54 protein-coding genes (1 of these 54 running past the window's edge) are annotated in these 57,671 nt (G+C 49.8%); 42 read left to right on the forward strand and 12 right to left on the reverse strand.

The annotated features are described in order from the left end of the window. The first annotated feature begins 195 nt into the window (after positions 1-195). Together KQJ23_RS10520 and KQJ23_RS10525 are read left to right on the forward strand one after the other, a co-directional pair. On the forward strand, positions 196-1,482 hold the full coding sequence (locus KQJ23_RS10520; protein WP_216478830.1) for a glycoside hydrolase family 18 protein: 1,287 nt from the start codon (positions 196-198) through the stop codon (positions 1,480-1,482). A 251-nt stretch (positions 1,483-1,733) separates the two neighbouring features. Further along, positions 1,734-2,798: a Gfo/Idh/MocA family protein gene (locus tag KQJ23_RS10525; RefSeq protein WP_216478832.1), complete on the forward strand. Its 1,065-nt coding sequence runs from the start codon at positions 1,734-1,736 to the stop codon at positions 2,796-2,798. 353 nt (positions 2,799-3,151) lie between these two features. Here KQJ23_RS10525 and KQJ23_RS10530 read toward each other — a convergent pair whose 3' ends face one another. The 6 genes from KQJ23_RS10530 to KQJ23_RS10555 form a co-directional block, all read right to left on the reverse strand. Continuing rightward, the gene (locus KQJ23_RS10530; RefSeq protein WP_249529676.1) at positions 3,152-4,099 is read right to left on the reverse strand and encodes a sugar phosphate isomerase/epimerase family protein; all 948 of its coding nucleotides are present in this window, start codon (positions 4,097-4,099) and stop codon (positions 3,152-3,154) included. After that, positions 4,017-4,730: a rhamnogalacturonan acetylesterase gene (locus KQJ23_RS10535; RefSeq protein ID WP_216478833.1), complete on the reverse strand. Its 714-nt coding sequence runs from the start codon at positions 4,728-4,730 to the stop codon at positions 4,017-4,019. Before KQJ23_RS10535 ends, KQJ23_RS10530 begins: the two co-directional genes overlap by 83 nt. Before the next feature lie 23 nt (positions 4,731-4,753). Further along, complete coding sequence (gene uxaC, locus KQJ23_RS10540; RefSeq protein ID WP_216478834.1) at positions 4,754-6,142, reverse strand: glucuronate isomerase; 1,389 nt, start codon at positions 6,140-6,142, stop codon at positions 4,754-4,756. A 113-nt stretch (positions 6,143-6,255) separates the two neighbouring features. Next, positions 6,256-7,743, reverse strand: coding sequence for a UxaA family hydrolase (locus KQJ23_RS10545; protein WP_216478836.1), 1,488 nt, complete (start codon positions 7,741-7,743; stop codon positions 6,256-6,258). Beyond that, complete coding sequence (locus KQJ23_RS10550; RefSeq protein ID WP_216478839.1) at positions 7,743-9,164, reverse strand: tagaturonate reductase; 1,422 nt, start codon at positions 9,162-9,164, stop codon at positions 7,743-7,745. Before KQJ23_RS10550 ends, KQJ23_RS10545 begins: the two co-directional genes overlap by 1 nt. Before the next feature lie 118 nt (positions 9,165-9,282). Then, entirely contained in the window at positions 9,283-10,284 is a 1,002-nt protein-coding gene (locus KQJ23_RS10555; protein WP_216478840.1) for a LacI family DNA-binding transcriptional regulator, read from the reverse strand. A gap of 169 nt (positions 10,285-10,453) precedes the next feature. Between KQJ23_RS10555 and KQJ23_RS10560 the strand changes: the two genes are divergently transcribed. Beyond that, positions 10,454-12,706, forward strand: a complete 2,253-nt coding sequence (locus KQJ23_RS10560; protein ID WP_216478842.1) for an AraC family transcriptional regulator — start codon at positions 10,454-10,456, stop codon at positions 12,704-12,706. A gap of 71 nt (positions 12,707-12,777) precedes the next feature. Here the strand turns inward: KQJ23_RS10560 and KQJ23_RS10565 are convergent, their stop codons facing one another. Next, positions 12,778-13,662, reverse strand: coding sequence for a carbohydrate ABC transporter permease (locus KQJ23_RS10565; RefSeq protein ID WP_346779380.1), 885 nt, complete (start codon positions 13,660-13,662; stop codon positions 12,778-12,780). 302 nt (positions 13,663-13,964) lie between these two features. Between KQJ23_RS10565 and KQJ23_RS10570 the strand changes: the two genes are divergently transcribed. The 5 genes from KQJ23_RS10570 (at position 13,965) to KQJ23_RS10590 (ending at position 20,863) form a co-directional block, all read left to right on the forward strand. Further along, the gene (locus KQJ23_RS10570; RefSeq protein WP_216478996.1) at positions 13,965-14,900 is read left to right on the forward strand and encodes an ABC transporter permease; all 936 of its coding nucleotides are present in this window, start codon (positions 13,965-13,967) and stop codon (positions 14,898-14,900) included. Between the two features lie 38 nt (positions 14,901-14,938). Beyond that, positions 14,939-16,480 (forward strand): extracellular solute-binding protein, encoded by a 1,542-nt coding sequence (locus KQJ23_RS10575; RefSeq protein ID WP_216478843.1) that lies wholly within the window; start codon positions 14,939-14,941, stop codon positions 16,478-16,480. Positions 16,481-16,754: 274 nt separating this feature from the next. Beyond that, on the forward strand, positions 16,755-17,861 hold the full coding sequence (locus KQJ23_RS10580) for a glycoside hydrolase family 88/105 protein (protein WP_216478845.1): 1,107 nt from the start codon (positions 16,755-16,757) through the stop codon (positions 17,859-17,861). 39 nt (positions 17,862-17,900) lie between these two features. Continuing rightward, complete coding sequence (locus KQJ23_RS10585; RefSeq protein ID WP_216478847.1) at positions 17,901-19,286, forward strand: glycoside hydrolase family 28 protein; 1,386 nt, start codon at positions 17,901-17,903, stop codon at positions 19,284-19,286. Continuing rightward, a complete protein-coding gene (locus KQJ23_RS10590; protein ID WP_249529677.1) occupies positions 19,283-20,863 on the forward strand; it encodes a glycoside hydrolase family 43 protein in 1,581 nt (526 codons plus the stop codon). Before KQJ23_RS10585 ends, KQJ23_RS10590 begins: the two co-directional genes overlap by 4 nt. A 103-nt stretch (positions 20,864-20,966) precedes the next feature. Here the strand turns inward: KQJ23_RS10590 and KQJ23_RS10595 are convergent, their stop codons facing one another. The 3 genes from KQJ23_RS10595 to KQJ23_RS10605 all read right to left on the reverse strand — a co-directional run bounded on the left by KQJ23_RS10595 (position 20,967) and on the right by KQJ23_RS10605 (position 22,456). Next, positions 20,967-21,359, reverse strand: a complete 393-nt coding sequence (locus tag KQJ23_RS10595; RefSeq protein ID WP_216478848.1) for a hypothetical protein — start codon at positions 21,357-21,359, stop codon at positions 20,967-20,969. Between the two features lies 1 nt (position 21,360). Beyond that, positions 21,361-21,966: an ImmA/IrrE family metallo-endopeptidase gene (locus KQJ23_RS10600; RefSeq protein ID WP_216478849.1), complete on the reverse strand. Its 606-nt coding sequence runs from the start codon at positions 21,964-21,966 to the stop codon at positions 21,361-21,363. Positions 21,967-22,096: 130 nt separating this feature from the next. Next, positions 22,097-22,456: a helix-turn-helix domain-containing protein gene (locus KQJ23_RS10605; RefSeq protein ID WP_216478850.1), complete on the reverse strand. Its 360-nt coding sequence runs from the start codon at positions 22,454-22,456 to the stop codon at positions 22,097-22,099. Positions 22,457-22,652: 196 nt separating this feature from the next. Between KQJ23_RS10605 and KQJ23_RS10610 the strand changes: the two genes are divergently transcribed. The 17 genes from KQJ23_RS10610 (at position 22,653) to KQJ23_RS10690 (ending at position 36,246) form a co-directional block, all read left to right on the forward strand. Continuing rightward, positions 22,653-23,126, forward strand: a complete 474-nt coding sequence (locus KQJ23_RS10610; protein WP_216478852.1) for an ArpU family phage packaging/lysis transcriptional regulator — start codon at positions 22,653-22,655, stop codon at positions 23,124-23,126. Positions 23,127-23,638: 512 nt separating this feature from the next. Then, a complete protein-coding gene (locus KQJ23_RS10615; protein ID WP_216478853.1) occupies positions 23,639-24,493 on the forward strand; it encodes a hypothetical protein in 855 nt (284 codons plus the stop codon). 18 nt (positions 24,494-24,511) lie between these two features. After that, on the forward strand, positions 24,512-25,975 hold the full coding sequence (locus KQJ23_RS10620; RefSeq protein WP_216478855.1) for a phage tail sheath family protein: 1,464 nt from the start codon (positions 24,512-24,514) through the stop codon (positions 25,973-25,975). Positions 25,976-26,012: 37 nt separating this feature from the next. After that, a complete protein-coding gene (locus KQJ23_RS10625) occupies positions 26,013-26,429 on the forward strand; it encodes a phage tail tube protein (protein ID WP_216478857.1) in 417 nt (138 codons plus the stop codon). A 60-nt stretch (positions 26,430-26,489) separates the two neighbouring features. Next, complete coding sequence (locus tag KQJ23_RS10630) at positions 26,490-26,945, forward strand: phage tail assembly chaperone (RefSeq protein ID WP_216478858.1); 456 nt, start codon at positions 26,490-26,492, stop codon at positions 26,943-26,945. 198 nt (positions 26,946-27,143) lie between these two features. Next, positions 27,144-28,637 carry a hypothetical protein gene (locus KQJ23_RS10635; protein WP_216478859.1) on the forward strand — a complete coding sequence of 498 codons (1,494 nt, stop codon included), beginning with the start codon at positions 27,144-27,146 and terminating at the stop codon, positions 28,635-28,637. A 15-nt stretch (positions 28,638-28,652) separates the two neighbouring features. After that, positions 28,653-29,294 (forward strand): LysM peptidoglycan-binding domain-containing protein, encoded by a 642-nt coding sequence (locus tag KQJ23_RS10640; protein ID WP_216478860.1) that lies wholly within the window; start codon positions 28,653-28,655, stop codon positions 29,292-29,294. Continuing rightward, positions 29,291-30,262 carry an XkdQ/YqbQ family protein gene (locus KQJ23_RS10645; RefSeq protein WP_216478862.1) on the forward strand — a complete coding sequence of 324 codons (972 nt, stop codon included), beginning with the start codon at positions 29,291-29,293 and terminating at the stop codon, positions 30,260-30,262. The genes KQJ23_RS10640 and KQJ23_RS10645 overlap by 4 nt, the downstream gene beginning before the upstream one ends. Continuing rightward, positions 30,259-30,660, forward strand: coding sequence for a hypothetical protein (locus KQJ23_RS10650; protein WP_216478864.1), 402 nt, complete (start codon positions 30,259-30,261; stop codon positions 30,658-30,660). Before KQJ23_RS10645 ends, KQJ23_RS10650 begins: the two co-directional genes overlap by 4 nt. Positions 30,661-30,679: 19 nt before the next feature. Next, positions 30,680-31,111, forward strand: a complete 432-nt coding sequence (locus KQJ23_RS10655; RefSeq protein WP_216478998.1) for a DUF2634 domain-containing protein — start codon at positions 30,680-30,682, stop codon at positions 31,109-31,111. Next, positions 31,111-32,229, forward strand: a complete 1,119-nt coding sequence (locus KQJ23_RS10660; protein WP_216478865.1) for a baseplate J/gp47 family protein — start codon at positions 31,111-31,113, stop codon at positions 32,227-32,229. Before KQJ23_RS10655 ends, KQJ23_RS10660 begins: the two co-directional genes overlap by 1 nt. Beyond that, on the forward strand, positions 32,222-32,797 hold the full coding sequence (locus KQJ23_RS10665; RefSeq protein WP_216478867.1) for a YmfQ family protein: 576 nt from the start codon (positions 32,222-32,224) through the stop codon (positions 32,795-32,797). The genes KQJ23_RS10660 and KQJ23_RS10665 overlap by 8 nt, the downstream gene beginning before the upstream one ends. After that, complete coding sequence (locus KQJ23_RS10670) at positions 32,790-33,884, forward strand: hypothetical protein (RefSeq protein ID WP_216478868.1); 1,095 nt, start codon at positions 32,790-32,792, stop codon at positions 33,882-33,884. Before KQJ23_RS10665 ends, KQJ23_RS10670 begins: the two co-directional genes overlap by 8 nt. Before the next feature lie 256 nt (positions 33,885-34,140). After that, the gene (locus KQJ23_RS10675) at positions 34,141-34,503 is read left to right on the forward strand and encodes a hemolysin XhlA family protein (protein WP_216478870.1); all 363 of its coding nucleotides are present in this window, start codon (positions 34,141-34,143) and stop codon (positions 34,501-34,503) included. Between the two features lie 50 nt (positions 34,504-34,553). Further along, positions 34,554-35,432, forward strand: a complete 879-nt coding sequence (locus tag KQJ23_RS10680) for a glycoside hydrolase family 25 protein (RefSeq protein ID WP_216478872.1) — start codon at positions 34,554-34,556, stop codon at positions 35,430-35,432. Positions 35,433-35,456: 24 nt separating this feature from the next. Continuing rightward, positions 35,457-35,657, forward strand: a complete 201-nt coding sequence (locus tag KQJ23_RS10685; protein WP_044479464.1) for a hypothetical protein — start codon at positions 35,457-35,459, stop codon at positions 35,655-35,657. 403 nt (positions 35,658-36,060) lie between these two features. Next, a complete protein-coding gene (locus tag KQJ23_RS10690; RefSeq protein ID WP_216478873.1) occupies positions 36,061-36,246 on the forward strand; it encodes a hypothetical protein in 186 nt (61 codons plus the stop codon). A 37-nt stretch (positions 36,247-36,283) separates the two neighbouring features. On the opposite strand, the gene KQJ23_RS23945 is transcribed toward KQJ23_RS10690, so the two are convergent. Next, positions 36,284-36,409 (reverse strand): hypothetical protein, encoded by a 126-nt coding sequence (locus KQJ23_RS23945; protein WP_283571177.1) that lies wholly within the window; start codon positions 36,407-36,409, stop codon positions 36,284-36,286. A 402-nt stretch (positions 36,410-36,811) separates the two neighbouring features. Here KQJ23_RS23945 and KQJ23_RS10695 point away from each other — a divergent pair, with 402 nt between their 5' ends. The 14 genes from KQJ23_RS10695 (at position 36,812) to KQJ23_RS10760 (ending at position 53,812) form a co-directional block, all read left to right on the forward strand. Next, positions 36,812-37,936: an amidohydrolase/deacetylase family metallohydrolase gene (locus KQJ23_RS10695; protein WP_216478874.1), complete on the forward strand. Its 1,125-nt coding sequence runs from the start codon at positions 36,812-36,814 to the stop codon at positions 37,934-37,936. Next, positions 37,902-39,005 (forward strand): DgaE family pyridoxal phosphate-dependent ammonia lyase, encoded by a 1,104-nt coding sequence (locus tag KQJ23_RS10700; RefSeq protein WP_216478875.1) that lies wholly within the window; start codon positions 37,902-37,904, stop codon positions 39,003-39,005. The genes KQJ23_RS10695 and KQJ23_RS10700 overlap by 35 nt, the downstream gene beginning before the upstream one ends. A 1-nt stretch (position 39,006) precedes the next feature. After that, positions 39,007-39,762, forward strand: a complete 756-nt coding sequence (gene dagF / locus KQJ23_RS10705) for a 2-dehydro-3-deoxy-phosphogluconate aldolase (RefSeq protein ID WP_216478876.1) — start codon at positions 39,007-39,009, stop codon at positions 39,760-39,762. After that, positions 39,755-40,771 (forward strand): sugar kinase, encoded by a 1,017-nt coding sequence (locus KQJ23_RS10710; RefSeq protein WP_216478877.1) that lies wholly within the window; start codon positions 39,755-39,757, stop codon positions 40,769-40,771. The genes dagF and KQJ23_RS10710 overlap by 8 nt, the downstream gene beginning before the upstream one ends. 51 nt (positions 40,772-40,822) lie before the next feature. Beyond that, the gene (locus tag KQJ23_RS10715; protein ID WP_216478878.1) at positions 40,823-41,581 is read left to right on the forward strand and encodes a GntR family transcriptional regulator; all 759 of its coding nucleotides are present in this window, start codon (positions 40,823-40,825) and stop codon (positions 41,579-41,581) included. An 89-nt stretch (positions 41,582-41,670) separates the two neighbouring features. Then, positions 41,671-42,402, forward strand: coding sequence for an SDR family oxidoreductase (locus KQJ23_RS10720; RefSeq protein ID WP_216478879.1), 732 nt, complete (start codon positions 41,671-41,673; stop codon positions 42,400-42,402). Positions 42,403-42,430: 28 nt separating this feature from the next. Further along, on the forward strand, positions 42,431-43,069 hold the full coding sequence (locus KQJ23_RS10725) for a ThuA domain-containing protein (protein ID WP_216478880.1): 639 nt from the start codon (positions 42,431-42,433) through the stop codon (positions 43,067-43,069). A gap of 277 nt (positions 43,070-43,346) precedes the next feature. After that, a complete protein-coding gene (locus tag KQJ23_RS10730; protein WP_216478881.1) occupies positions 43,347-44,366 on the forward strand; it encodes a glycoside hydrolase family 130 protein in 1,020 nt (339 codons plus the stop codon). 354 nt (positions 44,367-44,720) lie between these two features. Further along, entirely contained in the window at positions 44,721-46,037 is a 1,317-nt protein-coding gene (locus tag KQJ23_RS10735) for an extracellular solute-binding protein (RefSeq protein ID WP_216478882.1), read from the forward strand. A gap of 158 nt (positions 46,038-46,195) precedes the next feature. Further along, entirely contained in the window at positions 46,196-47,071 is an 876-nt protein-coding gene (locus KQJ23_RS10740; RefSeq protein ID WP_216478883.1) for a carbohydrate ABC transporter permease, read from the forward strand. 17 nt (positions 47,072-47,088) lie between these two features. Continuing rightward, complete coding sequence (locus tag KQJ23_RS10745) at positions 47,089-47,919, forward strand: carbohydrate ABC transporter permease (RefSeq protein WP_216478884.1); 831 nt, start codon at positions 47,089-47,091, stop codon at positions 47,917-47,919. Between the two features lie 95 nt (positions 47,920-48,014). Then, entirely contained in the window at positions 48,015-49,820 is a 1,806-nt protein-coding gene (locus KQJ23_RS10750; protein ID WP_249529680.1) for a sensor histidine kinase, read from the forward strand. Then, complete coding sequence (locus KQJ23_RS10755; protein ID WP_249529681.1) at positions 49,810-51,468, forward strand: response regulator; 1,659 nt, start codon at positions 49,810-49,812, stop codon at positions 51,466-51,468. Before KQJ23_RS10750 ends, KQJ23_RS10755 begins: the two co-directional genes overlap by 11 nt. A gap of 40 nt (positions 51,469-51,508) precedes the next feature. Next, positions 51,509-53,812 carry a glycoside hydrolase family 3 N-terminal domain-containing protein gene (locus KQJ23_RS10760; protein WP_216478885.1) on the forward strand — a complete coding sequence of 768 codons (2,304 nt, stop codon included), beginning with the start codon at positions 51,509-51,511 and terminating at the stop codon, positions 53,810-53,812. A 107-nt stretch (positions 53,813-53,919) separates the two neighbouring features. On the opposite strand, the gene KQJ23_RS10765 is transcribed toward KQJ23_RS10760, so the two are convergent. After that, on the reverse strand, positions 53,920-54,837 hold the full coding sequence (locus tag KQJ23_RS10765; RefSeq protein ID WP_216478886.1) for an ArsR/SmtB family transcription factor: 918 nt from the start codon (positions 54,835-54,837) through the stop codon (positions 53,920-53,922). 553 nt (positions 54,838-55,390) lie between these two features. Here KQJ23_RS10765 and KQJ23_RS10770 point away from each other — a divergent pair. From KQJ23_RS10770 to KQJ23_RS10780, 3 genes are all read left to right on the forward strand, one after another. After that, positions 55,391-56,614, forward strand: coding sequence for an extracellular solute-binding protein (locus tag KQJ23_RS10770; protein ID WP_430522295.1), 1,224 nt, complete (start codon positions 55,391-55,393; stop codon positions 56,612-56,614). An 82-nt stretch (positions 56,615-56,696) separates the two neighbouring features. Continuing rightward, on the forward strand, positions 56,697-57,575 hold the full coding sequence (locus KQJ23_RS10775) for a carbohydrate ABC transporter permease (protein WP_216478888.1): 879 nt from the start codon (positions 56,697-56,699) through the stop codon (positions 57,573-57,575). Positions 57,576-57,628: 53 nt separating this feature from the next. Then, a protein-coding gene (locus KQJ23_RS10780) for a carbohydrate ABC transporter permease (protein WP_216478889.1) crosses the window boundary here: on the forward strand, positions 57,629-57,671 show its beginning. 800 nt of this gene lie beyond the right edge of the window; the window shows 43 of its 843 coding nt (coding positions 1-43); it begins with the start codon at positions 57,629-57,631; its stop codon lies beyond the right edge, outside the window.

The raw sequence follows: 57,671 nt of genomic DNA on the forward strand, positions 1-57,671 counted from the left end.
CCAAAAGCAAACGGCACAGGGGTTATCCCCGTGCCATTTTAAATTTCATTGACTTCTTGGTTTTGAAATTACCCTAACTTAATGACATTGCCCCTGCGTCTGCTTCTTTTTCCAATTGCCTGAGCAAGAATATGCACAAATCCGAACTCATAGGATGGTAATAGTGCAATATTTGCGAATTGGAGGAGAGGCAGAATGCAGATACACGTCGTACAGCCGGGTCAGACCGTCGATGGGATTGCCCGTTTTTATAGAACAGAGCCGGGTGAAATTGTGGAAGCCAACGAGCTGCCGAGCGCGAATCAATTGGTGGTCGGGCAGGCGCTGGTAATTCCGATTGCCGGGAGCTACTACTGGGTTCAATCGGGGGATAGCCTTTGGTCGATCTCCCAGCGCTTCAATATAAGCTATCAGGAGTTGGCCCAGGTGAACGGAATTTCTGCGGACCAGCCTTTATCGGTCGGGTCCAGGCTCTACATTCCGCCCCGTCCAAGATCAAGTGCGGAATTCAATGCTTATGTGGAGCCAAGGGGCACGAGCGTAGCGCCTGCATTAGAGGAGAGCGCCTGGAGAGCTGCACCGCATCTGACTTATCTGGCTCTATTTAGCTTCCAGGCTCTTAGGGACGGATCACTGAGGGAGCCCTTACTGGACCATTTCGGAGAGATAGCAAGAGATCACCGCTTAGTATTAATGATGGTTATTACTAATCAGGAGAATGACCAGTTCAGCGCGGAGCTTGGGCAGACTCTACTCAATGATCCTCAAATTCGCAGTACATTTCTCGACAACATTGTAGCCGCAGCGAACAAGCATGGCTTCCGGGATATCCATTTTGACTTTGAATACCTGCGGCCGCAGGATCACGAGGCTTATAACGCCTTCCTGCGTGAGGCGAAAGCCCGGTTCAGCACCTATGGTTGGCTGCTCTCCACCGCCCTTGCTCCCAAGACGAGCCGAAATCAGCAAGGCGTATGGTATGAAGCTCATGATTACAGGGCTCACGGGGAAATCGTCGACTTCGTCGTGATTATGACGTATGAATGGGGCTATAGTGGCGGGCCGGCTCAGGCAGTATCCCCGATTGGGCCAGTCCGGCGTGTGCTTGAATACGCCCTGTCAGAGATGCCGGGTTCTAAAATCATGATGGGACAAAATTTGTACGGCTATGACTGGACGCTCCCATTCGTTCAGGGAAGCATAGCCCGGGCAATCAGTCCTCAGCAAGCAATTCAGCTTGCGGCAAATCATCAGGTACCGATCGAGTATGATTGGAGAGCGCAAGCGCCGTTTTTTCATTATCATGATGAAGAAGGAAAGCGGCATGAGGTTTGGTTTGAGGATGCTCGCTCTATTCAAGCTAAATTCGATCTGCTCAAGGAGCTAGGGCTGCGCGGAATGAGCTACTGGAAGCTGGGATTGTCTTTTCCGCAAAATTGGCTGCTGCTTGAGGAGAACTTCCAAGTGGTCAAAAGAGTATAGCACCGCTGATTCATAAAGTCGCCAAGCCGGTATCTTTACGGGCCGATGGCGGCTTTTTTGATATGGAATCATGGCGGATAAGCCGTTCGTACAGCATTCTGCACGACATGATTTATGGAATATTGTCGCATTCACATAGAGAATCTTGTCGGTACTTGTGCTAGAATCAAATTGATGTACAATGAAGCTGTATCATCGATGGACGAATTGTCAGAATTGGATTTTGGACATTTGGAAGGGGTATTGGACAGATGCATCAAAACAGTCATTCTGTGGTTATTATCGGCTACGGCGGCATGGGGAGCTACCATGCGAAATTGATTAAGAATAACGGGCGCGTTGAGGTTGTAGGAACCTATGATATAGACTCTGTTCGCGCTGAGGCATCTACGCAGGACGGGTACCGGGCATACCCAAGTCTGGAAGCGGTATTGGAGGACAAAACGGTGGAATCCATTGTGATTGCCACACCGAACGACTCCCATAAGGAAATTGCGGTGCGTGCCTTCGCATCCGGTAAGAATGTCATCTGTGAGAAGCCGGTGACGATGAATGTGAGCGAGTTTGAGGAAATGACAGCGGCAGCCGAGCAAGCGGGCAAGGTGCTCATGGTGCATCAAAACCGCCGTTGGGATGAAGATTTTCTGATTATCAAGCAAATGTACGATCAGAAGTCCATCGGGGACTTGTTCCGGATCGAGTCGAGAGTGCATGGAGCGAACGGCATTCCGGGTGACTGGCGCCACATGGAGGTGCATGGCGGCGGCATGCTGCTCGACTGGGGCGTGCATTTGCTGGATCAGGCGCTGTTCATGATCGACAGCAAAATGACGAGCGTAAGCAGCAGATTAAGCTTTATTCTGGGTGATGAAGTAGATGACGGCTTCGAGGCGACGATCCAATTCGAGAATGGGATTTCCTATCTGATTGAAGTCGGCACAACGAACTTTATTACACTTCCTCGCTGGTATGTGAAGGGAACGGAAGGCACCGGAATTATTGAGGATTGGTCGATGACCGGCCGGACGGTTACCCGCAACCGCGAAGCGGAGCATGTGGAACCGAAGCCTATTCAGGCAGGTGTGGGCCTGACCAAGACGATGGCTCCGCCATCGGAGGAAGCGACGATTACGGGCGTATTGCCGGAGCCTTTCCGTCAGCCTTCCAGCTTCTATGACAACTTTGCGGATGTCCTCGACGGCAAAGCTGAGCCGATCGTCAAGAACGATCAAGTGCTTCGCGTGCTGAACCTGATCGAGGCGATCTTTGAAGGCGGCCGTACCGGCGAGACCATCAGAGACTTCGACCAGTATTAATCTATAAAAAAGTGGAGGGTGTCCCAAAATCATCGTAGATGATCGGGGCGCCCTCTTTTACTGCTTGAGCGCAATAGCAGGGAAGTGTGCAATAGCAGAAAACAGTTGAACATTAGCTGGCGAGTTAGATGGGCAACGTGTGAAATGTGCCTACGATCACTGTTGTTCACGGATTTCTATGATTGGACTAAGTTCTGGCAAGGGAGAAATCCGCTCACAAAGGCGAACGCTTACGCTTCTTCAGCACATTTCACACGTTGCCCTCCGGCACGCGGTAAAATCATTGGTTGGTTTTATATTGGCTGTAGCTGCGCTCTCGCAGGAAATTGTGCCGAATGGTATCCACCGATAGTCTATACTTCTTCATAGAGCTGCTTAAGATAAGCGATGCTATCCGCCATATGGCTCTCCGGCGTACTTTCAAGAATTCCATGGATATGGGGCCGCTCATACTTCATATACCGCAGGATCGGCTTAAAATCCAGCTCGCCTTGACCCGGAGGAACAATAACGATTTTGCCATTGTCGAGCTTATAATCCTTGAGATGGACGACTGCGATCCGGTTGCCAAGCAGCTTAAGGGCCTCGGCAACCACCTCGGCCTGACGAGCGCTGTTATCCGGAGATATCAGATTCGCGCAATCAAGAATGATCTGAAGATTGTTGGAGGAGATATCCTCCAGCAGCTTGCGCGCTAGTGGAGCGGAATGAAGGGGATGATTCTGCCCGGCTTCAATTCCTACCGTAACCCCGCAGCTTTCCGCTTCCGCTACCATTGCCCGTACAGCGCGGACAACCGCCTGATAAGCTTCCACGGTAAAATTATCCTTCGTATATCCCGCCCCGACGCTGCCGGTTTCAGTACCGACCAGACTTGCCCCAAAATCACGAGCCAGCCTTAGATGGGTAGCGAAGCTATCCAGCGCCTCCGCTCTCTCGACCGGATCGGGGGCAATGATGTTAACGTAACAGCCTAGCACAGTAATATGGATGCCAGCCTGCCGGAAGGCATTTCCAAAATAAACGGCAGTGCCCGGGCTTAATACCGCTGTCTTGGGGACGCTGTCCGGAAAGGATTTGCGAACGGCAAGCTGTACATGGGTAAAGCCATAATACTTCACCCGGGCCAGCAGTTCCTCTAAGGGAAGAATCCCGAAATCATGGGCACGAACGCCCAAATGAAGCGGAGGATAAGAGGCTGATGGACGCTGATTCATCTTAGTCATCCCTCCCTCTATCATCGACTTGTCGAAGCTCAGCAGCCAGATCAGAGAGCGCATCGGCATAGCGAATCTCCGCAACGACCAGCTCAGCGATTTGGCAAGCTCCTTCCTCGGAAAAATGCGTATCATCCTGAATGCCATCCGGATAATTAGGATGGGAGCCCGGAGGCAAATGCATGAGGAGCCTGCGGGATGCCTTTTCGCCAACCCGGCTGTACAAATGCTGGGAGGCGGCATAAATATCCAATAGTATCGTCCCTGTGGTCCGGGCCACCTGGCGCATGACCTCCGGATATTCCGCGACTGCCAGCGGATCGAGCGTCCCGTCCGGCAGAAACTTCCGGCGGCTGACAGAGGTCAGCAGGACAGGAATGGCCCCGCGGCTTCGTGCTGACTCAATAAAACGCGACAAATTGTCCGGATATTCGCGGATCGGGTCTGCATATCGCGCGGGATCCTCCCGCTTGCCGTCATTGTGCCCGAACTGGATAAACAGATAGTCCCCAGCCCGTATTTCGCGTTCAACGGCCTCAAGCCGCCCTTCGCTCAGGAAGGATTTAGTGCTGCGGCCGTTAATTGCGCAGTTCTTAACTTTTATAGAAGAGCTGAAATGCCCCTGCAAATATTCGCCCCAGCCGGTCATTGGCTTCTCGGAGGCGCCTTTGATAGCCGCTGTGGAATCGCCGGCAATGAACAAAGTTCGCTTCATCATCATGCTTCCTTTTCGCTTTGTTAGAACCCGAAATAGCCAGCGGCATTCCGGTAGGAAATGTCTTCGACCATTTGCCCAAGCAGGCCTTCGTCCTCCGGAGCTTCGCCGCGTTCCACCCATTCGCCGATCAGCTCGCAAAGCACGCGCCGGAAATACTCATGGCGGGTATAAGAGAGGAAGCTGCGGGAATCCGTCAGCATTCCGACGAAGCCAGCGAGCAGGCTGTGCTCCGCGAACAGCTCCAGCTGTTTGCGCATACCGCTGCGAGTATCGTTATACCACCAGCCTGAGCCCAACTGCAGCTTGCCGGGCGTTTCCTTCTGATAGCAGCCCATTAGTGTAAGCAGGGCAGGGTAGTCCTTCGGATTCAGCGAGTATAGAATGGTCTTAGGCAGGCCGCTTCCGCTCTCCGCGCGGTCAAGCAGCTTCGAGAGCGCTTCAGTAACCGGCAGATCGTTGAGCGCATCATAACCGGTGTCCGGACCAAGCTGACGGAGCATCAAAGTATTGTTGTTGCGATAAGCATGAATGTGAAGCTGCATCGTCCAGCCGAACTCCCGATAGAAGCTGATGAGTGTGGAGAGCAGTTCAGTGCGGTAGATGGTCACCTCGGTAGTGGTCAGCGTTTCGCCATTCTTTCTTTTCCGGAAAATAGTCTCTACGGTATTCGCATCCCCTGCTTCATAACGCAGCACATCGAGCGCATGATCAGAGAGCCGGCAGCCATGATCATGGAAATAGCCGACCCGGTTCTTCAGTGCCGCCGTCAAATCGGTAAAGGATTGAATTGATTGTCCGGCCGCCGACTCCAACCGCTCTAGCCAATCGCCATAGCCGGGAGCATCAATATTCAGCGCCTTGTCCGGGCGGAACGTAGGGAGGACGCGGAAATCCTTCTCTTCTGCAGCCAGCCGCTGATGATACTGGAGTGAATCTACAGGGTCATCTGTGGTGCAAACCAGCTTGACGTTCGAGTTTTTGATAATATTGCGGCGTTTGAACGGTTCGGAAGCCAGTTGCTGATTAACTTCATTCCAAATATCTGGCGCCGTCTCCCGATTCAGCGGCTTATCAATGCCGAAGAAGCGGCGGAGCTCCAGGTGGGTCCAGGTATACAGCGGATTGCCGACCGTTCTGGGTACAGTATCAGCCCAGGCAAGGAACTTATCGTAGTCTGAAGCGTCTCCGGTAATATGGGACTCCGGAATTCCGTTAGCCCGCATCAGCCGCCATTTGTAATGGTCTCCAGCAAGCCAGGCCTCGGTCAAATTGCGAAACGGTTTGTTTTCATAAATCTCTTGCGGGTCCAAGTGGCAGTGATAGTCGATGATCGGCATTAGCGAAGCATGCTTGTGGAACAAGGTTTGGGCTATGTCAGTAGATAGTAGGAAGTTATCGTTCAGGAACATGGCGTGTCAGACTCCTTTAATCGGGATATGGTTTTGGATGACTATAAAGTTGAATTGATACTTGTGTAGGTTAGTGGCAACGTGTGAAGTGCTTATATTTATAAGTTCAACTTTTATAAAGTAACTCCTGTTTTGAAAATAGCCAATTCCCGCACATCGTTCTGTTCATTTCGGGTTGGCTGCCCGCTCGCAACGGCTACAATGTATTCGATAAATTGCTCAAGCACTTCTTCCATAGGTGTCTCCAGCAGCGGGCCGGCGTTGAAATCCATCCAGTGCTTCTTGTTCGCGTACAGCTCATTATTCGTGGCAACCTTGACGGTTGGAACGAAGCTGCCAAACGGTGTTCCTCTGCCCGTGGTGAACAGCACCAATTGGCAATCGGCTGCACCAAGCGCCGAGGAAGCAACCAGGTCATTGCCCGGAGCCTGCAGCAGACTCAAGCCCTTTTTACGAAGCTTCTCACCGTATTGCAGTACGTCAACCACCGGAGCTGTTCCTGCCTTTTGCGTACAGCCCAGCGATTTATCCTCGAGGGAGCTAATGCCTCCCGCTTTATTCCCCGGAGAAGGATTTTCATAGACAGGCTCGCCATAGGACAAAAAGTACTGCTTGAAGTTATTGATGAGAGAGACGATGTCCTCGAATACTTCTTTATTCTCTGCACGCGCCATCAGCATCTTCTCGGCGCCAAACATTTCAGGCACCTCTGTAAGCACCGTAGTACCGCCCTGCGAGATCAGGAAATCGGAGAAGGCGCCCAGCAGCGGGTTGGCTGTAATACCGGAGAAGCCGTCCGATCCGCCGCATTTCAGCCCCACGTTCAACTCGCTTAAGGGCACAGGCTCGCGGACGTCATTCCGGGCTGCCTCATAGATTTCGTCCAGCAAGGCGAGTCCGGCCTCCAGCTCGTTGCCTACTTCTTGTGCGACCAAGAATTTAATCCGGGCCTCATCATATTCGCCAAGCATGCTTTTAAATTCGGAGACGATATTATTCTCACAGCCAAGCCCGAACACAAGCACGCCGCCGGCATTCGGATGATTAACCGCATCCAGCAGAATGCTGCGGGTCATGCGGTGATCATCCCCAAGCTGGGAGCAGCCATAAGGATGCTTGAGCACGGTAATATTATCAAATGAAGTCTGGTCCGGGTGCGCATTCTTGAACTCGCTGATCATCATTTCGGCAATCCCGTTTACACAGCCTACAGTAGGAACGATGAACAAGTCATTGCGAATGCCGACTTTGCCGTTCTTGCGGCGGTATCCATCAAAGGTTAAATCCCGCTTCGGGTAAATGACCGGGTGGAGGTCAGGAGCATATTCATACGATTCCTCGCCGGATAAATTTGTCTTCAAATTATGGGTATGAATATGCTCGCCTTTCTGGATGCAGGCTGTGGCATAGCCAATCGGATATCCGTACTTGACGATGATATCTCCCTCGTTGAAGGAAGATAATGCAATTTTATGGCCGCGGGGAATATCCATGCTGGCTTCGACGTTGTTTCCGTCGAGAGCAAGCTGCTCTCCCGCCGTAATTGCACGCAGGGCCACTGCTACATTGTCCCGGGCGTTCATTTTCATCAGGCTACGCATTAGATTTCTCCTCCTATTACTTGCTGCAGCGCACTCCGGCTTCCTGCCGTCTCCAGTTGCTTGAGATCAGCTTTTAGCTGTTCCAGCAGTCCTGGAATTCCTGTCAGATCCTCTCCCCAAAGACTGACATCGCTTAAGATGTCGTTCAAGAAGCTCTCCGGCTTGGCGGCAGCCTGATCGAATGCAGCGAGCACCTCCGGGCCGTCTTGACGCGGAAGGCGTCCGCCTTGGTAGCCGAACAGCAATGCGGCAAAAGCCAGCACCGTCAGCTTGGGCAGCTGGCTCCGCTCCTGTTGATAACGGATCAACACAGGCAGAAGACGGGTCTTGAATTTGGAAATGCTGTTCAGATAAATGGAAGTCAACTCATGACGGATGAACGGATTCTTGAAGCGTTCCTGTACCGCTTCCGCATACTGAAGCAGCTCCTGCTCCGGCAGATCGAGCATCGGCAGCAATTCCTGCTTCATCTGAACATCTACAAATGTAGAGAAGGCTGGATCATTCATAACATCTTCGACGGTGACGAGTCCCGCAAGCAAGCCGAGAGATACCATAGCGGTATGCGGGCCGTTCAGCAGATGCACCTTTCGTTCGCGGTAAGGGGTCATATCCGGAGTGACAACCACATTAAGCCCTGCTTGCGCCAGCGGCAGGCGCTCTTTCACTTCAGCCGGGCCTTCAATCACCCAGAACAGAAACGGCTCCGCAGTAACCATCAGCTTGTCGAGATATCCCAGCTCTTGCTCCAACTCCTTGGCCTTGTCTCTTGGATAGCCCGGAACAATGCGGTCTACCAGACTGCAGCAGAACGTATTTTCTTCCTTGACCCATGTAATAAAGGCTTCCCCGGTCTGCCATTCCTCGGCATAGCGGAGGACGATCTCACGAAGCTTCTCGCCATTGCGGTCAATCAGCTCGCATGGGATGATGATGAAGCCCTTCTTGCCCAGTTCAAAACGGCGAAGGAGCAGGGCGGTCAGCTTGGCCGGGAAGCTTTTGTGCGGAGCGCTGTCCCGTTTGTCATCGGGGTGATACGCAATGCCGGCCTCAGTCGTATTGGAGGTAATAAACTCCAGGTCGTCGGATTCCGCGAGTGCCAGGAAGGTCTCATAGCTATGATACGGATTAATAATTCGGCTAACGCTTGTAATGATTTCCCGGCTATTGACGGTTTCTTGATCCAAAATGCCGTTTAACAGGACCGTATACAGACAATCCTGCTCTGTCAGCATGTCTCCAAGTCCTTGATCGAGAGGCTGTACCAGGACAGCACTGCCTTGGAATAATCCCTTATTGTTCATTTGCTGAAGCTGCCAGTCGACAAAAGCACGCATAAAATTTCCTTCTCCGAACTGAATCATGCGTTCAGGATAGGCGGGCAAATCAGGATACGCGGTTCTTGAAAGCTGTTGAGTCATACTTGGTTTCGCTCCTTCGCTTAATTAAATGGATTAATGCACACGTGAACATTTTTATATAAAAAAAGAGGGATGCTCTTTTTTTAACGGGATTGCATGTGCTGATCCAGACAGGGAATCAAACCTCTAATTTTGATACCGTACTGCGGATCATTAATTCTGTCTTGACTAGCGATTGCTCAGGCTGTGCTTGCGGATTCTGCATAAGCTGGATCAGCTTATGGGTACCGAGTTCACTGATGTCCACGATAGGCCTGCGGACAGTGGTCAGTGCCGGATTGGTGTATTGGGCGAATACGATGTCGTCAAATCCGATCAGTGAAAGTTGATCCGGAATCAGGATCTCGGCGGCATAGCAAGCATTCATTGCGCCAATGGCCATATCATCGTTAGCACAAAATACGAATGTCGGCGGAACCGGCAGGGCGAGCAGGGCGTTCATCATTTGATAGCCGCTCTCGATGCTGTAGTCTCCGCTAACGAAATAATCGGATGTGGAAGCCAGGCTGTGGGCAAGCAGGGCGTCAAGAAAACCTTGCTTTCGTTCCGTCGTGGATTTGAATCCGGTTCGTCCTTCAATCATGGCCAATCTCCGGTGTCCTTGGGCAATAGCATATTCCACAGCCTCACGGACGCCCCCCTTGTCATCGGATACCACGTTCATGATACCCGGGTCCTCCAGATGGCGGTTCAGCACAACGAGCGGAATACCGACTCTTTTGACATGATAAATGAAGTCGTTATCCTCATCGCTCTGGCTCATGACGATAATACCGTCGAACCGTTGGGAAGAAATGCCGTCAAGATGCTTGATGCTGTCAATTCCATGGACGGTTAAGCTGTAGTTTTCATCCAGTACATGATTAATGCCTTTAATGGCATCCACGAGGAAGCTGGCAGAGGTTCCTTGGTCAATGCTTGAGAAAAACAGCCCGATCGTATACGATTTTTTCATCACCAGGCTTTTGGCGTTGAAATTGGGCACATAGTTCAAATCAGCCGCAATCTTCTCAATCCGGTCCCGTGTCTCCTTCTTGATCAGCGGATTACCGTTCAATGCCCGGGATACGGTTGTATGAGAGACACCGGCGACCTTTGCGATATCTTTAATTGTTACCATAGGACCTCTTCTTTTACGGAGAAATGAATGACTTTAACGATTTCATTGTAGTGCTAAATTCCCTTTTTAGTCAAGGAAAAACTAAAATGCACACGTGAAAATTATCATTGTTCGTTCAGTTGTGAAAGCGCTATAATGGAAGTGAACTAAAATTAAAGGAGCGGCATGGATGCGTAAAGGAAGGTTGTTCTATAAGATTTTCATCCCGATTCTTGTGCTTGGTACCGGATTAGTGGCCAGTTTTGCCAGTTATATTTATATCAGTACTGTAAGCTCGGTGAATGAGCGGATCGCCGGAAGTAAACAAAATTTTATCTCCCAGACCCGAAACAATCTGGAGCAGCAAATCCGGACGATTGAGTACGCATTTGACACATACAGCACAACGACTTCCTTCAGCGAGGCCGTCAACAATCCAATTACCGGCCAGGACTTTATAGCCTACCGGAATGTAAACTCGCAGCTTAACTACATTGCAACGATCGGCATGGAGCGGGCCAATTATGCCTTGATAAGCTTGAAGCATGACTGGCAAATTTCAGATGGCAGACTGTCGGCATTAAGCAGGCAGGAGAAGAATGAGCTTCTTAAAGCCTACGTTGAAAATAAAGACCAGAGCTTGTTCTGGATCAAGACAGAAACGGGCATCCGATTTGTGAATACCTTGCCGGTCTATTCCAAGAATAAGCAGGCGATTGCCTTTTCGGATATATCACTCGAAACCTTGAATCAAGCGATTCAGACGGGGGAAGACAGCAGTGTGTTTATTTTAAATCGGCAAGGCGAATTAATCTATTCTAATTATCCGGAGGAATCCTTGCTTACTCCAGGTCAAATTACAAGTATTCTAGCTTCTATTACGGAGGGAAGAGAGCGGACCGGTATATTATCGCTGAAGGAGCTTGATTCGCATGCGGCGCCGGCCAAGCTGATCTATGCTGTATCAGATTATAATAACTGGATTTATATGACTCTGCTTGACCAGCAGGAGATCTCGGGGGCTTTGAAGCTGACCAAGTTCGGGATCATTACGATGAGTGCCGTGTTGATGCTCCTGATCTCTGTCGTGGCTTATATACTAGCCATTTTCTTCACTAGACCGATCAGACAGATTAAGAAAAGTCTCTCTATAGATGAGCAAGCCGCATCGAAGAATGAAATTGAGACGATCATCCAATTCATCGATACCATCGTCACGGAGAAGGAGAGCATGGAAAGCTTTTTGAAGGCGGAAATGCCTCAGCTGGAGACCCAGCTTATCACGAATCTGTTCCGCAATCGCGTCTCGGCCGAAGAATTGACAGCCAGGTTGCCCCAGCTCGGGTACCGGCAAATGAACGACAGTGTCTTCGTCACGATGCTGATTCAACTGGATCATCTTGGCGAGCGCGAGGCTTCAAAGAAGGATATCCTGCTCTTGGCCGTCAACAAGCTGGTGGAAGAGCAGATTCCCGCGTCCCAGCGGATGCTGCCGATCATTCTGAACGATAAGACGCAAGCCACGATCTTACGATTCATAGGCAGAAGCGAGCAGGAAATTCGCCATCAGCTGCTGGAGCAAGCGACGATTCTTATGAAGAATGCGAGAGACTATCTGAAGGTATCGATCAGTATCGGACTCAGTAAAACCTATAGCAGCCTGCTGAAGAGTAAAGAAGCCTGTGAAATGAGCAAGCTGGCGCTGCATCACCGTCTCAATCTGGGAAAGGAATCGATTATTTTTTATGAGGATATTTCGATGGTTGTCTCTGGGCCTGTCATGCTGCATTATCCGATGGAGCTGGAATCCCAGTTGTTTGATGCGATTCGTCTGGGGGACGAGGAACAAGTCAGCCGAACCTTATATTTGCTGCTGGCAGAAATGATGAAGAAGAATAAAAATTCCTTGAATTTCGAGGTCGCTCTGGTTCGGTTTGTTAGCAATCTGATCGAATTGGAGCAGCTTCTTGGGATTGAGGTGCTGTTAAAACAAGATAATTACACGCTGTACCATGTGCTGCTGGAGACGAGAAATCCGGAAGAGGTTGAACGCATGCTTGTGGAGGAGATTATTTTTCCCATGGTCCGGAGTATGAAGGATAAGACGAACAAGCAATTCCGCAGCCTGTCCGAACAGATTGCGGTCATTGTGAGATCGGAGTATGATCAGGAGCTGACCCTGGAGCAAATCGGAGAACGGCTTCACTATAATCCCAACTATCTAAGCAATATCTTCAAGAAAGAATTCGGTACGACCTTCAGCGATTACTTAATGAACTACCGTTTGGAAATGGCGAAAAAGTGGCTGGTCGAGACGGATATGACGATTCGCGAGATCGCGGAGAGACTGCAGTATCATAAGCCGCAAAACTTTATCCGCTCCTTCCGCAAGAAAGAGCATGTGACTCCCGGCGAGTATCGCAAGTCGAGGCAAGCCGTTTAACCAAAGAGCAAAGAAGCCTCCAGCATTGGAGGCTTCTTTTACACCACTCTAATGGAGCAGGCACTGCAGACCTAGCCCTTCACCGATCCGAGCATAGCCCCTTTAACGAAGTGGCGCTGTACAAACGGATAAGCAATCAGCATCGGAAGTGTAGCCACGACAATCACGGCCATTTTAATTCCCTGAGCGGGCGGGATGATGTCTACGACACTGCTATCTCCTTGCATCCCGCTGGATACGATAACGATCTGCCGGAGGAGTACCTGAATCGGCCATTTGAAAGAATCGTTGAGATAGAGAATCGCACTCATATACGTATTCCAGTAAGCTACCCCATAGAAGAGCGAGATGGTTGCAATCGAAGGGAGCGACAGCGGCAGCATGATTTTGAAGAAAACGCCGAGGTCGTTGCTTCCATCAATTTTGGCGGACTCCTCCAGACTGTCGGGCAGAGCCTGAAAGAAGTTGCGCATGATGATCAGGTTAAAGGCGTTAATTGCGCTTGGAATAATCATGGACCAATAGGAGTCGATCAGGTGAACTCCTTTTACCACCAGGAAGGTTGGAATCATCCCCCCGCTGAACAGCATGGAGAAGACGATAATAAAATTGATCGGGTTCCTTCCATATAAATATCTACGGGACAGTCCATAGGCCATAGCAGCGGTGAGCGCCATGCTGAGCAGGGTTCCCACTACGGTCACCCCAATGGAGACTCCGAGGCCCCGAAAGATGGTCGGCGTGGACAGAATATACTTGTAAGCATCCAGGGAAAAGGTGGTTGGAAACAATACGAACCGCTTCTCGATAATCTCCCGGGTTGAAGCAAATGAACTGGCGATGACATTAACGAAGGGCAATAGACAGGCTATAGCTAACAGAGCTAGCAGCGTGTTATTGACAACAGAAAAAATACGGTCACCGATGGAATGTTTCTTGTGCAGACTTTGTGCCACTTGATTATCCTCCTTGTTAGTCGATTAACAATTTCACCTTAACAATGAAAGAAGGATTCCGTATATAATCCTTGAAGCAGGTCTTTGGAAACGTTGAAAATGGCCTCCCAAATGAGCATGCTCCTCAGCTTAGTTCATAATCACCGCATAAGGTGAAAATCCCGAAAATCCTTATCCTATGCGGTTTTGAAATCGCTATCATCTGAGGATTATATACGGAATGCCCTCCTTCAATTACGCTAGGGGACGTAAACAAGAATGCTCAAGGAGGTTATCAAGTGAAAGCATCAAGTACCGCATCAATGAGGTTGGATCCCGGACTCAAACCGCGGTCTTCTCCGGTTATTAAAGGCTTGATACGGAACAAGCTTTTGTATCTCATGATTTTTCCCGGGCTCGTGTATTTCATTGTATTTAAATATCTGCCGATGGGAGGACTGATCATTGCTTTTCAGGATTATCAGCCGTTTCTCGGGATCACGGGAAGCCCATGGGTAGGACTCAAGCATTTCATCAGGTTATTTACGGAACCCACCTTTCTAATGCTGTTAAAGAATACATTAATTCTTTTCGCCATGAACATTGTCTTCTTCTTTCCATTACCGATTATTCTGGCATTGATGCTGAATGAAGTTCAGAGCAAGTGGTTTAAAAATGCGGTGCAAACCATGATGTATCTTCCGCACTTTATGTCCTGGGTCATTATCGTATCGATCACATATGTATTTCTGAATATGGATGGCGGGGTTGTAAATGAAATGCTGGCTTCGCTTGGCTTCAATAAGATCAGCTTCCTAACCGCACCCGAATGGCTGAGGACGATGTATATCGGACAAATCATCTGGAAGGAGCTGGGCTGGTCAACGATCATTTTTCTGGCGGCAATTACGGTCGTCGATCCCCAGTTGTATGAAGCCGTTGAAATCGACGGAGGCGGCCGCTGGAGAAAAACCTGGCATATTACGTTGCCGGCCATTCGCCCCGTTATCATTACTCTGCTGATTCTGAAAATCGGCAGCACTCTGGATTTGGGCTTTGAGCATATGTATTTGCTGCTTAACTCCATGAACCGTGAGGTAGCGGAAATCTTCGATACTTACATTTATACAGCCGGTCTGAAAAATGGACAATTGAGCTTCAGTACGACGGTCGGACTGTTTAAAGGGCTGGTCGGCTTGATTCTGGTCATGCTCTCCAATAAGCTGGCCAAAAAGCTCGGAGAAGAAGGCGTCTACTAGTTCAACTTGAATTCAAATTAAAAAGGGGTAGAAAAGTGATGAAATTGAATGGGAAGCAGCTTAGCATCGTTATGTTGGTTTTTCTTCTATTACTTTCCGCTTGTGGTTCCAATTCCAGCGGGAACAGTGCTACTAAAGACAATACCACCCAAACGCAGGGAACCAATGGAGAACCTGCCGCGGAAGAGCCGGCTAATATTACCTGGATGAACCTGCTGCATACGGCATCTACGCCAACGGGCGACCTTCAGAAGCTTATTGAGGAAAAGACGAATACCAAGCTCAAGTTTTCCTGGATTCCTGATGCCAGCAAGGAAGAGCGGATCAATACAGCGCTTGCTTCCAATTCCCTGGCTGACATTGTAACACTGACTATCCTTGATAACGCGTCTGTACGTAATGCCTTGAAAGCGGGCATGTTCTGGGAAGTAGGACCTTATCTGAGCGAGTTCCCTAACTTGGCGGCGATATCCGAGGAGAAGCTTCAGGCAGCATCCATTGGCGGCAAGCTGTACGGCGTTCCTTTTCTTAAGGACGTAGCGCGTAACGGCGTCATCATCCGGCAAGATTGGCTGGACAATTTGGGCCTTGAGGTTCCTAAAACAACCGATGAACTGATGGCTGTAGCCAAAGCGTTCAAGGAGCAGGATCCGGACGGAAATGGGAAGAACGATACCTATGGCTTTATTGACCGGAACGATTTGATCTATGGTGTATTCAAAACGGTGGGCTCCTATTTCGGAACGCCAAACGTATGGCAACTGAATGAAGACGGCACCTTTACGCCGGAGTTCGAGACGGAAGGCTATGTCAAGACGATGGATTACATGAAGGAGCTGTATGACAACGGCTATATCAATCAGGATTTCGCGGTCACTGCAAAGAAGGATCAGCAAGAAGGGTTCAATCAAGGCAAAGCAGGGATTTATGTCGGCGCTTTGTTCGATAGCAAGAATCTGCTGAACGGGGCCAAGGGAATTCAAGACATGATGGAGTTAACGATGATTAACGATATCACTTCGACCGGCAATGAGAGCGACCGGGCAATCTGGGCTGGTGCCGGCGGAATCGGAGGGTTAATGGCCTTCCCGAAATCCGAGGTGAAGGATGAAGCGGAATTAAAGCGGCTGCTGAAATTTGTTAATGATCTGATGGAAGAGGATATTTTCACCCTCATGACTTATGGCGTTGAAGGCGTGCATTATTCGCTGGATCAGGACGGGGCGGTGACGATCATTGATCAGGAAAAATGGGAGCAAGAGGTTCAACCCTATGCTGCTTCTCGTCCGAAAGAGCCTGGGTACAGCATTCATGAGGCGGATCCGCTGAGAGTGGAATCCTCCAGACTGATTCTGGAAAACGAGAAATATGCGGTCTACAATCCGGCCTATTCCCTGGAATCGGAAACATTTACGATGATGGGCTCGGAGCTTCAAAAGATTATTACGGATGCTACCTACAAGTACATTCTTGGCTCCATCGATCTGGAGGGCTTCAAGGCTGAGGTCGAGAAATGGAAGAAATCAGGCGGCAGCAAGATCATCAGCGAGTATGAAGCTGCTTACAAGGAAGCTATATAGCTTGAACTAAAAATATACGTAGAAAGGGCATAAGTGTGGAGTGTGCTGAAGAAGCGTAAGCGTTCGCCCTTGCGAGTGGATTTCTACCTTATAATGTTTAAGTTCAATCAGAGAAATCCGCGAACAACAGCGATCGTAAGAACACTCCACACGTTGCCCTCTGAACGTAAAGCTTATTAGTTCAACCTATATAATTCGATTCTATAAATCGAATGGGGTCCTTCCATGATCTATGGTAAGGACCGTCATTCTTTGACAGGAGGCTGCAGTATCAATGAATTGGGCGAATAAAACCGTCAGATCGATCATGGAACGAACACCGAAATTGTATGAGAACGGTTATGACAGCAAGTGGTCCTATGATTATGGCGTCATATTGAAGGGCTTCGCACTGATGTGGAAGAAGACGGGGGAAAGCACGTATTTTCAGTACATTCGAGAGCAGATGGATCATTTTATCGAGGAAGAGGGAAGCATCAGGGGTTATCGGCAGGATGAATACAATATCGATCATATCAATAACGGCAAGCTGTTGTTCTTGCTCTACAAGGAGACAGGCTTGGAGAAATACCGAAAAGCAGCAGCTCTGCTGAGAGAACAGCTTGCTTCCCATCCTCGAACCTCTGAAGGGGCATTCTGGCATAAGCAAGTTTATCCTTATCAAATATGGCTGGATGGCTTGTATATGGGAGCTCCGTTCTATCTGGAGTATTTATTGACGTTTGAGGACGGGAACGGGCTGGAGGATGTAACGAAGCAATTTATACTGTGCGAGAAGCATACGCGGGATGCCAAGACAGGTCTTCTCTATCATGCCTGGGACGAGAAGAAGATTCAGCCTTGGTGTGATCCTGCTACCGGATTATCTCCGAATTTCTGGGGCCGTTCCCTGGGTTGGTTTGTCATGGCCTTGGCGGATGTGCTGGAATTGCTGCCGAAGGATCATCGCGATTACAACGAGTTGTTGCGGATATTCCGGGATGTATTGAACGCCCTGAGGAATTATCAGGATCAGGCAAGCGGCGTATGGTATCAGGTCGTCAATTTGGGCGGACGTAAAGGCAACTATTTGGAGGCGTCGGCTTCCAGCATGATCGTATATGCGCTTGCTAAAGGCATTAGGCTTGGAGTGCTTGACCGGGAGACATGGAGGAGCACTGTAGACAAGGCCTTTGAAGGCTTGATCGCGGAATTTGTGCTTGAGACGAAGGAAGGCTGGGTGAATCTCAATAAGAACTGTCAGGTGGCGGGCCTTGGCGGCTCGGATCGGCGTGACGGCACCTATGCTTACTATATCAGCGAGCCGATAATTACAAATGATTTTAAAGGAGTAGGCGCATTTATTCAGGCTTGCGCTGAATATGAAGGGCTTCAATTATAGACGGACAGAGAGTTCTAGCGGGATAGGAGGCAGAGAGCATTGAGCGTGTTTACGATCACGGATTATGGAGCAATCGCGGATGGGGCTACTTTATCGACCCGTGCGATTCAAGCAGCTATTGATGCGGCGTCCGATGCTGGTGGAGGAAGGGTGTATGTGCCGGCGGGGACGTATTTAACCGGCGCAATTCTCATGCGAAGTCATATTGAGCTTCATTTAAGCCCGGGGGCAATCTTAACCTTCAGTACAAATCCGGAGCATTATCCGGTTGTGAGCTCCCGGTGGGAGGGCGTGCTGCGGCAAGTGCATGCGTCTTGCATCTTCGGGTTGAATCTGGAAAATATCGCGGTTACGGGAAGAGGAATCCTGAACGGAAATGGTCAACCCTGGTGGGACAAACATAGAGACCCGTCCTCAGAGTTGGAATATCCTCGTCCGAAGCTGATCAGCTTTGATGGTTGCAAGCGGGTCGCCCTGCGGGATTTGAAGCTGGTGGATTCGCCTAGCTGGACCGTAAATCCCATTCGCTGCTCGGATGTAACTATCGATCATTTGACGATCCATAACCCTGCTGATTCACCGAATACCGATGGGATTAACCCGGAATCTTGCCGGGAGGTTCGGATCAGTAATTGCCATATCGATGTCGGAGACGATTGCATTGCGATCAAGGCCGGAACCGAGGATACGGAGGAACGGGTTCCCTGCGAGAATATTACGATCACGAATTGCACGATGGTACATGGTCATGGAGGTATCGTGCTGGGCAGCGAGATGAGCGGAAGCATCAGGAATGTCACGATCAGCAATTGCGTATTTCAGCATACAGACCGTGGCATCCGGTTGAAATCCAGGCGCGGTCGCGGAGGAATCGTGGAGGATATCCGCATCAGCAATATCGTGATGGAGGACGTCATTTGTCCCTTTATTCTGAAGCTCTATTATTTCTGCGGGCCGCGCGGTAAAGACAAGTATGTATGGGATAAAAATCCTTATCCTGTGACAGAAGAAACCCCTTGCTTCCGTCGTATCCACTTTTCGAATATTACGGCTCGAAATGTTCATGCCGCTGCCGGGTTCCTGTATGGTTTGGCTGAGCAGTATATTTCCGAGATCACCTTTGACCACATCGACATTTCAATGGCTGAGCATGCGGTGCCAGGAATCCCGGCAATGATGGCGGGAATTGGCGAGATGAATAACCGCGGCTTCTATCTCGGCAATGTAAGGCATATTCGCTTCCATCATGTAACCATTGAAAATCACGAAGGCCCGGCTTTTTATGTGGAGAATGGAGAACAGGTAGTTGTGGAGCATTGCGAGTCCAGGAATACGAAGCAAGCCGAGCGGCTATTGGAACAGGTTGATATTCCGCCATCCGTGCAAAATTCGGCAGGAACTGCGGGAGGAGAGGGGAAAGTATGAACAGGCAAACAGGTATGATTCAGAATCCGATCCTGCCGGGATTTAACCCGGATCCTTGTATCGTGAGAGTTGAGGATGTGTATTATATCGCAGTTTCCTCCTTTGAATGGCTGCCAGGGGTGAGAGTATACAGCTCAATCAATCTGGCCGATTGGGAGTATTGTACCGATATTTTAACGCATCAGGTGGATTTGAGAGGCAACCCGAAGAATTGCAGTATTTGGGCTCCGCAGTTAAGTTATCATGACGGCTTGTTCTATCTGATGTATACGGATGTAAAAAGCACTAAGGTTCCTTTTAAAGACAGCCATAATTATCTGATCACCTCGCGGTCGATCCATGGTCCCTGGTCAGAGCCGGTTTATCTGAACAGCAGCGGGTTCGATCCTTCACTGTATCACGATGATGATGGACGAAAGTGGCTCCTGAACTGCCTGTGGGATTACCGGATGACCGAGAACAATAAATCATGCGGCATTGTGATTCAGGAATACAGTCCTGAGGAGGGCAAATTGATCGGCAGGCCGCATAAGCTGTTCGATTGCACTCCATTAAAGAAGACAGAGGCCCCTCATATATATAAATGGAATGGCTATTACTATTTGATTACTGCGGAAGGCGGAACCGGGACCGGTCATGCCGTGACGGCAGCGCGTTCCCGGGCATTGCTTGGTCCTTATGAGGTAGATCCGCTGAATCCGATGCTTTCTTCCAAAGAGAATCCCGAATGGCCTCTGCAATGTGCCGGCCATGGCAGCCTGGTCCAGACTTCCGAGGGGGAATGGTATATGGCGCATTTGTGTACGCGTCCTGTTGAAGGACACTATGCCATTTTAGGACGAGAAACTGCCCTGCAGCAGGTCTATTGGGATGAACAGGGCTGGTTGCGTCTGACCTCTGGCGGGAACGCTCCTCAGCTGCAGGTACCCATACCCAATGGTGCCGCTTCAAGCCCCGCAACGGTGTCGGGGAATGATTTTGAGGACGACTTTTCAGGCCAAGCTCTCAAGAAAAACTGGAACACGCTGCGGATCATGGCCGACGAGAGCTGGTGCTCACTGTCCAAGCGGAAGGGCTATCTGCGCCTTCATGCGGGGGAATCGATCCAGAGCTTGTTCCGTCATCATCTGTTGGCGATCCGTCAGACGGATCATTCCTTCCGAGCGGAGACAGAGCTGGAATATACGCCGGATTTCTATATGCAGATGGCAGGACTGGTGCTCTATTTGAACGAGGAAAGCTATTGGTATGCTTATCTGACGCATGAAGAAGGCCGCGGAAGAGTCATTCGGCTCATGCGCTGCGAACGGAATGAATTTGAACTGGAGCCTGTAGTGATTGATGCAGAGCAAAGCTCGTCAGTTCAATTGGCAGTCGATGTAAGTGGCGTGAACGGGCAATTTTATTATCGAATGAATTCGGATGCCGGGTGGAGCCCATTGGGCGCTCCTCGACATATTGGTTTTCTGTCCGGCGGGTTTACCGGTAATTTCATCGGTATTGCGGCCCATGATATGGATCAGTTTGGCGGCAGTTTCGCGGACTATCGTTATTTTAGGTACATCCCTACGGTGTAACCTCCATGCTTTGGCTGGAGGAGCAGGGTGAGCAGAGCTTGTGGTAAACAGGTGGACGCAGCTTCCCGTATGTAACCAGGAACTGCGTCCTTTTGTCATGGAATCAAAGGTGCAGCCAGGTCCTCCAGCCGTAACCCAACACTTCCTCCGCATCCGGAATTTGAATAACGAGCAGCGTAATCTCTGCACCAGGATGGCGGCTATTCATTCGAGGGAGGTCGATTCCCAGCTTGTTCGGGAGCAGGGCAATTCCGTCTGTTCCCTTGTCTTCAGAGGCAGTCCGGTGCTCTTTAGGCACTAGGAGATCTTCAAGAAGCACGGATACACCAAGCTGATCCTCGAATTCCTCAGGCTCGAATCGTTCAAATGGACCGGAAAGCGGTAAATACAATATGTTGGACCAATCAAAGCCTCCGGAATCGTAATCTGCTCGCAGAATGAGCTGAAGAGGCCGAGTCTCGTCCGTCACAAAATCGCAGTAGAGCGCCATACGCATCCTAGCTGTTCCTCCTGAGTCCGGCAACCTGCCGTTCTAGCTGCTCCATTACTTTGCGGGTCTCATAAGACCAGCCCTGAGGAGCTACCAACTGGCGTCTTCGGTCTGCTTCTCTTGCGGCTGCCATCAGGCTTCCATGCAATACGCGGCGCTGAACCTGGTCCAGGCGTTGTTCGGCCAGATGATAAGGGATGCGGAAATGCTCAGCCAGAAAAGGAATGGCCTCCGGCCGCTGGTCAGGCAGATTCAGCTTGGCAAACATATAGAACGGCACTGCTGCATACAGGACGAATTGATCGGCTTCGGTCTCTTGAGCACTTCGGAATAAGGCCGGCATAGACCGCTGATCGCCTGTATGCCGAAGCACATGGCAGAGCTCATGAAAGAAGACGACTCTTGCCGTCAGGTCATCCGCATGCTTATTCAGAAAAATAACCCGGTCTTCATTATCGGAAAAAGAGGGACAATCCTCATAAACCAGTTCTATGTCAAATGCTCGGGCAATGTGCTCAATATCATGCTCTGCCAAGCTGACAATTCCGTGCTCCAGATATTTTGCGGAAATCCACTGTTCAAGCTCTGTCTCCTGATAATAGGAGTACAACATGATATCACCACCAAAAGAGAATGTATGTTCGGAGAAAAGCGTAAAAGAATAGCCCTGATCGAAAGGGCCTTTCAGGCATCACTTCTTATTGCCTTAAAAATAAGTATTCGACATATAGACGTGAATTCCTCTAATTTTGTTCCTGGTCTTGGGCCAGGATTTTTTTCTTTTGCTCGCGATAGGCTTTGAGCGCTGCCTCCATCATCGCAATTTCATCAGCCGTGTAGCCGTCCGGACCTCCGTAAAAAGACAGATTCATTTCGGCCTTGTTTGCCGCGTTTAAGGGTTCTTCAGTTCGCCCCAGTAAATAATCCGCACTTGTATCCAGCGCGTCGGCAATGGCTCTTAACGCTTCGGGATCGGGCTTGCGGTCCCCCGTCTCGTATCGGGAAAGCTGAACTATGGTCAGGGCGGCCTTGGCTGCCAGTTCCTTCTGTGTCGTATTCAGTTGTTCTCTTCTCAGCTTAATGCGTTCCCCCAGATTGGTCATACAATCTCCTCATTTCTAATTTAGATGATTATATCACTGGATTACCAAATTGGTAAATGTATTTTCCTTATTTTAGGTTAATCAGGAGTTGACATTACCAAAATGGTAACATAGAATGAAGAAAAATACCAATACGGTAATTTTTTATTACCAAAATGGTAACTAGATCGATGAACGATAATCAGGAGGGTTAGCGATGAGCAGAAAACGCAGCTACCATATGACCATGGTTTTCCATGGATTGCCGATTGATATCCCTGCTACCCGGGCCGCGGTAGAGGAACGTCTCGAAGAAATCCGTCAGTTCCGTCAATTCGGACTGATTCGAAGAGAAGCCGCTTTAACATTCAGCTATGAGCCAAGATTCCATGGAGCCACCTATGCTGTGGGTCGGCCTGCCGAGCAGGCTGCTGTGGGGAATGCGGATCGGGAAATGGAGTTGCGGAAGAAGTCCGAGCTTCTGGATAAAGCCTTGGAGTCGCTCAACAAGATGCAGCGGGAGGTGATTGAACGGAGCTACTTTGATCCCGAAGGAGAGTATGACTTCATCAGCTGCGGAGAAATGGGGATCAGTGACCGGACGTATCGCAGAATTAAGGCCGAGGCGATTAAGCTGCTTGCGGTGGCTATGAATCTGGAGGTCTATCTGAAGGATGAAGAGAAGGAATAAAGGCAAATCAAGAATAGAGACAGACCAAGAATAGAGGCAGATTCTACCCAGAGATTGATTGTCCTGACCGGCTCATATGCCGGTTTTTTTATTTTAGCCAGATGTACGTTTTTCGTTCTAAGCGGGAACGTATGTTCCTATTTTTGACCTTCGATTGTCCCAGACTTGTCCATGCAGGGCATTTTCTTCGTGTTAAATTGATATTGTGGAAGTCGGATGGACACCCAGCTTCATATACCGATTACCCGGATCAAAGGAAGGGCCGCTGAACTATCAGCGGTCTTTCTTTATGGAGGGAGCGCGAGGAGCAGTGAGAAGAAATAACAAGAATCCGCCAGAGGAAAGGCGCTTTTGGCAGAGTGAACCCGATTGGAGCCAGCCTGCATCCTGCAAAGGCTGCGTCTGGGGGCGCTTCGAGGGGAGCAGTCAATTTTGCAGCCTGCCAAGATGTATTGCTGTAAGGGAATCACCGCAAGTAGAGGAGGTGAACGGTTATAACTGATTCATCTTTATTGCATATTCGGGACAGGTTGCTGGGAAGCGTTCCTGAAATTGAGCAGATATTTATTGGGGCGTTTCCGCTGGATTCGCTTGTGGAAGGACCCATAGCGGTCATTATCCGAAAGCCTCCCTCATCAAGCAATTGGAAGGGCTGGCGGGAAGAGAGTACGCTTGAGCTTTGGGTTAAGCGCTCTGCGGCAGAGGAGCAGGAACTGGATCAAATCACGGACAAGGCAGCTTTGGTTCTGGATCAGGCGCTGCTTCAGTCCGGGCAGGGGGTCTGGATGACCCTGATTCAGGAGGCCTCAATGGAAGACAAAATCGACAGCGAACTTTCTGTACGAATCAGAACCTTATCGTTGGCAGCCATTTCCCCCAGACCATTAGGTGAAGCAGGGAAAGGGACCCGCGACCCTTGGCTGGAGCCGCTGATGAAGTGGAGCGCTGATCTTCTTGGTGAACATTGGAAGGTGTATGGAAGCGACTGGCCGATCAAGCCTGAGAGCCCATGTATACTGTGGCGCGCCTCAGAGATGAGCTTGACTCCGATTGGACGAGCCGGTTACCGATGCGCGAAGCGGTTTGACGCCTTTATTTTGGCAGAGGACAAGGAAGAAGAGGGCTATTGTTTGTTGAAGCTGAGCGAGCATCTGGCCTCTACGGCCAAGTTGGCTCTGGATCCAGCGATCAGAAAATATGCGGCGGTGAGCGATGTCCGGGTGAATCCGGCATCCGCTAATGACGGGTACGCTTTATCAGATCCGGGCGTACTGAGTGTAACCCTGACAAGAAATGAGCCTGCGGCTTCTCCGGAAGCAGCTGCTCCGCTTATGAGAGAGGTTCACCATGTAACGAAAAACGAATAGATAAGGAAGGTGCAACTAATGGCAGGAGGAACTTGGAGTTTAACGAATCAACCGGTACTTCCCGGTTTGTATATGAATTTTGTAGGTGCAGCGGGAGCAGCAATTCAGCCGGGAGCTCGGGGAGTTGTTGTCGCACCGGTCAAAGCGCACTGGGGCCCCGTCGGGGAGTTTGTAGAGGTTACCAGTGAAACGGCAATTCGGGAGCTGTTTACGGAGGACGAGACTGGAGGAGCAACAGCATTTACCACGCTGTATCTGGCATTGCTTGGAGGGCCGAACAAGCTGCTTGCTTATCGGATGGCTGACAGCACAGCTGCTCCAGCTCAGCTTGCTTTGAAGAATAAAGAGACTTTGCCTGTAGACAGTGTACGGCTCTCCGCCAAATATCCGGGAGAACGCGGCAATCGTTTTACCGTATCGATTCAACCGAATTCCCTGATGACAGGCATCAAGGAGTTGAAGCTGTATGAAGGAGGCACGCTGCTTCGGACGATTTCATTGGGAGATGGAGAAGCCGAGCAAGCGGTGAAGGCGATCAATCAGGATGCCGGCAATAAGTGGATTGTTGCTGAAAAGCTGGCGGATGGAGTCGTTGATGACGTCACAGGCGAGATTTTCTCCGGCGGTTTGAGCGGAATTTCCGGCATTACCCATGCTGATTATATGGCTGCGACGCTTCAATTTGAGACAAGGGATTTTCATGTGCTAACGCTCGATGGTGTGAGTGATCCTGCCCTGCATACAAGCCTAGTAGCATGGCTCAAGCGGGTCCGCGAGGAAGGGAAGGGGATTCTGCTTGCACTTGGAGGAAGCACAGCTTCGGATACAGCCGACAATGCGGTTGAACAGGCTGTTCAACGGAGTGCTTCCATTGATTACGAAGGAGTCATCCATGTGGGCAGCGGAGCTAAGCTGAACGGCCGAAGCTATTCCTCTGCACAGGTTGCGGCGTGGGTAGCAGGCTTGATTGCCGGGCAATCTTTGAAGGAATCAGCTACTTACGCAGTATCGCCATTTGAAGATGTGACCCGTCGCTGGACGCGTTCCGAGCAGGAAGCTGGGGTGCAGGGCGGTGTTCTTTTGCTGGTTCATGATGGTAGACGCGTTAAGGTGCTTCGCGGGGTGAACAGCTTGGTCACTTTGCGTGAGGACCAGAACAAAGGCTGGAAGAAAATTCGCAAGATCCGGGTGATTGACCAGATTAACGCTGATCTTCAGCGGACAGCCGAGGATAACTATATTGGTAAGGTGAACAACACCGAGGAAGGAAGATTGGCGCTGATTAGTGCAGGCAAGCAATATTTGCAGGCATTGGCGCTGGAAAATATCATTGAATCTACCGGCTACGACGTAGCGCTGGATCCAAGATTTTACGGCACAGCTTCGCAATTTGAACCTGAAGATGACCAGGTGTATTTGGTATGGACAGCGGACGACACTGATGTCATGGAACAAATTTTCGGGACCTTCTATGTGCAGTAAATTTCACTAACAATAAACTTTCAAGGAGGAATTAAGCATGTCACAATATATTGATCCGAGCCGCATTATGATGGGGACATTCGGCCAGATTTTTATCGACGGGGTATGGCAATCTAATCTGAATCATCTTGAGGCCAGTGTGGAAATGGACAAGCGGGAGATGAATCTGGTTGGTACAGAGTATACCGTATTTAAGCTGGGACGCAAAAAGGGAACCGGTACGATGAGCGGGTACAAAGTAACTTCGGATATGATCTCTCGGGGCTTTCAAAAATTCTCGATTATTCATAAGCTGGATGATCCGGAGGCCTATGGCTTTGAACGCATCCAACTGAACGGCTGTCTGGCGGATAAAATCCAGCTGGCCAATTGGACCGCAGGCGAGGAGGTTACGGAGGAGACGCCGTTCACCTTCGAATCGTATGAGCTGCTTGACCCTGTCACTGGGCCTTAATTGGAGTTAAGGAACGAAAGCAATGAATGTATCTTAGATTTGTCAGGGAGGATGAATAGAATGAGCAAGGAAACATGGAGTGAACAGGATATATTGGACGGTCTCTTCGAGACGGCGACGAATCTGCCGGAAGAGGCCGTTTTTATTGGGCGTCTTGGTCTGCGGGTCACACTGCAAGGGCTGACCTCCAGTAAAGTAGACTTGATCCGTGAACGCTGCACGATTCGCAAGACCACGAAGGGACAGACGTCGGAAAAGGTGGACAGCGAGCTATTCAATGCCGCATTGATTAAGGAAGCAACCTCGAAGCTGGAGGTTGTTAAGAAGCTGAGCGAAGGCGAGAAGGTGGCCCTGCTGAGCGGTTGGGATGATACCCGTCTCGTAAGCCGACTGAAGCTTTCCGGGGGAGAAGAGGCTGTACGCCGGCTGCTGCTTGCCGGAGAACTGGACGCGGTTGGCGATAAGGTCCTGGAAATATCCGGCTTTGGCGTCGATATCGATGATGTAAAAAACTGATCAACTCCGGCGGCGTAACGGCATTGCTGTATCATTTGTGGACACGGCACAGCTTGCGTCCCGGAGTATTTTGGTCGCTGCCCAAAGGGGAACGCCTGCTGCTTCGAGCCTTTGCGGAGAGAGAGCTTGAGTTGAAAGCTTAAAAGCTGCTCTCTCCCTGCTTATGCAGGCTGATCTTGTGCAATAGGGAGGTGGAACATGGCAAGCAATGAAGAGAAGCAACTTAAAATTGAAGTGGACATTTCGGCCATTGAGCTGGCTGAGGAGGCCATGGGAAGACTGGACAAGCTGCTCGAACAAACCCAACGCCGCGCCGCCGCACTCGGCAGGATAAGTGTAGTGCCATTCATTCTGCTGGAGCGTCGGGCAACCATGGCCCTGGATCGGATCGAGCGCAGTCTGATGCGGTTGAACCGAACGAGGGTCTACCCAACCGTCACTTTAATCGATCAGGTAACCGCGGGTGTCGAACAGATTCGCGCGTCGATGCTGAGCTTGACCGCTAATCCATGGCGATTATCGGTTGAGGGGGTGAAGTGGGATGAGGTGGTTGGGGATACGTTTTTTCGCTGGATAGATGGTGAAGGACAGCAAAGACTCGTGCAAATGTCAACAAAGCTGGGTGAAAGCCTGGGCAATGGAATTCGCGAGAGTATGATGAACTCATTGGGAATCAACGGAGATCCGAACCAATCTATTCTGCTGCCAATTTCTCCATTCGAAAGCCTGCTTGTGCCTAAGAATGAAACGGTGTTTGAGGAAGCAGGCAGGATTGCCGGAGAACAATTTCGCAATGCTTTTTTGCAAGCAGTGGGGGAAATGCTTTCAATTCATTTGTTTGATGGTAGAGGAATAGGTAGTGAACCTATGAGAACATTCTCTGGAAGTGGTGGCTCGTTCAAGGATTATTCTGGGACCGCAGAGTGGATTCGACAGTTTGCAGTGGACAATGTTCTTGAAGGCGGCGAAAAGATATCAACAGATATTCTAGACAACAAACTCGCAGGATATGTTAGTGGCTTAAACATACCTCCATCAGCAAAGAAGGCTTTAGGTTTATTGAAAACCGGGTTCATTATCGACTTAGTTACAATTCTAGCTGCTGAACCAGGTAAGCCCTATTATGAAGCTTGGGGGAATGTGATTGGATCTAATTTATTGGGTGCTCTCGGCACCATGATAGGTGGTCCACTTGTCGGAGTCCCAGCTGCGGTATTAGGTGGATATGGAGGAGAAGAGATTGCGGGTTGGTTTTATGATACTTCTATGATGTCCGACGAAGAAAGGAAAAAATCAAAATATGCTGGTGAGCGATTAGGCGGCTGGTATCCAGATTATCATGCAGAGGAGATGCTGAAAGAAAAGCCGCTTGGGCTATACTCTACTCCCAAAATTGATATTAAACCCGATATCGGCATTCCAAGACCACTTGATCTTGTTAATCCCTTTGATCTTGAGTGGTGGAAACCATATTACTCTTCAAATCAGAATGAAGCAACGAAGAATGGCGGTTTCTCATTTAATAACAATGCTGTTCCGCAAAAATCTGAGACTTCTGTTCAGGTTAATCTCTCCCCGGGAACTGTAAACTTGACGGTTCAAAGGGAAGAGATCAATTATGATCTGGTCGCTAACGTCTCAGCCCGAATGATTGCTAATGAGGTCCGGCTTGCGATGCAAAATGTTCAATAAAAGGAGGGAGGAACCATGGAAATCCATTTTGTAGATGGGAATGGTGTTGATTTCCATCTTCCGGTTAATCCCGAGGAGATTAGGATTAGTCGCGATAAGGCGCTAGAGACCATGTCGATATTGTCCCTGGGAGAATTTGATCTTCCAGCTGGAGAGAGGGTGAAGGAAATCACCTTCTCTTCTTTTTTTCCGGTGGCTTATGATTCCGGATATTGTAACTACAGCAATCTGCCCGATCCGCAGGAAGCGATGAACCGGCTTACCCGCATGATGAACGATAAAAAACCGGTTCGTTTAATTATTACAGATACAGCTGTGAATGTATTGGTCATGCTGTCTGCGCATCATTCCACATTTCGCGGCGGCGAGCCTGGAGATGTTTATTATGATGTGACTGCACGTACGTGGCGAGACATGAAGGTGCATACCCTTAACTCTGCTGGCTCTGGTGCTTCATCTGCAGATAGCTCACGTACCGATACCAAGCCGAAGGCCAAGACCTATACCGTAAAATCAGGAGACTCCTTGTCCAAGGTCGCCAAGCTAGAGCTGGGGAGCAGCGCGGAATGGCAGCAAATTTATAGTCTGAATAAAGGGACAATCGGCAGCGATCCCAACAAGATAAAGCCAGGCCAGAAGCTGGTGTTGCCTTCATGAGCTACAGCGTTATTTTACAGAACAAATATGACTTAAGCTCACTGGTAGAAAATATAAGCCTGGTCGATTCACTCGATCAAATCGCATATATGGCTACGATCAATCTGGTAGTTACTCCAGACTTCCCGGTGATCGCGCCAGGTGACGAAATTCGAATCAGCGGTATTCCATATGGAAGCGTTGGATCAAAGGCTCCGTTACTGAATCCGGGTGTAGTGTGGGAAACGAGCAGTATGGCCAGCACAGCCAAGCATATATCCATCACCGTGTATGACCGAACTATTTATTTGGCCAAATCGGAGGATGAATGTTTATTTGCAGCTAACACCACGGCTGCACAACGTCTGCGTAAGCATGCTTCAAATTGGGGGATCAAGCTGGCAGAAGTTCCGGATACGAAAATCAGCTTGAAAAGGGCGATGTACCGCCCGCAAACGATTTACAGCATGATTCAAGCTGATCTGAAGGAGACAACCAAGGGGGGCGGAGAATTATATGTTCCTCGGATGACTGCTGCAGGATTGAGCTTGGTGAAAATTGCAGGGAATGAGCCCGTCTGGAAATTAGAGGCGATCGAAGAGATTACCCAGAATCGAACCCTGGAGGAAGCGGCAACTCGCGTAAAGGTGCTTGGAACAGAGAGCAGTAGCGGGGAAGCTCCTGCCAAGGTTCTTGCTATCGCTGATGGACAAACTGCGGAATACGGTGTTCTTCAGATCATTGTGCAGGAAGATGATGTGAAGACAGCAAGTGCTGCAAAAAGGTTGGCACAGTCGAAGCTTAGAGGAGTCGGCACAACCTATAGTGTAACTTGCCCTGATCTGAATACCTTGCGGGCTGGGGATAAAGTAATTCTGAATGGAATGGCGCTGATCGCGGTATCTGTAACCCACCAGCTTGGTGATCCGGGAAGGATGAGCCTGGAGCTGGCCACCTTTGAGGATGTAAAAAGGAGGTATTATCTATGAGTATCGATCCCTATACAGCCCTCGTTGTTGCTCTTAGGAACAACTCCCGGGATCAACTACAGGAGGGACTCAGCGGGGTCGCTTTAGAACTGGGGACAATCACTTCGTCAGGCCTGAAGCTGGACCGTTTTAAGCATGAGATCAATGATTATATGACTGCCGAATTTCCGGGGCGGCTTTGCATGCCGCAGCTTGAGTTCGCAGGCCGTACCGATCTGCTGGAGGAGGACGCTGGCAGCAGGCTACGGGGACAGGGACAGTTTGTCTTTGAGCCATCGGAGACGGAAGAAGTCTCCTTTCTCGTGCAATATAAACCGGGAGATCGTGTGCTGGTCACTCCGCTAGAAGGCGGCCATGAAGCACTGGTGATCTGTAAGGTGGTGGGCAGAAGTGGCTGATTCGTTATTTCCCGAGAGCATGAATGATTCCAGGAATGAAGGAATTGAAGCGGAGAATGGGAGTTCAGAGATTTTGTTCGGCAGAAGCTGGAGGTTTGATTTTGAACAAGGGGAGTTTATCTTGACCCCTACACGTAAAATAGCTTCTTCCAGCGGTACGGATGCCTGGGTTGTATGGTGTCAGAAAGCCATTCGTACTCCGCGTTACCGCCATCTAATCTATTCCCGGATCTATGGACAGGAACTGGATGAGTTGATTGGAAAAGGCTACAGCCGAGCCGTCCTGGAGAGCGAAATTCAGCGAATGGTGAGCGAAGCTTTGCTGTTAGATCCGCGTACGGCGGATGTGGACGGTTTTTATTTTTCCTGGCAGGGAGCGGAGTGCAGCTTCAATTGTCAGGTTACGAATGTTCACGATGAAGTGTTAAGGCTGGAAGGGAGTGTGGGTTGATGGCTGAAATGCCGGCTTTTTTGCAGGAACAGACGGAAGAGAATATTATGCAGCGAATGCTGGAACGAGTGCCTTCGGATATCGATAAATCGGAGGGCTCTTTTATTTGGGACGCGCAAGCTCCGGTTGCATTTGTGTTGGCGGAGGCGGCGGGATGGGCACAGCAGGTGCTGCAGCGAGGCTTTGCCGGGAGTACCTTCGGTACTTATCTGGATTTGCGTGTATCCGAGCATGGCTTGACAAGACGGGACGCCGTGCAGGCTACAGGGAGCGTAAAGTTCTCTGGGGTGCCGGGGACACTTGTTCCGGCCGGAACGGTTGTTGCGACACCTGCCGATGAAGTGACCTCAGAAACCTCCATTGAGTATATAACGAAGCAAGCTGTTACTTTGGGAGCGGATGGCAGCGGTGAAGTCTCCATTCAGGCGGTACTGGCTGGACGACAAGGAAACGTACCGGAGAAAGTTGTTTCGGTATTGGGTGAGCGGGTGCAAGGTGTTAGCACAGTGACAAACCTGGATCCTATTCGGGGCGGAGCAGATATTGAAACTGATGAACTATTACTGGAGCGCTACTATGCTCATGTCCGTAATCAGGGCACAAGTGCGAATAAAGCTCATTATATGAAATGGGCCGGAGAGGTGCCGGGGGTAGGGGCTGCACAGGTACAGCCATTATGGCAAGGTCCGGGAACAGTAGGCATTTATTTGTTGGATACGGAAAAGCGAGCCGCAAACGAGGAGCTTGTGACCGCGGTTCAGCAAGTTCTGGATCCGACACAGGATGGACAGGGCGAAGGGGCTGCGCCCGCTGGAGCCGTGGTGACGGTTATGGCTGCAGAGGAATTGCCGATAAATCTTTCGGTGAAGCTGGCACTGGCAGGCGGAGCTTCTTTAATAGAAGTAAAGGAGCAGATTACGGAGGGGCTGACGGCCTATTTGCAGGGGCTTGCTTTTACGGATTCACCTGTTCGAATGACGAGAGTGGCTGCTGTGTTGCTGGACTTACCAGGCATCGTTGATTATACAGATTTGAGACTGAATGACTCTGATGAGCTTGTGATATCGGTAGAAATGGGACAAGTGGCAGTACCGGGGATGGTGAACGCGTATGAATAAGCTGGCAACCGTTAGTCAGCAGGGGCTTGAAATGTTGTCCTATCTCCCGGGTTATTATGAGCACTCCAGAGTGATTCAGGCGGACATGCATGCGAAGGGCGTAGAACTGGATGCTCTCTATCAGGCGTTGAATGAGACGCTGGATCAATTTTTTGTGCGAACAGCAACTTGGGGATTGCGGCATTGGGAAGAAGAGCTTGGGATTTCCGTGGAAGAAAGTAAGCCTCTTGAGCAACGTCGATCTATGGTGGAATCGAAGCTGCGAGGCGCAGGGAAATTTACGGGGCGTCTTGTGAAACAGGTTGCCGAGTCCTATCACGGCGGCGCGGTGGATGTTTCTTTTCAGCCGGAATGGTGGAGCTTTACGGTCAAATTTGTGGATACCGTCGGTGTTCCACCGAATCTGGATGATTTGAAAGCCGTATTGGAAGACATCAAGCCGGCGCATATGGCGATGGAGTATGAATTTAATTATTTGCTGATTCGGGATATCGATGGAGTCATGACGCTGAACGAGTTGGAACAGGTGGAATTGAATATTTTTGCAGGAGGTGGTTCGCTTGGCTAATCATACGCCTAATCTGGATTTATTAAAGAAAAATCCGGCTACAGATGGAAATGATACGTTCAATATCGAAACGATGTTGAATGAGAACTGGGACAAGATTGACGCGGCGGTCGGGCAGGTTAAAGAGGAAATCGCGGACATTGAAATTCCGCTTTCCGATGCGACGAACGGGACACGAAGCAATGTGGCGGCGTCGGAGAAGGCAGTGGGAACGGTCAGTGCGCAGTTGGCAGATGTTACGATGCAAGGGGTGAGATATGCCGTGGATACCGGGACAGCCACTGCAAAGGTTGTAGTGTTGCCTGCTCCAGTCCCTACAGCATATTCAGAGGGCTTGGCGATTTCCTTTAAAAACAGCGTCCAGAATACAGGGGCAGTGACGATTAACGTAAATGGGATGGGGGCAAAGGCTGTACTTAAATCCAACGGATTTGCGATGACGAGTGGCAATTTAAAGGCTAATAGTATCTATACAATACGCTATAACGGCACGGCTTTTATCTTACAGGGTGAAGGGGGTGAGTATGGAACTGCAACCGTCGAACATGTATTAGCACCTAATACAATTGGCACAGAGAATGGTATAGTCGCTGGAACAATGCCAAATCAGGGGGCTATTACAAACACAATCATGGTACAAAATGGATCATATACAATCCCTGCGGGGTATCACAATGGAAACGGCAAAGTAACTGCAATATACGACGCTGAACAAGTAATGGGTCCGGGAGAGAACTTGCTTTTTTATCAGCGATTGGATACGATCCAATCTGCCACTAGCGGCCCACTTACGAAAGTTAGATCAATAACAGTAGGTAAAACCGGAACATATAGAATCAGATTTACCATGAGGCCGTTTTATAGCGGCGGTTATGCTTCAGGCAGAATATATAAAAATGGCACTCCTTACGGGGTGCTACGTTCGTTTTCAAGTGATAGACAAGACGGGCCATACCAAGAATACACAGAAGATCTATCCTTTAACGCTGGGGATACGATTGAACTCTGGATAGCTGGTAACAGTATTAATTACACAGTGCCAAGAGTCTACGGAGACAAACCTTCATACATTGTCCCTATTATGTAATTAAAACGGAAATGAAAGGATGTATTGGATTAGGCTTTCAAGAACCCGGATGGAACCTCCCCAAAATCTAGAACCTTTGGAAGGTCAAATTCTTGGAAACACAGATTACCTAATCGATCTTGACTATCGGTTATCATTGATCGAAAAGCATGATTTGAGGAGATGTCGTTTTTTTATTGCCCCCGACCCATCGGGGGCTTTCTCTTTCTCTTTCCCACCGCAATTTCACTCCCCATCTGATTGGAGGTGAATAGGCATGAGTGAGGCAACGGATCAGGAGCCGAAGCTTCTGGTAGAAATACAAATCCAACTTGCCCGCATTGAAAAGACGCTCGAGACGGTGCCGATGATGACGGCGACGCTGGAGGCGGTCAAGGAGACGGCGCGGGATGCGCATCAGGCGGCGGCCTCTGCGCATCAGCGGTTGGATGTGCTTGGGCAGGTGAAGGATGTAGCCGATGATGCGAGACGCAAGGCGGAGGCTGCGCTTCATCGGCTGGATCAGGCCGAGGATGAGCAGAACTGGTTCAAGCGAACCTTTTACGGTGCGGTAATCGTAGCTGTGGGCGGGGCACTGGTCACGGCTATTTTTGCAGCCATTAATCTGGCAGGGACATAAGTACAAGCAATGTCTATCAAATCGAATATTTTATATTAGGAGTGAGAGAAATGCAGAATCGCAGCGGTAATCATGCACAAGGTATTGATGTCTCCCACTGGCAAGGCACCATTGATTGGGATAAGGTTTGCTCTTCGGGCAAAAGCTTTGTGTTTATGAAGGCGAGTCAGGGGACATCCCGGGTCGACCCTAATTTCAAAATAAATGCTGCTGGCGCCAAGGCAGCGGGGCTGCTGATAGGGCCCTATCATTTTCTTGACGCAACCACACCGAGTGCAGCAAGACAGGAAGCTCAGCATTTCTATGCAGCTCTGTTAACTGCAGGTGTGGAGTTTGATTTGCCGCCGGTGATGGATTATGAGAGTAATCCGGGGCGGTTGAGCAAGCAGGCCATCAATGAGATTGCCAAGAGTTTTTTGGTTGAAATTGAACGGCTTACCGGCAGAATGCCGATCATCTATACCGGCAACAGCTTTGCCGGGCAATTCGATGCCGGGCTTGGCAGATATCCGCTGTGGGTAGCAAGGTACAGTAATCAGGCCCCTTATGACGTCCCCGGATGGAACACTTGGAGCTTCTGGCAATACAGCGATACAGGATCGATCCCCGGCATTACGGGAAATGTGGACCTGAATGAATTCAGCGGTACGGTAAAAGAATTGCAGCGTTTCTGCCAGATCCATACAGAGCCTTCAGCAAGCAAGGAAACGGATAACAACAGGTTGCTGGAATCCCGAATTGCCGACTTGGAGCGAAGACTGAACATGTATGGCACAGAACCGCTCCCTAAGTGGGCGGAGCCTGCTGTCATTGCGGGCAAGCAGTCGGGTGCAATCACAACCTCCGCAGATAAGGGAGTGCCTGAATTGGTCGCTCTACAGATGCTATATAATCTAGGCCTGCTTGAGCCCAAGACACAGAAGTCCTAGTTACAGAAGAGAGGAGGGATCATGATGAAGATCGATTGGAAACGGAAGCTGTCTTCACGAAAATTCTGGGCCATGGTGGTTGCGGTGGGGACCTCGGTGCTTGCTGCTGCTGGAGCTTCAGACGATACAACAGTGAAGGTGACGGGTATCATTAGCGCTGTGGGTGCATGCGTCGTCTATATGCTGGCGGAGGCATACACGGATGGCAGCAACAAATCCGAGTAGGAGAAGGCTTATTGCTAAGCGAAGTCCAGTACATTCAAATAGGCTTTATTCAAACGGAGGAAGAGCGTTTTGAATAGATTTTATATAGCTTTATCAGTTGAAATATTGCAGCTGCGCACAAAAGGCATAAGTGTGAAGTGTTCTGTTCTGTAGTGAAGGCTCTCTGGAGGAAAGCTGCTTCGGGAGCATAAGTTTGTTAGCGTCCGCCTTTGAGAGTGGATTTCTACCTTATAATGCTTCGTTTATTCAGAGAGATCCGTGAACAACGGCGATCGTAAGAACACTTCACACGTTGCCCCCAGCGTACAAGTCCTTATTCCAACTTCTATAGCTTTAAAGTATAATTGATTTAATATCCCAGTTCTGCATGAATTGGGAATTCGGAAGGAGATGAGCCCAGCTTATGTTAGATCAACAGCACCAACCTTTTGCTGATTCTGCTGATCCATACGGTGCAAAGGCTAATTATGATGTCAATGCTGCCAAGCTCCATCGCGAAGGCGCACCCGGCCTTTGGAGACAAGTTTCCAATCTGCTTATCCTGACAGGGATCATCGCGGCTATTATACTTTTGTTTAGACTATTTTAACTTTCAGCTTTAACTTTTGGCGGCCGCGGGCCGCTCTTCATTTTTCCCAAAATACCGAGAATAAGATATACACCACATAGCCGGCTCCTAGTAACAGTGCAAACGCGCTGATCCACAGTACGCCCTTTCCCCAACTTCGGAATTTCTCTCCTTGCTTATACATGCTGATCAACTCCTTTGTTATTCTCTTAAGTCAGAATCCCCTGTTTCAAACGTTCTCATGTGAATCTTATATAGGTTGAATTAATGATGTACGTTGGAGGCAACGTGCGAAGTGTTCTTACGATCGCTATTGTTCATGGATTTCTCTTATTGAACTAAGCCATCAAGGGGTAGAAATTCACTCACAAAGGCGAACGCTCCGAGCATATGCTCACGAAGTAGCTTTCTTTCAGAAAGCTTTTACTTCAGCACACTTCACTCTTATGCCTTAACTACGTAGCATTTTAGTTAAACCTATATAGTTGTTTTTTGCATTAAACATTATAACGTTATATTTACATACGCTACATATCGTGATAAAGTAAAACCGAACATTATAACGTTTCTTTGAGGCGGTGAGAGAATGGATAAGTCCTACGTTCTGAGCGGAATTCAGATCATGGGGAAATCCGGGATCAGCGATATTATAATTAAGGATGGGCGGATCGCAGCGATTACAGAAACGGAACAAGCGGCATTCGGCAGTGATATGCAAACAATAGACTGTCGCGGGCTTTACGTATCCAGTGGATGGATCGATATGCATGTTCATGCTTTTTCGGCGTTTGATCCTTACGGTGATGATATCGATGAGATTGGTGTTCACCAAGGCGTGACGACCGTGGTGGATGCCGGGAGCTGTGGAGCCGACCGGATTAAGGAGCTAATGGCCGATGGCAAGGAAGCAAAGACGCGGCTGCTGGCTTTTCTGAACATTTCACGGATTGGATTATCGAGGCTGGATGAATTGTCGCTTATGGAATGGATTGACCGGGAGAAGCTGCGACTGGCAATTGAGCGGCATCGGTCGGATATCGTTGGACTCAAGGCACGGATCAGCCGCAGTGTGGTACTGGATCAAGGCCTCGAACCGTTGAAAGCAGCCCGGGAGCTGTCGGATGAGACAGGCTTGCCGCTTATGGTTCATATTGGTTCCGGACCGCCTGATATACGGGAGGTACTCCCTTTTTTGAAGCGCAAGGATATTGTGACGCACTATCTGAATGGAAAACGGAATAATTTGTTTGATGAGGATGGAAATCCGCTTGGGGTGCTTGCTGATGCCATAAAACGGGGTGTCCATCTGGATGTCGGGCATGGTACGGCAAGCTTCTCGTTCAAAGTCGCTGAGGCTGCCAGAAGGCATGGCATTGCTCCGGATACGATTAGTACTGATATTTACCGGGGGAACCGGCTTAACGGACCGGTATATAACATGGCAAGTGTGCTATCCAAGTTTTTGCTGCTTGGCTACTCGCTAGAGCAAATCATTGATGCCGTTACAGTGCGTGCAGCCGCCTGGCTTGGAAGACCGGAGCTGGGGAGAATTCAAGTAGGGGATGAAGCGAACCTGACTTTGTTCAGCGTGGTGCGGGAGCAGGCTGTACTCCTTGATTCTGAGGGAGAAGAGCGAGTTGCAGACCAATTTATTCGAGCGGAGGGAGTTGTGGCAAATGGGGAATACATTGCAAGCAAAATACGGGCTTAAACGGGTAATCAATGCCAGCGGCCGGATGAGCATACTGGGCGTATCCGCACCGACAGATACGGTGATGGAGGCCATGAAGCAAGGCGGTCAGAGCTATGTGGAGATTGCGGACTTGACCAATAAGGCGGGAGATTACATCGCGAGCATCATCGGATCGGAAGCGGCTGTAATCGTTAACTCCGCGTCTAGCGGGATTGCCCTTTCCGTGGCGGCATTAGTGACGCAAGGGAACCGGCGGCTTAGCGAACGGTTGCATCAGGAACCGATTGCTCGCAATGAGATCATTATTCTTAAGGGACATAATGTCCAATATGGAGCTCCTGTGGAGACAATGGTTTACCTCGGCGGAGGCTGCCTGATTGAGGTTGGTTATGCCAATGAAGGAAAAGCAGAGCATATCCGGGATGCGGTCAATGAGCGTACAGCAGCGATTCTATATGTGAAATCCCATCATGCCGTACAGAAAAACATGATCTCGGTTGAAGAGGCATGGGCCATTGCTAAAGAGCAAGGCGTACCGCTTATTGTAGATGCGGCGGCTGAAGAGGATGTGAAGAAGTATGTAACCTGCTCGGATCTGGCGATCTATAGCGGCTCTAAAGCGATTGAAGGGCCAACTTCAGGTATTGTTGCAGGGAAACGCCAGTATATTGAGTGGCTCAAGGTGCAGCTTCATGCCATTGGACGCAGTATGAAGGTAGGCAAGGAGACAAGCTTCGGCCTTTTGCAGGCATTGGATGAATATATGAATAAAGTGGACAAAAGCGAGCAAGAACGCGCTGCGTTGGAAGCGCTGCTGCCACTTGGCAAATTGCCTGGAGTGAAAGTAAGTATTGTTCAGGATGAAGCGGGGAGAGCCATATTCCGGGGGCGCATACATATTGATCCCGGCGCAGCCCCGATGAATGCCAAGCAATTGGCAGAAGCATTGCAGCAAGGCGATATAGCGGTGTATACACGCGATTACGGGGTGCGGCAAGGATTCTTTGACATTGATCCGCGTCCGTTGCTCGGCGATGATATGGATGTTATCGTAGCTCAAATTCAACAGTTAATGGGAGGAAAATAAGATGGCGGGAATCGACAAGCGTTTTTACCAGGGAAGGATTGCATTGAATGTGCTCGCGAAGGATATTGCCAATGCCAAAGAGGTGTTTGAAGCAGCAGAGGGCCACGTACTGGTCGGAGTGTTGTCCAAAGCATATCCGACGGTAGAGGAAGCGGTCGTTGCAATGCGGCAATACGGAGAGGCGATTGAGGATGCAGTATCCATCGGCTTGGGTGCTGGCGATAACCGGCAGGCAGCCGTCGTGGCGGAAATTGCGAAGCATTATCCGGGCAGCCATATTAATCAGGTATTCCCGGCTGTGGGGGCGACACGGGCTAACCTTGGAGCGCGGGACAGCTGGATCAACAGCTTGGTGTCTCCGACAGGCAAAGTTGGTTACGTTAATATCTCCACAGGACCGATAAGCGCGGCGAACGGAGATCATGCCATCGTTCCTGTAAAGGCAGCAATTGCACTCGTCAAGGATATGGGCGGGAATGCCTTGAAGTATTATCCGATGAAGGGTTTGGCTTGTGAAGACGAATACCGTGAGGTCGCCAAGGCTTGCGCTGAGGAAGGGTTGGCTTTGGAGCCGACTGGCGGGATTGATCTGGACAACTTTGAGCCGATTGTAAAGATCGCGCTTGAAGCAGGGGTAGAGAAGGTTATTCCACATGTATATTCTTCAATTATTGATTCCGACTCCGGGAATACCAGACCGGAAGACGTGCGTACCTTGCTTGATATCGTGAAAAGGCTGGCGCAAACCTATGCCTAAGACCATTGCTGCATTTGGGGAAGTCATGATGCGTCTCCAGGTGCCGGGGTTTGATCTGCTATCTCAGAGCAACACGCTGAATTATTCTTTCTCCGGTACGGGCGTTAATGTAGCCTCGGCGCTGTCGCGCTTCGGCCATACAGGTTATCTTGTGTCACGGTTGCCGGGTAATCCGCTTGGCGATGCAGCATTGTCCAGTTTGCACCGACTCGGGATCAGAAGCGATTATATTAATAGAGGCGGCAGCTATTTGGGTCTTTATTTTCTGGAAAACGGGTTCGGTATGCGTCCAAGCCGGGTAACTTACAGCAACCGCCAGGAGAGCAGCTTCAACACGGCTCCGAAAGGGACCTATGATCTGGAGCAGATTGCTTCCGGGATCGATGCGATTCATTTCTGCGGGATTACGCTTGCTATGAACGATCAGGTGCGGGAGCATATGCTTGCTTTGGCCCGGGCCGTAAAGCAGCATGGCGGTCTCGTAGTGTTTGATTGCAACTATCGTCCATCATTGTGGGGAGCCGAGGGATATGTGAAGGCCAAGCCATTGTATGAGCAAATGCTTGAACTTTCTGACATCGTATTCATGAACGAGAAGGATGTTATGCTCACACTTGGCAGGAAAACAGCGGCTGAGGAGCGTATTGATCAACTATACGAATTGCTTCCGCAGGTGGCTGCTGATTATCGGATCAAGGTCATTGCGGGAACACACCGTCATATTCACGGAGATAATCGTCATTCCTTGCAAGGGTTTATGCTGAAGAAGGGTGCATTCACGTTCTCGGAGAAGCTGACCTTTTCTGTCCATGACCGGATAGGAGCAGGCGACGCTTATGCAAGCGGGATTCTGCACGGAGAACTCTCGGGTTATGAGCCGGAGAAGACCGTCAACTTTGCAGCAGCTGCGGCTCTGTTGGCTCACACGGTGAGCGGTGATACGCCGATGTCCTCGGAGCAGGACGTATTCAAGGCGATGCAAAGTACTGCCGGAGACGTAGAACGATAGGTTATTAAAGGCTGCCCGAACAGGAAGATGCGGAAAGGTAGTGAATTACACGTGAGCTTGTCCCGAAAGGAAAGGCCGTTATATTTACAAATCAAACAGATCATCAGGGAGCGTATTCTCCATGGAGAGTATGCATTGGGCAGTACCATTCCTTCTGAACCGCTGTTGGAACGGGAATTCGGTGTCAGCAAAATTACGGTTCGTGGAGCCATTCAGGAGCTAGTCCAGGAAGGCTATCTGGAAAAGGGCAGCGGCCGAGGCACCCGTGTCATCCGCAACAAGGCTGCCTCCAAGCTGTCCAAGTGGAAGCATTTCACGGAAATTCTAGTGGAATCAGGGCATCGGATTCAGAAGCGCTGGCTTGCCGTGGAGCTGATTACGCTGGAAGCCGATGGAGCTAATGCAGAGCAGGGAGGCCTTTTGAGTGCGAAGGAGAAGCAAAAGCTGACCGCGGAGTTTGGCTCCCAATGCCTTCGTCTGGTGCGTATGTATTTGCTCAACGGGCAGCCCTTTATCTACTATATTCATTACATGACTCCGCTCCTGGAGGGATTGGAGCTCAAGGATCTAAGCGAGCAATCGTTATATGAACTGCTGGAGGAGCAGGGGCTGTCCTTGGATCAGCTTCAGGATGAATTCGGAGCGGTTCAGGTTCCGGCTGAGGCCGCTTCAGCACTGGGACTGGAGATCAATACGCCTGTACTGCGGCGCTCCAGAACCTCGCGGGATGAATTTGGAAAATTGATTGAATATAGTGTGGGTTATTATCATACCGAATTGCAGAGTTACGTTGTGAATTACGAGGCCTAGCGTCCGGCTGGGAGCGCATGGGAGACGTATGTCATGCGTTCTTACATATATGATCATTGGGTTCAATTCTCGAAGGGGAGTGACCGTGAATGAAGATTCATACAGCGATGGTAACCGGGGCCGATCATGGACTGGGATTAGCGCTCGTTAAAGGGCTGCTTGAGGAGGGCGCCACCGTATTCGCCGGACAGTTCCGCCCGGAGGAAGACGGACTGGGCACGCTTGCCGGGCAGTACGGAGAACGCCTGAAAATTGTGGCGCTGGATATCGGGAGTACGGACAGCGTCAGGGCTGCCGCCGCCGTAATTGCGTCGCGGACGGAGCGTTTGGATCTGCTGATCAACAATGCGGGTATCCTCGGTGACACCGAGTCGACGATTTACGATGAGTTGGACTATGACGAGATGCTTCGGGTGTTTAATGTGAACTCGCTCGGTCCGCTCAGGATGATACAGTTCCTGCTTCCGCTCATTTTGCAGAGCGAAGGGAAATTCATTGTGAATATTTCATCTGAAGCAGGCAGCATCGGACAGAACTGGAGGAGCAGCTGGTTCGCTTACACCATGTCCAAAGCGGCGCTGAATATGGAGTCAAACGTTGTGCATGCTGCCCTGAAAGAGAGCGGCGCGGAAGTACTGCTCATCCACCCGGGCTGGATGCAGACCTATATGCGAGACACTTTGGATTCCCAGGCTGAGCTGTTGCCGGAAGAGTCAGCGGCCAAGATTATTCGACTGATCCTGGAGCGGGTCGGCCGTGGCGGGGAAATACGCAAGGAACCGGAATATATCGACATTCACGGCAAGCCGCTGCCATGGTAGTTGCCGTTTGGGAGAGGGGTGAGCAGCAATGACAACCGTCAAGCCGAAGGCGCTTTTGTTAGGAGATTACGAGAATGCGCCTTATCATCCGCTCGGTGCGGTGGAGGAGACGCTGCTGGCAATACTTGGCGCGGACTGGGAGATCGCGTCATCGGATCGATATGAGCTATTGGCTTCGCAAGAGCTGAATCCATATCGGTTATGCATTTCTTATGCGGACCGGTGGGAGTCGCCGCTGACTTCAGAGGAGACCGCAGGCCTGCTCCGCTATGCGGCGGGCGGAGGAGGCCTGCTCATCCTGCATAACGGAATATCGCTGCAAGCAAGACAGGAGCTTGCACAGCTGGCAGGAGGGCGGTTCACGGGGCATCCGGAGTATACCGAACTGCTGTTTCGTCCAAGCGCCAAGGAGCATCCGGTATTATCGGGCATCGAGCCGTTCGTTATGGACGAGGAGCCTTACCGGTTTGAGCTCGATGGGCTAAGCGATCATGAAGTATTGCTGACCTACGTGCATGACGGACAGGATTGGCCGGCGGCGTGGACAAGGCGGTACGGGCTGGGACGGATGGTCTATCTGATGCCTGGGCATCACCGGCCCTCGTTCGAGCATGCGGAATATGCCAAGCTGGTACGCAATGGAGCGGCTTGGGCAGGCAAGTTATAGATGAAGTGCATTGAACACAGAAGAGGCTGACCCAAAAGTGATATGCTCCCCATCGGCAGACAGGTGAAATAAAAAACCTGTTGCTGTAAGGGGAGCTTTTTCGTGCTTACTAAAATTATAGCGCCGTGTCCATAATAGAGTGTGCTGGGCGAGGCGGTACAAAAACATCGGCAATATTCAGATGTTTTCTAAACTTCATGGGATATTTCATCCCGGAGACCAAGGCTATAATAACATTAAAGAAGAAATAAAGGGCTTACATGAGGAGGCATAATAGATGAAAATCACAAGACATCCGGAGAATCCGATCGTGGTACCCGGTGGATATGAGTGGAGAATGGTCACGGTATTTAACCCGGCGGTGATCCTGGATAACGATAAGTTCTATATGATTGAGCGAACGGCGGGATCGTTGACGCCATGCAAGAATTATCTGGGCCTGCTGGAGAGCGAGGATGGGGTACATTTCACGCATGTGAAGGACGAGCCGATCGTAACGCCGGACATGCTGGGCTTCCCGTACGGAAGCGTACAGGATCCCCGTATCGTCAAGATTGAGGATACGTATTATCTGAACTATGCGCTGCGGCCTTGTGCGATGAGCTATTATCCGACCGGGCGGGGAGTTCCGGAGCGTTCGATTCCGGAGTATCCGGACGGTTGGGGAGAAGAAGAAGGACACTGGCTGACGCGTTCGTCGATCCTGTCCTCCAAGAATCTGATCGATTGGGAATTCGTTGCGGATACGACGCCGCTGGATATCAACGACCGGGACAACATTCTGTTCCCGGAGAAGATTAACGGGAAGTTTGTGCTGCTGCGCCGTCCTGAAGAATATATCGGCGAGGAATACGGAACGGAGAAGGCCGCTATGTGGATCACATATTCGGAAGACCTGATCCACTGGGAAGAGCCGAAGCTGCTGGCCAAGGCGGAGAATATGGCCTGGGAATCGCGGAAGATCGGCGGCTCGACGCCGCCGGTAAAGACGGACCGGGGCTGGTTGGTCTTGTATCACGGGGTGGATGATGAAGTGGTCTACCGGGTAGGGGCGCTGCTGCTGGATTTGGAGAATCCGGAGAAAGTAATCGCGCGGACACATAACTTCATCATGGAGCCGGAGACGTATTACGAGAAATTCGGCTACCAGATTCCAAACGTGGTATTCCCGACAGGGAATGTGGTGAAGGACGGCCTGCTGTACATTTACTACGGCGTAACGGATACGGCGATTGCGCTGGCAACCGTACCGGTAGAGGAATTGGTCGATCATATTCTGAAAGATTCGCAAGCTTAGTCAGATTCATTTGCTTGCGGAGCGCCAGTTCAATGTCTTTCTATAGATGACCGCTTTGAGCGGTCATCTATAGAAAGAATCTTGCAAACGCTTACTGAAAGGAAATGAAATAAAAGGAGGCGTGAGCAAGAAACAATTTCAATTTTCATGTAATGATAGTTAACATTGAAATTTCAAATATAAGCGATTAAGACAAAATAATTGATATATTTCGGATATAATCGAAATTTCATGGGATATAGTCGAATCGCCTACGCTTTTATAATAGATAATATAACAGGTAGAGATATATAAAAGAACATCATCTGTTATGGTGGTGGAGCGATTCCAAATCATATGAGAAGAGGGTTGATTATGAGTAAAAGAAACAGCACTAAAAAAGCAGTATTGATAGGTTTGATCGCAGTACTGACCTTGTTCACCGCGGCTTGCGGCAATAACAAGGCGGCGAGCAACAGCAAGACCGGAGGTTCGGGTGAGGAAGAAACAATTACCTTGAACATGATGCATCCTTGGACTTCGCCTAACGTGGATAACGACGTGTATAAGGCGCGGATCGCCGAATTTGAGAAGCAGCATCCGAATATCGTGATCAAGCAGGATGGGGTTCCGTCCGCACAGTACAAGACCAAGCTTCGCACACTGGCGGCGGCCAATAATTTGTCCGACATCAACGTCGTTTGGCCGGGAGCTGATTTGGCTCCGCTTGTAGCCGGCAGCCTTGTTGAGCCGATCAACCACATGATGGAAAATTGGACTTCGATTTTACCGGAAACGGCTTTGAGCGGATTTAACGTAGACGGACAGCAATATGCGATTCCGACGAAGCAGAATTTCGTTGACATTATTTATTACAACAAAGAGATGTTCGCGCAAGTAGGCTACGATCAGTTCCCTGAAACCTATGATCAATTCATCGATGCGGTAACCAAGCTGAAAGCGGCGGGAATTACCCCGATTTCGCTGGGCAATAAAGAGCAATGGCCGCTGCAATCCTCTTACATTTCTATTATCGGCGACCGTTTTACGGGAAGCGATTTCTTGCCGGCCGTTCTGGAAGGCAAGGCCAAATTCACTGATCCTGAGTTCGTCAAGGCGCTGGGAGTTATCGATGAGCTGTCGAAGCTGGATGCCTTCAACACGGATGCCAACAACATGGACTCCGTTCAAGGCCAGGATTATTTCATCCAAGGCAAAGCAGCCATGCATATTTCCTCGGCCACGGTAGATGGTCGTGTGCGCATCAATAATGAAGAAGGCGATAAATTCGGCATTGCTCTGTTCCCAAGCGTAGAGGGCGGGAAGGGTGATCCGAAGAAGAGCGCCGGCGTCTTGCAATACGGCATCGCGATCAAGAGCGGCTTGGATGAGAAGAAGAAACAGGCAGCCGAAGAATTCCTGAAATTTTTCGTCAACGAAGATTTATATAAGGAACTGATCCGCAACGGCGTCGTTGTGCCGGCCAAAGTTGAAATTCCGGAGGATGCCAGTCCTTATCTGAAGGAAATGCTTGCTCTGACCGGAAACGGTACTTCCCCGGTATTCGACAGCTTGATTCCGACTCAAGTGGTGGATGTCCTGCAAAATGGGCTGCAAGCCTTGATGATGGATCATACCACACCGGAGAAATTAGCCGCAGACGTACAAGAAGCGCTGGACAACATGAACTAGCCAATACTTGCAGAGGCAGTTCGGAAAATCGAACTTGCACTTAAACGGCAAGACAGGCACGAGGCTTCAAAATCGATGTTTGCTAGAAAACCCGAACCCCGGGTTTTCTTCATTCATCGGGTGTGAAGCAAGGCTTCGACATAAAGGAGGGACCCGACATGCAAACGCTGCGTGGAACGAAGCTGGCGATATTTATCGGCTTGCTGCCGGCACTGATCATTTACCTGGGGATCGCGATCGTTCCCATCGGCTTGTCATTGTATTATTCATTTATGGATTGGAACGGTATCGGAGCCATGGATTTTGTGGGGCTCAAGAATTTCACAAGAATTTTGAGCGACGATATCTTCTGGCTGTCCGTCAAGAATAACGTCATTATCATGGTTACCGGTCTGGTGGGGCAAATCCCGCTAGGTCTGCTGCTTGCACTCTTGCTCAATCGCGGGCTAAAAGGCTCCGGATTTTTCCGTACCGTCGGATTTATGCCGGTTGTTATTTCATCGGTCATGGTGTCCTTGATCTGGGGCATGATCTACAACACGGAATACGGTATGTTAAATAACCTGCTGGGCATGTTCGGACTGGAGAGCTGGCAGCAGAACTGGCTCGGTGACAGCCGCTTGTCCATGCTATCGATTAGTGTCGCATATATTTGGCAAAACTGCGGCTTGTATATGGTTATTTTCCTGGCGGCCCTGCAAAATATTCCCGATGAGGTGAACGAGGCTGCCGAGTTGGATGGAGCGACCGGCTTCAAACGCACCTTCCGCATTACGATTCCGATGATCCGCAGTACGATGATGGTCGGTGTCGTGTACAGCATCAGTAACTCCTTCCGGGTGTTTGACCTGATTCAGATTTTGACGGGCGGCGGTCCGGCGCATCAGACGGAGGTCATGACCATTCATATGTACAACAGCGCCTTTATGAACATGCGTTACGGCTACGGCAGTGCGGTGTCCATTCTGATTCTGCTGTTCAGTCTGGTGGTCATTACGCTGGTCAATCGCTTGGGTAGAGAAAAAGATGCTTGAGGAAGGAGGGGTTCGCCGTGAATAGGAAGTCGCTTGGATTTCGCATATTTGCATACACATTTTTGAGTCTATTCGCTATTATGAATATAGTTCCGCTTTTCTGGATGGTGGTCAACTCCTTCAAGACAGAGCAGGAATATGCAGTCAATCCGTTCTCGTTGCCGGAGACGCTGCAATTTTCCAACTACGCGGAAGCCTGGAAGATCGCGAACATGAACGTATATTTTCTGAACAGTTTATTCGTGACCTTTGCTTCCCTGATTGTCACTGTGCTTCTCGGGGCGCTGGCCTCGTACTTTCTTTCGCGTTTTGAGTTCAAGCTTCGCGGGCTGACTTACGGACTGTTTCTGCTAGGAATGCTCGTACCGATACATGCTACGCTGATTCCGATTTTTCTGATTATGCAGAAGCTTCATTTTCTCGATACGCATTTATCACTAATCTTGCCCTATACGGCATTTCACCTTTCATTAACGATCATTATTCTGGAGGGCTTCATGCGGGGATTCCCGAAGGATCTCGAGGAATCGGGCGTGATGGACGGCGCCGGCATCTTCCGGATATTCTGGTCAATTATTTTGCCAATAACGAGACCGGCGATGGCGACCGTCATCATCCTCAATTTCATATATAACTGGAATGAATACTTGTTCGCGCTGGTGCTGATCAGTTCCTCCGAGTTGAAGACGTTGCCGCTGGGGCTTGCAAACTTCGTCGGCATCGAAACAGCGAGCCTGACCTTGCAAATGTCGGCGTTAACGATGGCATTGATTCCAATCATTATTTTCTATCTGCTGCTGCAAAAACAACTGGTTACCGGTATGACGGCGGGAGCGGTAAAAGGATAACATAACATAAACCGGCTGTTAGCCGTCCTTGCAAAATTTTGGGGGACGGCGGACAGGCGGTCAATTTGCATCAAAGACCAGGTGGAGGCGACAGCATGATGACAGGCAACAGAAGAGTCCTTGGCAGCTTTAGCTTAAAACGTAAAGCGCTTGTTATTTTCCTGCTGTTTGTTATTTTGCCGACCATCGGGGTCGGCGTCGTGGTTCAGTATCAATTTAATGTTGTATTGAGAGACCAGTTTATCAATTCCACTAAACGCAATCTGGACAACGTCGTTAACCAGCTTGGCGAGCAAACCAAGATGGTCGAGGACATTGCCAACTATTTAATTCTGAGTCCGGACATGCGCAACTTTCTTAGGTCGGCTCCTCCGCTTACCAGTGAGCAGCAGACAAACCTCAAGCGTAATATTGAGGATTTTCTCACCTTTCAACTGATGTCCAAGGGATATATCCGGGCCATTGAAATCACTGGCTTTAACGGCAGCTTTATCGAGATGGGCGAGCCGTTTAGCGGGGATGAACAGAGATGGCAGCAGGAGGCCAAGGAGCGCAAGGGCGGGATCGTTTGGACGGAGGGATATCAGCTTCAGAGCGGCTGGAACGGAGAAGTCCGTGTATTGTCCATGTTTCGGGTGCTTAATTCCTATAGCCAGATTACAAGACCGCTCGGCCGGCTGATCATTCGCTTGGATGAAGCGAGCATTGTGAATTCATTAGAAAAAGGGATATTCAAAGAAGGGACAGGCAGTGTATTTATCGTAGGTCCCAAGGGTCAAGTCATTCTGGGCTCCCGGAATCAGATGCCGGAAGGCTTCAAGCCGGATCGTTCCTTGTTGGACAAGCTTTCTTCAGGCAAAGGCGACCTGACCCATGAGGTGGGCGATATTCGCTATCTGACCGTTTACGATCGGATGGAGAATACGGAGTGGAAGGTAATTGCCATGATCCCTGAAGCGGAAGTATCCGAGGAATTTCGTGGAGTCAAGCTGATGATGCTGTTTATTTTGGCGGCTATTCTGCTGCTTGGCTTAACGGCCTTGATCGGGTTCCATTACACGATTATTCAACCTATTCTGCGGCTTAAGAAGGAAACGAACAAAGTAGCTTACGGTGATTTCAATGCTCGGGTGCCGGTTAACTCCAAGGACGAGATATCTGAGCTTAACCGGAAATTCAACGAGATGGTGCAGACGATTCAGCAGTTGATTGAGCATAAGTACAAGCTGGAGCTGCGGGAGCGCGAGTCGGAGCTCAAGCTGATGCAGAACCAGATGGACCCGCATTTCCTCTACAATACATTGGATATGATTCGCTGGACCGCCCGATTGGAGAAGGCGACGCAATCAAGCCAATTAATTGAAATGTTGTCCAAGTTCTTTCGCTCGAGTGTAGGTACGGGCAGCTATGAGACGACCCTGCGTAAGGAACTGGAGTTTGCCCGCTCTTATCTTTATTTGCAACAGCGCAGATTGGGAGAGAAGCGATTAAAGTATACCCTATTCATACAAGCTGGAATTGAAGAGGCAATTACTTTGAAAGCGACGATCCAGCCTTTGGTCGAAAATTTTATCAAACACGGGTTGCACCAGAGCCATCTGGTTAATAAAGTGGCGGTCCGGTGTTATGCCGAAGAAGGCGAGATTTGGGTTGACGTGATCGACAATGGCAAAGGCATGACCCTTGAACGGGCGGAGGAAATTCGCACAGCCCTCGATCAGCGGCCAACGGGCGTGGGCAGGGAAGGGGCCATGAACAACATTCATGAGCGATTATCGATTTTCTTTGGACCGGATTACGGATTACAGATTGTAGAGACAACGGACAAGGGGACCTGGATTCGTCTTCGCATCCCTTACACCGAGACCACTCATTCAGGAGGTGAACCACATGAGTCCTGATTTTGAAGCAAGCATGACATTCGTGGGGGAGAATAAACGTATAAAAATGCTCATCGTAGATGATGAGGCGGTCATTCGCGAAGGTTTGCACTATACTATTGATTGGGCCGAGCTAGGCGTTGAAGTTGTCGGAGAGGCCCATGAAGGCAGGGAAGCACTGCGGCTGGTGGAGCAGCATGAAGTGGATCTGGTGCTTTCGGATATTCGAATGGATGGAATGGATGGCCTGGAGCTTGCGGAGCAGCTTCGTTTGCATCATTCTCATGTGCAGGTCGTCATGATTAGCGGTTATGAAGATTTTAGCTATGCACGCCAAGCCATTCGTTTGGGAGTCAACGATTATTTGCTTAAGCCGGTTGATATCGAGGAATTGACCACTGTCGTCAGAAAAATTGTTCAGCGTATCTGCCAGAGGGACAAGCAGGGGACGATGCAGGATATTCAGTTGTGGCTTTCGGGCACGGCTCGCCATGGTTTGGCGTACGGGCAGGAGCCTCCTGCATCGCTTCGCGGCGTTCAATTTCGGATTTTGGCCACACAGTTTGCCGAGTTCCATCAGCGCTTTGCGAGCTTAAAGGGCGAACCTTATGAACAGGTCCAGCGGTCTTGGCTGGAGAGCCTGAGGCAGCATCTGGAGCGGCAAAGCCTTCGGGCGTTTTCCGTATTTGACCACGAGAATCTGTTAATTACCCTGCTGGCGGCGGACGAGGAATTGGAGCCTCGCGAATGGGATGAGTTGCTCGACCAGGCGGTGACTGCGTTATCTCCTGCCGGGGAGGGGAGCATCTATGGAGGCGCATCCCGGGTATTTGTCCATCTGGAAGAGACTGCGGAGTGCTGTGCGGAGGCGATTCGGCTGTTGGGGCTTCATGTGCTGGGTCAAGGACAGGTGCTGAATGCAGGCTGTTATGATAAGCTCATGAGGGAGCGTAAACTTCCCGGATTGGATATTGCGGACACGGTGCAGCATCTGGTTGCCGCGTTGTTCAAGCAGGATCGGCAGGAGGTGCAGACGCTTGTTGCCGGGATGTTCCGTTTCTTGCGCGACTCGGGTTACTTGCTGCCGGAAATCTGGAAGATTTATGAGGAGGTATTTGCCCTTCTGCGCCAGCGGTTGCGTCAAAGCGGCATGACGGGCCTTGATTATGGCCATCCTGGACAGCCGGACCCGAATATCTACAATTCCTACGCTGGTCTGGAGGCCGTGGTCATGGAAGATATGCAGGCCTTGCAGCAGTTGATCGACAAGACCGGGATGGACAAGTCTTATTGGGTGGTCGAGAAAGCCAAGAAGTTTATTATCGATCATTATCGTACTGATCTGAAGGCCTCCGAGGTTGCCGCTTGGCTGAAGATTACGCCGAGTTATTTTAGTTACATTTTCAAGCAAAGCACGGGCAGAGGATTTACGGAGTACATGAACGAGATGAGAATCGAGCAGGCCAAAGACCTGCTGGCCACAACCCATGACAAGGTGTTTGAGATCGCGGATAAGGTAGGCTATAAGGAATACAAATATTTTGTTTCGGTCTTCAAGCTGCATACTGGCATGACGCCGAAGGAGTATCGGGGTCTGCGCGTCGGCAAGGATGCGGCTGCGGAAAGTGCCGAAACGCAAGAACGCAATTTATCGGCAGAGGACAAATAAACAACTGCGCGGAGTATCGGCAGGCGGGAGGAAGCAGAACATGGAGAAATACAAACAATCATCCGTTCCTTTGGAGGAGCGAATCGCGGATTTGCTGGAGCGCATGACGCTTACTGAAAAGGTAGGGCAGCTTAACCAGCGGATGTACGGCTGGGATGCCTACATACGTCAAGGGGAACGCTTTGAACTGACCGATGCGTTCAAGGACGAGGTAGCCCGTGGCGGCGGGATGGGGGCTTTGTACGGCCTGTTCCGCAGCGACCCCTGGTCGGGAGTCAATTATAGCAACGGCATTACTGCAACGGAGAGCGCCAAGGCGGCCAATCAGGTGCAGCGGTACGTGCTTGAGCATACGCGTCTCGGTATCCCCGTGCTGCTGACCGAGGAATGTCCCCATGGCCACCAGGCGCTGGACGGTACCCTGCTTCCGGTTAATCTGGGTGTAGGGGCTACCTGGAATCCGGAATTAATGAAACAAGCTTATAGCCTGATGGCGGCGGAAATTCGCAGCCGCGGCGCTCATATCGGCCTTGTATCAGCGCTTGATATGCTGCAAGAGCCGCGTTGGGGGCGGTCGGAGGAATGCTTTAGTGAGGACCCTTACCTCGCCTCGCAATTTGCCGAAGCGGCGGTGCGCGGCATGCAGGGGGATGATCCGCAGCAATTGGCAGGGGCGAATAAGCTGGCAGTGGTACTGAAGCATCTATGTGCTCAAGGAGCTGCACAAGGAGGGCGCAATGCCGGACCGGCTGCCATCGGGCAACGCGAGCTGCGGGAAATCCATCTGCCTGCGGCCCGGGCGGGAGCATTGGCTGGTGCGGCAGGCTTCATGGCGGCATACAACGAGATTGACGGCGTGCCTTGTCATGCTAACCCGGATCTTCTGACAGGCATTCTGCGCGAGGAATGGGGATTTGATGGCATTGTCATGGCGGACGGGCAGGCCGTGGACCGTTTGCTGACGTTGACCGGCAGCTATGAGTCCGCCGCGGCATTGGCATTAAAGTCCGGTGTTGATCTCAGCTTGTGGGATACCGCCTTCTCTACGCTGGAGGAGGCGGTGAAGCAGGGCTTAGTGAAGGAGGAGGAGCTGGACCGGGCCGTGGCACGTGTCTTGCGCCTTAAGTTCCGGTTGGGCTTGTTCGATCAGCCCTATGTTTCAGAGTCCGGATCTGCTGCCAGAAGTCCTGAATATCAGGCGGTTAACCTGCAAATTGCCAGAGAGTCGCTGGTATTGCTTAAGAATAAAGATAGCCTGCTGCCAATCTCTTCCTCGCCTCGCCGCATCGCGGTCATTGGTCCCAATGCGGATCGGCTGTACAATCAATTAGGCGATTACACCAGCGTTCAGCCGGAGGGCAGTGGAACGACGGTGCTGCAAGGCATTCGCTCCTTGGCCCCGCAGGGCACGGAAATCGTACATGCGCTGGGCTGCGGCATTCGCGATCTCTCTACATCGGGCATCGCCGAAGCGGTGGAGGCGGCGAAGGGAGCCGACGTTGCCGTACTGGTATTGGGCGGAAGCAGCGCTCGCCAGTTTGGCGGTGACTTTGACAGCAACGGTGCAGCGATCCTCTCCGAGGGCAGCCCATCTGAGATGGATTGTGGCGAAGGTGTCGATCTGGCGGATCTGGCGCTTGGCGGCGTTCAGCGTGAATTGGCAGCAGCGGTAGCGGCTACCGGCACACCGGTCGTGGCTGTGATCATTCAGGGGCGGCCGCATGCGCTAACCGACATTGAGGAGCTTTGCGGAGCCATTCTCTGTGCCTGGTACCCAGGAACAGAAGGAGGCCGGGCCGTGGCCGAAATCCTGTTCGGACAGGGGCTGCCAACCGGCAAGCTGCCGGTCTCGCTGCCGCGTTCCTCGGCACAATTGCCGGTTTACTACAATCAGAAGACACCATCGCGGCCGCGCGTATATGTTGATATGCCATCGGCGGCATTATATCCGTTCGGCTACGGCTTAAGCTATACGGATTTCGCCTATGAAAATCTGTCCTTGTCACGTACCGCGATATCTGCGGGAGAGCTGGAAGGCGGGGAAGAGGTAAAGGTCCGTGTGGAGGTCACGAATACAGGCGCTTTAAGGGGAACGGAAACGGTACAGTTGTATATTCAGGCCAGCGAATCCGGTATTACCCGGCGGTTTGCTGAATTGAAGAGGTTCGCCAAGGTGATGCTTAATCCGGGAGAACGGCGGGCGGTAGAGTTTACGATGGGCCGGGAGGAACTCGGCATCTGGAACCGGGAAATGAAATTTGCGGCCGAGCCATGCAAGGTAAGCGTGCAGGTCGGCGGGAATAGCCGGGATACGATATCTGTAGAATTAAACGTAACGGCTTAACGCGAACGGGGAGATGCCCAGCGTGAACAAGAAGTCCTTCATAACCACTTATGGAAGTGGGCTGAAGGGCTTCTTCGTGCTAGCAGGCGATAAAATGTATAATGCGGCTATGTCTGGCGCACATCATAAAGCACACGTGCAAGCAGATCCTGGCCATAGTTGCCAAAATTTCTGCCAAAGATAGTTAATCCTCGCTTGTTTAAAGGACTGTCAGTAACGGCGATACGAAACGTAATGTCGCTCTTATAATCCAGTTGGATTTGATCCAAGGTGACGTCTGATATCCTGCAGCCATCTATATAACTGCCTTCCCGGTTAATCCGAATTAATTTCAGCATGCCATATTGATTCAGATGAGGGGGCCACCATTCCGGATTAAAGGTACCGCGAACATCGCCGAAGTCTCCCGGGCTGGTCCAACATCCAATTTCTATATTATTAATATAAAAATAAATATCTGAGGGATAATTATCGCAGTACCCGGGGGCTTCCGATCCCAGCTCCATGGAGAACTGGATTTCCCGAAATCTCTGATTGGGCTTAAGGTAATTCGGAATCCGGTATTCCAGGAAGCCTTCAGCAAGCCAAATGATTTCGGAGTCGATGCGCTGAGGATCGGCGAAATAGCGTGGATCGTCAAAGTCGCCGATAATGCTGTCTTTGGTAGCAAGCCCGCATGTAGGTACAGCTTGATAATTACTGTAATGACCCACCTGAATCTCAACCTCGTACAGATTCTCCATATCTTTGCTGCGAAGATCAACCATTAATTTATCTTTATTCAGATAACATATTTTTTGAATGCCATGCTTGCCAACCGTTGTGTTGATCTCAATCAGTCCGCTCTCTTCGAGCTTTTTCACGTGCATTGTAATGGCCCCGTTGCTCAGTCCCAGCCTGCTTGCAATCTCATTTAAATTTAAGGGTTGATTCTTGGCCAACAGCTCGAGCATTTGAATTCTGATCTCCGAACTGAGCGCTTTAAAAATATCGATACCGCTCATTAAATCCTTGATATAAATCATCCTGACCTAACCCTCTCCCAACAAGGAAATAAAAAATATTTATTTTATAGTATTATAAACTAATAGATGTTTAATTGGAAGGGGATTCAAAATGAAGAAGGTTAAGGGCGCTTAATACAGAAGAAATTGAATTATTTTGAGGGTGTTATTTAAGGTTATATAAAAGAAATTTCGTATAATTAAGCCATTTTCTTTGGGTTTTACATTATTTAAACCTAATGATCATATTGTTTTTATAAAACAATAAAAAGATTTAAAACGATGTATTTACAACGCAGAAATCCTATGTTAATTTATACCTGTAAGCGAATTCATTTAATCATTCATCAATTATTTCATATATTAGTAAAATAGTTGATGAGCGTTTTGGTTGACCAGTATAAGGGAGTCCAATGAGGAGGAGCCGGGAGGTGTTGAGGTTATAAATTTATTAATTTATTCAAAGATGTACGTACAAGTTGAGAGCGAAAGGGAAATCTGAGTTATCTGCATGTAATAATCAAGCTTTATTAAAATTTAGGGGGCGAAGGTTTTGAGAAAGCGCGGAATAATCATGATGATTACTGTTTTTATTCTGAGTATAGTGTTATCGGCATGTGGAAGTAGTTCAGACAGTAAGACAATTACATTTTGGACTCCTTTGACCGGAGATGACGGCGCTTACATGGATCAATTGGTAAAGGAATACAATGCCACCAACCCGGAAATTCAAGTTAAACATGTGATCACGGCGGATATGTATACAAAAATCTCAACGGTGCTTAACTCCGGTAAAGGCGTACCTGACCTGGCTATTATCCACGCTGACCGGGTGCCCGGGTTTGTAAAGCAAGGGGTGCTCGAACAGATTGACTCGGCTATCGCCGGCCACCCTGAAATTAAAGAAGAAAACTATTTGCCTCAAGCGTGGGCAACGGGAAACATTGATGGAACGCAATATACAGTTCCGCTTGATATTCATAGTAACACCATGTATTACAACAAGGATTTGCTTAAGCAATATGATGTGGAATATTTCCTGGATGATGACATTGTAACTATCGATGAAATGCTCTCCCTTCAAGGCAAGCTGGACGAAGGGGATTATGTAGTAAATGATGCTCTCCTTGGATGGGTTATTCTCGCGCAAATTCAGAATCTAGGAGGAGCTATTGAAGAAAATGGGCAGCCTGCGGTAAATACGCCGGTGATGAAGCAAGCCTTCGAGGAAGTGAAGAGGATTGCTGATGCGGGTCTGATGACTCCATTCGGTGAGGATGGATACCTGATGTTCCAATCCGGAAATGTTCTTTTTTCTACAGACGGCACGTGGAGTTCTACAGCTCATGCTGCAGTAGAGGGACTCAATTTTGGGGTGACTAACATCTATTCTACAACTGCAGATAAATTTACGAACCGGGCGTCTTCACATTTGTTCGCTATGCTCAAGAATGATAAGCGATCTGATGAAAAGGAAGCAGGCATCGGTGCTTTCCTGGAATTTATTCGTCAAAATTCAATCGAGTGGGCGAAGGCTGGACAAATTGTTGCAAGTAAAGAAGTGATCGAAAGTCCGGACTACTCACAATACATGCAATCCTTCTTCACTTCCAACGAGAAGGAAGTCGAATCCCTATATATCTATACCTATGAATATTATCCTTATGTAGCTGAAGCGGTAGACACTTACTGTGCAGATATTGTGCGCGGCAATGTGGACCTGGATGAGACGCTGCAAACGATGCAGAAGTTTGTGGAGGATAAGATTGCCGAAAGCAGCAAGGCGGAAGCGAATTAAAGTCGGGAACAGAAAGCTGAAAGGGATGTGCCGACAAGGACGGTTGGCGCATCCTTTCGTCAAAAGGAGATATGCATAGGCTATGAGAAAGAAATCATTCGCGCCAGTTTTCTTTGTTGGCCCTCATCTGGTCTTATTTTTAATCTTTATTCTTATTCCAACCATTTACGGGATCTATGCTTCCTTCACCAAGTGGAATCTGATGAACGACCCGCAATGGATTGGTGTCGCCAACTATAAGACGATACTGTTCGACACAACCTCAACCTTTCATGCCCAATTTTTTAATGGCCTTACGAACACATTTATTTTCGTAGCTATAAGCGTTCCGCTCTTAATTGTGATTCCCCTTCTCGTTGCAGTTTCATTAGAGCATCGGAAGGTAAATCTTAAGGGGATTATTCAAGCCATTATTTATATTCCGGGTCTGATCTCGATTTCAGCGGCGGCGCTGATTTGGTTACTGCTATTCAACAAGCAGCTCGGCATAGCGGGGAATATATTTCACTCGCAAGTCGCTTGGCCTGCTACCCAGCCTTACGCGTGGATTATCATTTTCGTTATTACGGTATGGGGTGGCGTTGGCGGAAATATGATTATTTACCGTGCGTCCATCGCAGGCGTCTCAAAGGATTTGTATGAAGCTGCTGAGATGGATGGAGCAGGTGCGAATCGTAAATTTTTCAGCATTACTCTGCCTTCGATTCGGTTTCCGTTGATCTACACCTTCGTTATGACGACTGCGGGGGCGTTCAACGTATTCGGTCAGCCTTTGATGATGACTGATGGAGGCCCAAGACAGACGACGCATGTACTGATGATGTACATTCGTCAATTGGCTTTCGGGCATGGAGAATCCATTGCGGGAATGGCATCAGCGATGGCTGTGCTCCTAGGGATGGTCATCCTGGTGATTTCGGCATTGCAGTACTATGTTATGAACCGGAATGCCAATGAGTAAGCTGTCTGTCGGGGAATCGAATCTAAGGATGCGAGAGGTAAGGTGTTCTTCAAATGAGTAAATTGAACATATCCAAGTATTTGGCGAATTTATTTC

The organism is Paenibacillus brevis, from assembly GCF_018919145.1.
GTDB lineage: Bacteria > Bacillota > Bacilli > Paenibacillales > Paenibacillaceae > Fontibacillus > Fontibacillus brevis.

Excerpts from the sequence above, each read along its gene's own strand:
- KQJ23_RS10520 (WP_216478830.1), top strand. The coding sequence starts at position 196 with ATGCAGATACACGTCGTACAGCCGGGTCAGACCGTCGATGGGATTGCC.
- KQJ23_RS10525 (WP_216478832.1), top strand. The coding sequence starts at position 1,734 with ATGCATCAAAACAGTCATTCTGTGGTTATTATCGGCTACGGCGGCATG.
- KQJ23_RS10535 (WP_216478833.1), bottom strand. The coding sequence starts at position 4,730 with ATGAAGCGAACTTTGTTCATTGCCGGCGATTCCACAGCGGCTATCAAA.
- uxaC (WP_216478834.1), bottom strand. The coding sequence starts at position 6,142 with ATGTTCCTGAACGATAACTTCCTACTATCTACTGACATAGCCCAAACC.
- KQJ23_RS10545 (WP_216478836.1), bottom strand. The coding sequence starts at position 7,743 with ATGCGTAGCCTGATGAAAATGAACGCCCGGGACAATGTAGCAGTGGCC.
- KQJ23_RS10550 (WP_216478839.1), bottom strand. The coding sequence starts at position 9,164 with ATGACTCAACAGCTTTCAAGAACCGCGTATCCTGATTTGCCCGCCTAT.
- KQJ23_RS10555 (WP_216478840.1), bottom strand. The coding sequence starts at position 10,284 with ATGGTAACAATTAAAGATATCGCAAAGGTCGCCGGTGTCTCTCATACA.
- KQJ23_RS10560 (WP_216478842.1), top strand. The coding sequence starts at position 10,454 with ATGCGTAAAGGAAGGTTGTTCTATAAGATTTTCATCCCGATTCTTGTG.
- KQJ23_RS10570 (WP_216478996.1), top strand. The coding sequence starts at position 13,965 with ATGAGGTTGGATCCCGGACTCAAACCGCGGTCTTCTCCGGTTATTAAA.
- KQJ23_RS10575 (WP_216478843.1), top strand. The coding sequence starts at position 14,939 with ATGAAATTGAATGGGAAGCAGCTTAGCATCGTTATGTTGGTTTTTCTT.
- KQJ23_RS10580 (WP_216478845.1), top strand. The coding sequence starts at position 16,755 with ATGAATTGGGCGAATAAAACCGTCAGATCGATCATGGAACGAACACCG.
- KQJ23_RS10590 (WP_249529677.1), top strand. The coding sequence starts at position 19,283 with ATGAACAGGCAAACAGGTATGATTCAGAATCCGATCCTGCCGGGATTT.
- KQJ23_RS10595 (WP_216478848.1), bottom strand. The coding sequence starts at position 21,359 with ATGCGTATGGCGCTCTACTGCGATTTTGTGACGGACGAGACTCGGCCT.
- KQJ23_RS10600 (WP_216478849.1), bottom strand. The coding sequence starts at position 21,966 with ATGTTGTACTCCTATTATCAGGAGACAGAGCTTGAACAGTGGATTTCC.
- KQJ23_RS10605 (WP_216478850.1), bottom strand. The coding sequence starts at position 22,456 with ATGACCAATCTGGGGGAACGCATTAAGCTGAGAAGAGAACAACTGAAT.
- KQJ23_RS10610 (WP_216478852.1), top strand. The coding sequence starts at position 22,653 with ATGAGCAGAAAACGCAGCTACCATATGACCATGGTTTTCCATGGATTG.
- KQJ23_RS10620 (WP_216478855.1), top strand. The coding sequence starts at position 24,512 with ATGGCAGGAGGAACTTGGAGTTTAACGAATCAACCGGTACTTCCCGGT.
- KQJ23_RS10625 (WP_216478857.1), top strand. The coding sequence starts at position 26,013 with ATGTCACAATATATTGATCCGAGCCGCATTATGATGGGGACATTCGGC.
- KQJ23_RS10630 (WP_216478858.1), top strand. The coding sequence starts at position 26,490 with ATGAGCAAGGAAACATGGAGTGAACAGGATATATTGGACGGTCTCTTC.
- KQJ23_RS10635 (WP_216478859.1), top strand. The coding sequence starts at position 27,144 with ATGGCAAGCAATGAAGAGAAGCAACTTAAAATTGAAGTGGACATTTCG.
- KQJ23_RS10640 (WP_216478860.1), top strand. The coding sequence starts at position 28,653 with ATGGAAATCCATTTTGTAGATGGGAATGGTGTTGATTTCCATCTTCCG.
- KQJ23_RS10645 (WP_216478862.1), top strand. The coding sequence starts at position 29,291 with ATGAGCTACAGCGTTATTTTACAGAACAAATATGACTTAAGCTCACTG.
- KQJ23_RS10650 (WP_216478864.1), top strand. The coding sequence starts at position 30,259 with ATGAGTATCGATCCCTATACAGCCCTCGTTGTTGCTCTTAGGAACAAC.
- KQJ23_RS10655 (WP_216478998.1), top strand. The coding sequence starts at position 30,680 with ATGAATGATTCCAGGAATGAAGGAATTGAAGCGGAGAATGGGAGTTCA.
- KQJ23_RS10660 (WP_216478865.1), top strand. The coding sequence starts at position 31,111 with ATGGCTGAAATGCCGGCTTTTTTGCAGGAACAGACGGAAGAGAATATT.
- KQJ23_RS10665 (WP_216478867.1), top strand. The coding sequence starts at position 32,222 with ATGAATAAGCTGGCAACCGTTAGTCAGCAGGGGCTTGAAATGTTGTCC.
- KQJ23_RS10675 (WP_216478870.1), top strand. The coding sequence starts at position 34,141 with ATGAGTGAGGCAACGGATCAGGAGCCGAAGCTTCTGGTAGAAATACAA.
- KQJ23_RS10680 (WP_216478872.1), top strand. The coding sequence starts at position 34,554 with ATGCAGAATCGCAGCGGTAATCATGCACAAGGTATTGATGTCTCCCAC.
- KQJ23_RS10685 (WP_044479464.1), top strand. The coding sequence starts at position 35,457 with ATGAAGATCGATTGGAAACGGAAGCTGTCTTCACGAAAATTCTGGGCC.
- KQJ23_RS10690 (WP_216478873.1), top strand. The coding sequence starts at position 36,061 with ATGTTAGATCAACAGCACCAACCTTTTGCTGATTCTGCTGATCCATAC.
- KQJ23_RS23945 (WP_283571177.1), bottom strand. The coding sequence starts at position 36,409 with ATGTATAAGCAAGGAGAGAAATTCCGAAGTTGGGGAAAGGGCGTACTG.
- KQJ23_RS10695 (WP_216478874.1), top strand. The coding sequence starts at position 36,812 with ATGGATAAGTCCTACGTTCTGAGCGGAATTCAGATCATGGGGAAATCC.
- KQJ23_RS10700 (WP_216478875.1), top strand. The coding sequence starts at position 37,902 with ATGGGGAATACATTGCAAGCAAAATACGGGCTTAAACGGGTAATCAAT.
- dagF (WP_216478876.1), top strand. The coding sequence starts at position 39,007 with ATGGCGGGAATCGACAAGCGTTTTTACCAGGGAAGGATTGCATTGAAT.
- KQJ23_RS10710 (WP_216478877.1), top strand. The coding sequence starts at position 39,755 with ATGCCTAAGACCATTGCTGCATTTGGGGAAGTCATGATGCGTCTCCAG.
- KQJ23_RS10720 (WP_216478879.1), top strand. The coding sequence starts at position 41,671 with ATGAAGATTCATACAGCGATGGTAACCGGGGCCGATCATGGACTGGGA.
- KQJ23_RS10725 (WP_216478880.1), top strand. The coding sequence starts at position 42,431 with ATGACAACCGTCAAGCCGAAGGCGCTTTTGTTAGGAGATTACGAGAAT.
- KQJ23_RS10730 (WP_216478881.1), top strand. The coding sequence starts at position 43,347 with ATGAAAATCACAAGACATCCGGAGAATCCGATCGTGGTACCCGGTGGA.
- KQJ23_RS10735 (WP_216478882.1), top strand. The coding sequence starts at position 44,721 with ATGAGTAAAAGAAACAGCACTAAAAAAGCAGTATTGATAGGTTTGATC.
- KQJ23_RS10740 (WP_216478883.1), top strand. The coding sequence starts at position 46,196 with ATGCAAACGCTGCGTGGAACGAAGCTGGCGATATTTATCGGCTTGCTG.
- KQJ23_RS10750 (WP_249529680.1), top strand. The coding sequence starts at position 48,015 with ATGATGACAGGCAACAGAAGAGTCCTTGGCAGCTTTAGCTTAAAACGT.
- KQJ23_RS10755 (WP_249529681.1), top strand. The coding sequence starts at position 49,810 with ATGAGTCCTGATTTTGAAGCAAGCATGACATTCGTGGGGGAGAATAAA.
- KQJ23_RS10760 (WP_216478885.1), top strand. The coding sequence starts at position 51,509 with ATGGAGAAATACAAACAATCATCCGTTCCTTTGGAGGAGCGAATCGCG.
- KQJ23_RS10765 (WP_216478886.1), bottom strand. The coding sequence starts at position 54,837 with ATGATTTATATCAAGGATTTAATGAGCGGTATCGATATTTTTAAAGCG.
- KQJ23_RS10770 (WP_430522295.1), top strand. The coding sequence starts at position 55,391 with ATGATGATTACTGTTTTTATTCTGAGTATAGTGTTATCGGCATGTGGA.
- KQJ23_RS10775 (WP_216478888.1), top strand. The coding sequence starts at position 56,697 with ATGAGAAAGAAATCATTCGCGCCAGTTTTCTTTGTTGGCCCTCATCTG.